This is a genomic window from Nocardia sp. NPDC127526, assembly GCF_042672265.1.
Classification (GTDB): domain Bacteria; phylum Actinomycetota; class Actinomycetes; order Mycobacteriales; family Mycobacteriaceae; genus Nocardia.
Window position 1 is genome coordinate 675,273 of sequence record NZ_JBHXVO010000001.1, and the last position, 57,671, is coordinate 732,943.

The 57,671-nt window shown below is 64.7% G+C and carries 43 protein-coding genes (1 of these 43 only partly in view); 31 read left to right on the top strand and 12 right to left on the bottom strand.

Annotated elements, in window-relative coordinates:
* Positions 1 to 243: 243 nt before the first annotated feature.
* Both ACFVIV_RS02800 and ACFVIV_RS02805 read left to right on the top strand, forming a co-directional pair.
* Positions 244 to 798: a hypothetical protein gene (locus ACFVIV_RS02800; protein ID WP_379193028.1), complete on the top strand. Its 555-nt coding sequence runs from the start codon at positions 244 to 246 to the stop codon at positions 796 to 798.
* 107 nt (positions 799 to 905) lie between these two features.
* Positions 906 to 2,117: an MFS transporter gene (locus ACFVIV_RS02805; protein ID WP_379193029.1), complete on the top strand. Its 1,212-nt coding sequence runs from the start codon at positions 906 to 908 to the stop codon at positions 2,115 to 2,117.
* Here ACFVIV_RS02805 and ACFVIV_RS02810 read toward each other — a convergent pair.
* Positions 2,081 to 3,289 carry a hypothetical protein gene (locus ACFVIV_RS02810; RefSeq protein ID WP_379193030.1) on the bottom strand — a complete coding sequence of 403 codons (1,209 nt, stop codon included), beginning with the start codon at positions 3,287 to 3,289 and terminating at the stop codon, positions 2,081 to 2,083. The two genes, ACFVIV_RS02805 and ACFVIV_RS02810, sit on opposite strands and share 37 nt — an antisense overlap.
* Positions 3,290 to 3,722: 433 nt before the next feature.
* Here ACFVIV_RS02810 and ACFVIV_RS02815 point away from each other — a divergent pair, with 433 nt between their 5' ends.
* Together ACFVIV_RS02815 and ACFVIV_RS02820 are read left to right on the top strand one after the other, a co-directional pair.
* Entirely contained in the window at positions 3,723 to 4,940 is a 1,218-nt protein-coding gene (locus ACFVIV_RS02815) for an aminotransferase class I/II-fold pyridoxal phosphate-dependent enzyme (RefSeq protein ID WP_379193031.1), read from the top strand.
* Positions 4,937 to 6,130, top strand: coding sequence for an MFS transporter (locus ACFVIV_RS02820; protein WP_379193032.1), 1,194 nt, complete (start codon positions 4,937 to 4,939; stop codon positions 6,128 to 6,130). Before ACFVIV_RS02815 ends, ACFVIV_RS02820 begins: the two co-directional genes overlap by 4 nt.
* Here ACFVIV_RS02820 and ACFVIV_RS02825 read toward each other — a convergent pair.
* Entirely contained in the window at positions 6,108 to 6,950 is an 843-nt protein-coding gene (locus tag ACFVIV_RS02825; RefSeq protein ID WP_379193033.1) for a nucleoside hydrolase, read from the bottom strand. The genes ACFVIV_RS02820 and ACFVIV_RS02825 overlap by 23 nt on opposite strands.
* 303 nt (positions 6,951 to 7,253) lie before the next feature.
* Between ACFVIV_RS02825 and ACFVIV_RS02830 the strand changes: the two genes are divergently transcribed.
* The 3 genes from ACFVIV_RS02830 to ACFVIV_RS02840 all read left to right on the top strand — a co-directional run bounded on the left by ACFVIV_RS02830 (position 7,254) and on the right by ACFVIV_RS02840 (position 9,762).
* A complete protein-coding gene (locus ACFVIV_RS02830; RefSeq protein ID WP_379193034.1) occupies positions 7,254 to 7,979 on the top strand; it encodes a hypothetical protein in 726 nt (241 codons plus the stop codon).
* 701 nt (positions 7,980 to 8,680) lie between these two features.
* Positions 8,681 to 9,580 (top strand): helix-turn-helix domain-containing protein, encoded by a 900-nt coding sequence (locus ACFVIV_RS02835; protein ID WP_379193035.1) that lies wholly within the window; start codon positions 8,681 to 8,683, stop codon positions 9,578 to 9,580.
* Positions 9,577 to 9,762 carry a DUF397 domain-containing protein gene (locus tag ACFVIV_RS02840; RefSeq protein ID WP_379193036.1) on the top strand — a complete coding sequence of 62 codons (186 nt, stop codon included), beginning with the start codon at positions 9,577 to 9,579 and terminating at the stop codon, positions 9,760 to 9,762. Before ACFVIV_RS02835 ends, ACFVIV_RS02840 begins: the two co-directional genes overlap by 4 nt.
* Positions 9,763 to 9,793: 31 nt before the next feature.
* Here the strand turns inward: ACFVIV_RS02840 and ACFVIV_RS02845 are convergent, their stop codons facing one another.
* Positions 9,794 to 10,183 (bottom strand): hypothetical protein, encoded by a 390-nt coding sequence (locus ACFVIV_RS02845; protein WP_379193037.1) that lies wholly within the window; start codon positions 10,181 to 10,183, stop codon positions 9,794 to 9,796.
* Between the two features lie 274 nt (positions 10,184 to 10,457).
* Here ACFVIV_RS02845 and ACFVIV_RS02850 point away from each other — a divergent pair, with 274 nt between their 5' ends.
* Entirely contained in the window at positions 10,458 to 12,158 is a 1,701-nt protein-coding gene (locus ACFVIV_RS02850; protein WP_379193038.1) for a hypothetical protein, read from the top strand.
* A gap of 9 nt (positions 12,159 to 12,167) precedes the next feature.
* Here the strand turns inward: ACFVIV_RS02850 and ACFVIV_RS02855 are convergent, their stop codons facing one another.
* From ACFVIV_RS02855 to ACFVIV_RS02885, 7 genes are all read right to left on the bottom strand, one after another.
* Positions 12,168 to 12,515 carry a toxin-antitoxin system YwqK family antitoxin gene (locus ACFVIV_RS02855; RefSeq protein ID WP_379193039.1) on the bottom strand — a complete coding sequence of 116 codons (348 nt, stop codon included), beginning with the start codon at positions 12,513 to 12,515 and terminating at the stop codon, positions 12,168 to 12,170.
* 36 nt (positions 12,516 to 12,551) lie between these two features.
* The gene (locus ACFVIV_RS02860; RefSeq protein WP_379193040.1) at positions 12,552 to 13,493 is read right to left on the bottom strand and encodes a DUF6301 family protein; all 942 of its coding nucleotides are present in this window, start codon (positions 13,491 to 13,493) and stop codon (positions 12,552 to 12,554) included.
* On the bottom strand, positions 13,490 to 13,981 hold the full coding sequence (locus tag ACFVIV_RS02865) for a DUF6301 family protein (protein ID WP_379193041.1): 492 nt from the start codon (positions 13,979 to 13,981) through the stop codon (positions 13,490 to 13,492). Before ACFVIV_RS02865 ends, ACFVIV_RS02860 begins: the two co-directional genes overlap by 4 nt.
* Before the next feature lie 90 nt (positions 13,982 to 14,071).
* A complete protein-coding gene (locus tag ACFVIV_RS02870) occupies positions 14,072 to 24,625 on the bottom strand; it encodes an ADP-ribosyltransferase (protein WP_379193042.1) in 10,554 nt (3,517 codons plus the stop codon).
* A gap of 22 nt (positions 24,626 to 24,647) precedes the next feature.
* Positions 24,648 to 25,361, bottom strand: coding sequence for a DUF6585 family protein (locus ACFVIV_RS02875; RefSeq protein ID WP_379193043.1), 714 nt, complete (start codon positions 25,359 to 25,361; stop codon positions 24,648 to 24,650).
* Between the two features lie 86 nt (positions 25,362 to 25,447).
* Complete coding sequence (locus ACFVIV_RS02880) at positions 25,448 to 25,957, bottom strand: YbaB/EbfC family nucleoid-associated protein (RefSeq protein ID WP_379193044.1); 510 nt, start codon at positions 25,955 to 25,957, stop codon at positions 25,448 to 25,450.
* A gap of 13 nt (positions 25,958 to 25,970) precedes the next feature.
* A complete protein-coding gene (locus ACFVIV_RS02885; protein WP_379193045.1) occupies positions 25,971 to 26,285 on the bottom strand; it encodes a hypothetical protein in 315 nt (104 codons plus the stop codon).
* A 238-nt stretch (positions 26,286 to 26,523) separates the two neighbouring features.
* Between ACFVIV_RS02885 and ACFVIV_RS02890 the strand changes: the two genes are divergently transcribed.
* The 20 genes from ACFVIV_RS02890 (at position 26,524) to ACFVIV_RS02985 (ending at position 46,726) form a co-directional block, all read left to right on the top strand.
* Positions 26,524 to 27,894: a hypothetical protein gene (locus ACFVIV_RS02890; protein WP_379193046.1), complete on the top strand. Its 1,371-nt coding sequence runs from the start codon at positions 26,524 to 26,526 to the stop codon at positions 27,892 to 27,894.
* A complete protein-coding gene (locus tag ACFVIV_RS02895; protein ID WP_379193047.1) occupies positions 27,891 to 28,631 on the top strand; it encodes a hypothetical protein in 741 nt (246 codons plus the stop codon). The genes ACFVIV_RS02890 and ACFVIV_RS02895 overlap by 4 nt, the downstream gene beginning before the upstream one ends.
* A gap of 89 nt (positions 28,632 to 28,720) precedes the next feature.
* The gene (locus ACFVIV_RS02900; RefSeq protein ID WP_379193048.1) at positions 28,721 to 30,517 is read left to right on the top strand and encodes a hypothetical protein; all 1,797 of its coding nucleotides are present in this window, start codon (positions 28,721 to 28,723) and stop codon (positions 30,515 to 30,517) included.
* Positions 30,514 to 31,314 (top strand): ESX secretion-associated protein EspG, encoded by an 801-nt coding sequence (locus ACFVIV_RS02905; protein ID WP_379193049.1) that lies wholly within the window; start codon positions 30,514 to 30,516, stop codon positions 31,312 to 31,314. Before ACFVIV_RS02900 ends, ACFVIV_RS02905 begins: the two co-directional genes overlap by 4 nt.
* A 108-nt stretch (positions 31,315 to 31,422) precedes the next feature.
* A complete protein-coding gene (locus tag ACFVIV_RS02910) occupies positions 31,423 to 31,788 on the top strand; it encodes a hypothetical protein (RefSeq protein WP_379193050.1) in 366 nt (121 codons plus the stop codon).
* Positions 31,789 to 31,811: 23 nt separating this feature from the next.
* Positions 31,812 to 32,099, top strand: coding sequence for a YbaB/EbfC family nucleoid-associated protein (locus ACFVIV_RS02915; protein WP_379193051.1), 288 nt, complete (start codon positions 31,812 to 31,814; stop codon positions 32,097 to 32,099).
* A 118-nt stretch (positions 32,100 to 32,217) separates the two neighbouring features.
* On the top strand, positions 32,218 to 32,532 hold the full coding sequence (locus tag ACFVIV_RS02920) for a hypothetical protein (protein ID WP_379193052.1): 315 nt from the start codon (positions 32,218 to 32,220) through the stop codon (positions 32,530 to 32,532).
* A 56-nt stretch (positions 32,533 to 32,588) separates the two neighbouring features.
* Positions 32,589 to 33,881 (top strand): hypothetical protein, encoded by a 1,293-nt coding sequence (locus tag ACFVIV_RS02925; protein WP_379193053.1) that lies wholly within the window; start codon positions 32,589 to 32,591, stop codon positions 33,879 to 33,881.
* A 28-nt stretch (positions 33,882 to 33,909) separates the two neighbouring features.
* Entirely contained in the window at positions 33,910 to 34,233 is a 324-nt protein-coding gene (locus ACFVIV_RS02930) for a PE domain-containing protein (protein ID WP_379193054.1), read from the top strand.
* Positions 34,234 to 34,249: 16 nt separating this feature from the next.
* Positions 34,250 to 35,281 carry a PPE domain-containing protein gene (locus ACFVIV_RS02935; protein ID WP_379193055.1) on the top strand — a complete coding sequence of 344 codons (1,032 nt, stop codon included), beginning with the start codon at positions 34,250 to 34,252 and terminating at the stop codon, positions 35,279 to 35,281.
* Positions 35,278 to 36,066: an ESX secretion-associated protein EspG gene (locus ACFVIV_RS02940; RefSeq protein WP_379193056.1), complete on the top strand. Its 789-nt coding sequence runs from the start codon at positions 35,278 to 35,280 to the stop codon at positions 36,064 to 36,066. The genes ACFVIV_RS02935 and ACFVIV_RS02940 overlap by 4 nt, the downstream gene beginning before the upstream one ends.
* Positions 36,067 to 36,164: 98 nt before the next feature.
* Positions 36,165 to 36,470 carry a WXG100 family type VII secretion target gene (locus tag ACFVIV_RS02945; protein ID WP_379193057.1) on the top strand — a complete coding sequence of 102 codons (306 nt, stop codon included), beginning with the start codon at positions 36,165 to 36,167 and terminating at the stop codon, positions 36,468 to 36,470.
* A gap of 44 nt (positions 36,471 to 36,514) precedes the next feature.
* Positions 36,515 to 36,799 (top strand): WXG100 family type VII secretion target, encoded by a 285-nt coding sequence (locus ACFVIV_RS02950; protein ID WP_379193058.1) that lies wholly within the window; start codon positions 36,515 to 36,517, stop codon positions 36,797 to 36,799.
* A 114-nt stretch (positions 36,800 to 36,913) separates the two neighbouring features.
* On the top strand, positions 36,914 to 38,425 hold the full coding sequence (gene eccB, locus ACFVIV_RS02955) for a type VII secretion protein EccB (RefSeq protein ID WP_379193059.1): 1,512 nt from the start codon (positions 36,914 to 36,916) through the stop codon (positions 38,423 to 38,425).
* A gap of 118 nt (positions 38,426 to 38,543) precedes the next feature.
* Positions 38,544 to 39,767 carry a hypothetical protein gene (locus ACFVIV_RS02960; protein ID WP_379193060.1) on the top strand — a complete coding sequence of 408 codons (1,224 nt, stop codon included), beginning with the start codon at positions 38,544 to 38,546 and terminating at the stop codon, positions 39,765 to 39,767.
* Between the two features lie 6 nt (positions 39,768 to 39,773).
* A complete protein-coding gene (locus ACFVIV_RS02965) occupies positions 39,774 to 41,072 on the top strand; it encodes a hypothetical protein (protein WP_379193061.1) in 1,299 nt (432 codons plus the stop codon).
* Positions 41,073 to 41,084: 12 nt separating this feature from the next.
* On the top strand, positions 41,085 to 42,629 hold the full coding sequence (locus tag ACFVIV_RS02970) for a serine/threonine-protein kinase (RefSeq protein WP_379193062.1): 1,545 nt from the start codon (positions 41,085 to 41,087) through the stop codon (positions 42,627 to 42,629).
* A 12-nt stretch (positions 42,630 to 42,641) separates the two neighbouring features.
* On the top strand, positions 42,642 to 43,889 hold the full coding sequence (locus tag ACFVIV_RS02975; RefSeq protein ID WP_379193063.1) for a hypothetical protein: 1,248 nt from the start codon (positions 42,642 to 42,644) through the stop codon (positions 43,887 to 43,889).
* Positions 43,890 to 43,902: 13 nt separating this feature from the next.
* The gene (locus tag ACFVIV_RS02980) at positions 43,903 to 45,153 is read left to right on the top strand and encodes a hypothetical protein (protein ID WP_379193064.1); all 1,251 of its coding nucleotides are present in this window, start codon (positions 43,903 to 43,905) and stop codon (positions 45,151 to 45,153) included.
* Between the two features lie 16 nt (positions 45,154 to 45,169).
* Positions 45,170 to 46,726 carry a serine/threonine-protein kinase gene (locus tag ACFVIV_RS02985; protein WP_379193065.1) on the top strand — a complete coding sequence of 519 codons (1,557 nt, stop codon included), beginning with the start codon at positions 45,170 to 45,172 and terminating at the stop codon, positions 46,724 to 46,726.
* 135 nt (positions 46,727 to 46,861) lie between these two features.
* Here the strand turns inward: ACFVIV_RS02985 and eccE are convergent, their stop codons facing one another.
* Both eccE and eccA read right to left on the bottom strand, forming a co-directional pair.
* Positions 46,862 to 49,039 carry a type VII secretion protein EccE gene (eccE, locus tag ACFVIV_RS02990; RefSeq protein ID WP_379193066.1) on the bottom strand — a complete coding sequence of 726 codons (2,178 nt, stop codon included), beginning with the start codon at positions 49,037 to 49,039 and terminating at the stop codon, positions 46,862 to 46,864.
* 11 nt (positions 49,040 to 49,050) lie between these two features.
* Complete coding sequence (gene eccA / locus ACFVIV_RS02995; protein ID WP_379193067.1) at positions 49,051 to 50,886, bottom strand: type VII secretion AAA-ATPase EccA; 1,836 nt, start codon at positions 50,884 to 50,886, stop codon at positions 49,051 to 49,053.
* A gap of 152 nt (positions 50,887 to 51,038) precedes the next feature.
* Here eccA and eccD point away from each other — a divergent pair, with 152 nt between their 5' ends.
* The 3 genes in view from eccD to eccCa are tightly spaced (at most 18 nt apart) and all read left to right on the top strand, a layout consistent with a single transcriptional unit that may run on beyond the window.
* Positions 51,039 to 52,514, top strand: coding sequence for a type VII secretion integral membrane protein EccD (gene eccD, locus ACFVIV_RS03000; protein ID WP_379193068.1), 1,476 nt, complete (start codon positions 51,039 to 51,041; stop codon positions 52,512 to 52,514).
* Positions 52,511 to 53,920: a type VII secretion-associated serine protease mycosin gene (gene mycP, locus ACFVIV_RS03005; protein WP_379193069.1), complete on the top strand. Its 1,410-nt coding sequence runs from the start codon at positions 52,511 to 52,513 to the stop codon at positions 53,918 to 53,920. The genes eccD and mycP overlap by 4 nt, the downstream gene beginning before the upstream one ends.
* A gap of 18 nt (positions 53,921 to 53,938) precedes the next feature.
* Positions 53,939 to 57,671: the 5' portion of a type VII secretion protein EccCa gene (eccCa, locus tag ACFVIV_RS03010; protein WP_379193070.1), read on the top strand. It continues 293 nt past the right edge of the window; the window shows 3,733 of its 4,026 coding nt (coding positions 1-3,733); it begins with the start codon at positions 53,939 to 53,941; the stop codon falls past the right edge of the window.

Genomic DNA, 57,671 nt, shown 5'->3' on the forward strand with positions numbered 1-57,671 from the left:
ACATTGCGGTCCCCTTCCGGGTCGAAAGCCACCTGCGGCCAGCGCAGTGCGACCGATGCCGTACACAACGAGATCGACTTTGCCACAGCGCCACAGTGCATACAACGTGAACAGCGATTAACGGCTAGTCACCGCCAGCACTGGAAAGATGCCCATCCCACACCTACCGTTAAGATCACCAACGCCACGGGACCCCGCGCGGCATGATGGCAGCGCACCGCCATCACGAGGAAAGGATTCGGCGTGCCAGACGTTCTGCCCCTAGCCCGGACCAACGCGGAAGCCCGCCTCTACATCAGCCTGCAGCCCTGCCCCACCTGCGGCGAACCCAAATGCACCTTCCGCAGCTCGGTGGTGAATATCGAAGGCGTCCTGGCCAGCCGCTATACCGGCCAGTGCCCCCGCTGCGGCAGCGAGCGCGAATACCGGTTCCGCATCCCCGACGAGGTTCTCCCCCCGCCGGCCGGCTCCGTCCGCTACGGCGAGGACAACCCCTCCGAACTCCTCGACCCCGGCCTGTGGCTCTGGTACTCCGACGCGGTGGCCCGCGCCATCCCCGCCGATCCCGCGGGCCTGGACGACGCCGCCCTGCGCACCAACCGCCATGCCCTGGCCACGGCCGTCGCCGCCGTCGAGGAAGTCCTGAAGTTCCTCCCGCCCGCCACGGAGCGAATCCCCCTTTCCGCCTTCACCTCCGCGGACGGCCTGGCCATGTACGAACGCGAACCCGGCCGCTTCACCCGCACCCGCCTCACCACCCTGCGCGACCATTACGCCGCCCAACTCGCGCGCTGGTAGCTCGGTCACCGGCTGATTGTGGGTGTCGAACCCCTTGCGGGGCTTTGAATCTCGTGCTTGCCTTGGATTCCCCGAGAGGCTGAGCCGCACCGAGAGGACTTGCCGCCGTGTCGATTCGCCGCGCCGACCCGCTGGGTTCCGACTACCGTCCGGCCCTGCTGTCGGTGCGGCTGATCTTCCTGCTCAGCGGCTCGATATTCGCCACCTGGGCCGCACGGATACCGACGGTGAAGGACGCCTTCGGCCTCGATGAGGCCGGTCTGGCGATCGTCTTCGCCGGGCTGAACACGGGTGCCATCGCCGGCCTGCAACTGGGCAAGTTCGTCACGCTGCGCTTCGGAAGCAGGGCGACACTGAGATTCGCGGCGCCGGTGTTCGCGGTGTGCCTGCCCGGGCTGTTGGTAGTGCCCAATCTGATCGGATTGACCATCGCGGCAGTGGTTTTCGCGCTGTCGAACAGTGTTGTCGATGTGGCGATGAATGCCCACGGCGTCGCGGTCGAGAAGGTGAGCGGCCGCGCCCTGCTATCGGGAATCCACGCCTACTTCAGCCTCGGCTTGATCGTGGGTTCGCTGCTCGGCGCCGCGGCCGAGGGGGCCGATATCGCTCTGGCCCCGCACTTCTCGGCCATGGCACTGCTCGCGATCGCGGTAGCGGTGTGGTGCACCAGCCGATTGCTGCCCTCGACGGCCGACCGCCTCGACAGCGTGGACGCCACCGAGGGCGGCGGCGGCTGGCGCTGGCCGAAACAATTGATCGTGCTCGGCCTGCTGGCTTTCTGCGTGGCGCTCGCCGAAGGCGCGGCCAATGACTGGGCGGCGGTCTACCTGCGCGACGAAACCCACGCCAGCAGCACCCTGGCCGCCGTCGGCTTCGCGATCTTCGCCGGATCCATGACCATCGGCAGACTGGCCGGCGACCGACTGGTCGCCCGCTTCGGCCCGGTCCGCCCCTTCCTCGTGGGCACCCTCACCGCCGGACTGGGACTGGGCGCGGCGCTCCTGTTCGGCAGCACCATCCCCGCCCTGATCGGCCTGGCACTGCTGGGCTTAGGCATCTCCTACACCCTGCCCCTGACCTTCGCCGCCAGCGGCCGCGTACCCGCCATCGCCCCCGCCCGCGCCATCGCCAATGTCTCCATCCTCGGCTACCTCGGCTTCTTCACCGGCCCCGTCCTCATCGGCTTCGTGGCCCACCGCCTGGGATTGGCGATCGGTCTCGCAGTCCCCGTCGCGGTCCTGCTCCTCGCGGCCCTGGGCTCCCGCGCCCTCCGCGCCCAGCCTCAGGTCCCGGTAATCACCCGCACCGCGAGCTGCTGAGTAGCCTCATCCACCTCGCCAACCCGGAACCCGCGACCCACAATGTGCCGCACCAATTCCGGTTCCGGCGCCAACCCATGCTTGAGCAGATAATGCGGTACGGCTCCGGCCCACACCCACACCCCGTCGGTGCGGAAGTTCAACGGCACGTCCCGATCGGCGGGCGCGAACTCATCGATGTCCGTGCTGCGCGCCGCCAAGACCACGGGCGCGGATTCCAAGTACGCCAATAGTGCGTCCCGCATCTGCGGATTCACCGGCGGCCGTTCGACAATCGGCTTCCCCTTTGCATCCTTCCCGTCATAGACCTTCGCCATGCGCGGCGGCTCAACGGGTTTGGCCAGGGGCGCCGGTGCGGTCAGAGGTGTCGCGTTGTGCCCGAACGGTGTCGGCATAGGGGCCGGGATGTAACCCGGCATCTGCGGAGGTAGGTGGCTGCCTTGCATGGGAGGTGACACCGGCCCGGCGGGAACCGGCTTCGACACCGCGCCCGCAATAATCGCGCCGATCGGCAGCAGGGCGGCCAACAACAGGATGTACCAGGAGAAGTGCATTTCCCGCTCGGAGCCCCCACCGTCCCCGAGCGGGGGAACCAGATTCAGCGCACGAACCAGCGCCGTACCGAAGATCAATCCAACGATCACCGACGCGGCGAGCCGAATCCCCCGACCGCGCGGCTCCCTCCCGGCGAACAAGATGACCGCCATGACGAAAGCCGCCGGGACAGTGAGCAACAGCGGCAGCCCCGTGCTCTTCAGAAAACCACCGAAGAGCCCCGAGCCATACCCAAAGTATTGGTACAGAACGATACCGACCACTGACAGCAGCGCCGTACCGATGAGAAAGGCACCCACCCCCGTAAAGGTTTCGCTCCCGCGCCCCGCCGGATAGGGCAAACGCGGTTGCCCGTCGGCACTGACGGCTCCGCCCGCAATCGCCGCGATCGACAGCAGCACGGTCACGACGAGCATCCAGAATCCACCCCCCGGCTCGATCCCTTCATTCCCCCATTCGATGAATGTCCAAATCAGTTGGTAAACATGCGAAAACCCCAGTCCCAACGCCATTCCTGCCCCGACCCCGGCGAGCCATCGCGCCACCCGATTTCCCCGCCCGGCCACCAACAGCACCCCGGCCACCCCCGCGAGTCCCGCACAGACCACAAACGCCACACCAGCGACAGTGAAGCTGGTGCTCTCGTATTTTCGGGTCGAACGGGACCCCCAAGCCGACCACCCGTCGCCGTCCAAGTCGGTCAGCGTCACAAATGAGGCAGCGAAAACCAGCACCGCAATCCCGAGTAGCAGCCCACCCCAAGCCCGCTCCGCGGAACTTCCCCGCCCGCCACCCCCACCCTGCGGTGGCGCGATGCCCGGCGCCGGCGCGAATGGATTGGGTAACGAGTCAGGCCCCTGAAAACTGCTCACCCTCAGGGACCCTAAGCGATTCGGGGTTGATGCCGCACTTCGTGGGTGCGGGCTCTATTAGTTCCATCCGGAATAGGTTCTGCTACAGTCGATCCGGTTGCGACCGTGAGTAGGGGCACGGATTCGGCAGGGGCGCAGCGTATTTCATCATGTCGTGGATCGGCAAGGGGGTTCTTTCGTGAAGAGCAATTGGCAGTCCAGCAAGATCCGGGCCGCGCGTTCCCACCAGGATCTGGTGTGGTCGAGTTCGGTGAACGACCTCAATGTCGTCGCGCGAGACGGCAAGGAGATCGTCCTGGATGACGGCCGGCGGATGGTCGAGTTCGTGAGCTGCTCCTATCTGGGTCTCGAAACGCACGAAGATCTCGGGGTTGCGGCCGTGAACGCCATAGCGCAGTTCGGTGTTCAGCTATCCGTGGCTCGGACGCGCATCAAGGTGGATCTCTTCGACCAGCTCGAGGAGCGGCTGGGTGCGATCTGTGCCGGTGCGCACGCCGTCGTCTTCAACTCGGTGACGGCCGCGCATCTGGCGGTGTTTCCGCTCCTCGGTTCAGGTGAGCTGCCAGGGTTCTCGCTGCGCCGGAATGGACCCGTGTTCGTCATGGACCGAACGGCACACGCCACGATTCAGATCAATCGCGGACTGCTCGGGCAATTCGGTGAGGTACTCCGGTGCGATTTCAATGACAAGCAGGCCCTTTCGGAGCTCATCCGGAGGTGCTCGGGTGACAACAGGACCGTCATCACCATCTCCGACAGCGTGGGCTCCATGGGCGGCGTCGTCGACATCGCATGGCTGCTGGCCGAATTGGAGAAGGTCGACGGATACGCATACGTCGATGACGCACACGGCACCTCCGTATTCGGGCGCTTCGGATCCGGGTACGCCCTCCGCTCACTGGACCACGTCTTTCCGGAACGCCTGATCCTGGCGGGCTCCACCTCGAAGGCGTTCGGCGCGACCGGAGGATTCGCCGCCCTCCCGAAGCGGGGTACGGCGGATTTCATCAAACGCCATTCCGTCTCATACGCATTCGGCGGCCCGCCCAGCCTGCCCGGCATCGCGGCCGCCGTCGCCTCGGCAGCCCTGCACCTCGATGGAGAGGTCGAACGTCGCCAGCGCACCCTCCAGGACCGCATTCGTCTCTTCGACGAAACCGCTCCCGGAGAGATCATCAACCGAGGCACCGAGATGCCGATCAGGGGCATTCTGATCGGCGATGAATCCTCGGCGGTCGAAAAAGCGCGTGCCCTGCATTCCCGTGGCTTCGCGACCACGACGGCAATGTTCCCCACCGTGCCCCTCGGCGAAGCAATGCTGCGAGTCGCACTCTCCTCCGAGCATTCCCCCGAACAATTGCGTGCGTTCACCGCGGCTCTTGCGCAGGTTCGGTGACCACGGAGCGCGTGAGCCATCGCGCGGCCAACTTCATTGTGGTGACAACGATCGCCGTCGTCACCACCCTGTCCCTGGACATGATCGTCCCCTCCCTCACGGTCATCAGCCGTGACCTGGCAACGAGCTATCCGAATGCCCAGCTCACGATAGGCGTCTTCCTTTTCGCCTATGCCTTCTCCCAACTCACCGTCAACAGCGTGACCGCGGTCCTGGGCGAAAAGAAGGCCCTCGTCTGCGCGTTGCTGCTCTACACCGTCGGAAGCATCGTCTGTTACCTCGCCCCGAGCATCATCGTCCTGTTGGTCGGCCGAGTCCTACAGGCCCTGGGCTCCGCGTACGGTCCGGTGCTCGCCCGAGCCATCGTTCGCACACAGTTCGAGGGCAGTGAGCTCAAATCCAAACTCGCCGACCTCGCCACAGTGGCGGCAATCGTGCCGATCATCGCCCCCATCCTCGGCGGCTACCTGACCGCGGTCTCGGGCTGGCGATCCAACTTCATCGTTCTCATTGTGTTCGGAATAGCCGCCCTGCTCACCGTGCAATTGCTGTTCAGATTCCAGAACGGCCAAACGGTGAACCGTTCCCGAGGCTCACTCGACACCCTCACAAAGCTGTTCTCGGACAATGGCTTCCGCTCAGGACTGATCCTCCTCAGCGCCACCTATTCAATGATCTTCGTCTACGTCTCGCTGGCCCCCCGCATCTGCGTCGAGGACTACCACCTGGAGCCCCACCACTTCTCCTACCTCTTCGGCATGTCGATAATCCTGTACCTCCTGGGAACCCGCCTCGCGACAGTCCGCTTCCTCGAGGGAAAATCACGTTGGTTCTCGCTGCTAACGCTCGTCGCGAGCACCCTCGCCCTAACAGCCGCCCTGAGCCCGAAATACCTCGTCATCCCCTTCGAAGTCTTCGTCCTCTCGGCCTGCCTGTTCAACCTCTCCGCCGGCTACTTCTTCCCCCTAGGCCAAAGCCTCCTACTATCCGGCCAAAAGAACATCTCCGCCGCCGCCTCCTCCTACGGCAGCTTCGTCCAAACCGTCTCAGCAGCCCTGATCAGCCTGCTGGCGACCTACCTGAGCAACAGAACAGGCGCCTACATCGCCGTCTTCGCCTGCGCAATGCTCACCGTCGGCATCCTTCAGCATGCTGTTGCCTCGTCAGCTAGGTGGCAGACGAAGCGATGACCTGATCCAGCCACTTGCACAGCCAATTTCTGAAGAGGGAGTAGTCGGCGCTGTGGGTGAGGAAGACCGGGTTGTCACCGGCAGTCATGCGGCCGATCTCGTCGAAGCCGACCCCCTTTCGGCTGAACCGTAGGAAAGCCATGCCCATCGCCAAAGCAAGTGCGAGGGCGTCATGCTGCATGGTGCCGGGGTGGAAGTTCGCGAACCACTGATCCAAATGTGCGCGGATCAGTTCCCAGGGTCCTCCGGCGCCGGCGATCATCTCGTATTCGATTGAGCTGGAGGTGATTTCATTCTCCGGGTGGAACGTGATATCCGCGGGCATGATCCAGATCCGCATTCCGGTGCCGAGTACGGTTCGGGCAGCAGGGATGTCGAGACGGATGTTGTGCTCGGCGCGATCAGCGTGACGGTAGTTCAGTTCGCCGCCCATCTGTGTGACGATCAGGCGCTTGGTGGCATCCGGGATCTCGGTGATCACTGTGGCGAGGTTGGACATCGGCCCGATGCTCAGCCAGCGCACCAGGCCACCGCCGGCCTGCTCCAGTACATCTCGAACAGCCGCAACGACATCGCCGTGCTGGGCCGCAATGTCTTCCGGTATGAGCCCGTCCGCCGCCCAGTACGCATCGTTCCCGAGGTCCTTACCAGCTACGACATGGACGTCCTCGCGGCCCAGTAAGTCCAGCAGGTGCCGGGCCAGCCTGGCCCGCCGCCCGTCGTGTTCATCGCTGGTAATCACCAGCGCCAACTCGGGCAAGCCGGAAGCAACGGCGAGCGCGATCGCATCGTCGGGATCGCCACCGATGTCGGTGTCCACGACCAACGGCATCGAGGACGGCGGTGGCAGCAGATCGGGAATCGCGGCAAGCCGTGCCGCGGTCCGGTGAGGCCGATACTGCGCGCCCGCTCGGCCAGCGCATCACGCATCTCGTTGGTCGACAACTCCCGCGATTCCTCGCCCCCGGTCATATCAGGCATTCTCCAGCCGCACCTACGCATGATCTTCATGGATTCGTTGAGAAAGTCTGAAATGTGATGAGCACCACTGCATTTGACCAGGTCAGCGGCTGTGTCGTTGAATTCATGCGGTTCATGAATCACAAGGGACAAGGGGGGTTTCATGGCGATCAGCCGAAACACCGGACATGCACGTCGAATCGCCGCACTGGGTGCGCTGCCGATCGCGTTGGCGGTGATGTGCGCGGGTCAGGCATCCGCTACGCCGGTTCCGCCCAGCGCGCCGGTCAGTCAGAGCGCGGTCGTCGCCGGTCACGCCGTGACGATCCTGGACGCGAACACCATGACCATTGACGGACATGTTGTCACGGTGAACGGCGCCGACGTCCGGGTCGACGGTCAGCCCGTCACATTCCGCACCGCGGCTGCGCCGGGTCCGGACATCACCACCATCGCCGCGCCCGCCGACTTCGACCCGAACAAGGTCGGTACCGGCGCGCTGATCGGCGCGGCGGGCGGCGCGGCGCTCGCCGGCATTCCGGCGGCCGTCGTCGGCGCGGTGCCCGGCGTTGCCATCGGCGCCGTCGCAGGCGGCGTGGCCGGATTCCTGATCGGTATCGGCACGGTCGCAGCGGGCACATTGATCACCGCAATGGTCGGCTGCGCCACCACGGGCTGCATCATCGACGTGCCCGTCTTCATCGCCGGCCTCGCCGCCGAAGCCGCCACCGCGCTTCCTGCCATCGCGATCGGCGCGGTGCTCGGCGGTGTCGCGGGCGGCGCTATCGGCGCCGCCGTATTCGGCCTCCCGGCCGCCGCCGTCGGCGGGCTGGTCGGCGCCGGTGTCGGCGCGGGCGTGGGTGCCGCTGCCCCGCAGGCGATCCCGTAGTCGCCACCGACTCTGACCGCACATTCGGTGGCGGCGAACCCGGCGCTGTTCCGTCGGATTCGCCGCCATTCGTACTTCGGAGAAGGCAGCGAGGCAAAGGCGTGGTGCACCTCACCTCGGCGGGAAGTCGGGAGCCGGGATCGGCCACGTCCACCCGTTTCGCTCACGAATCTCCAGGAGTTGTGCTCGCCTGCTGCACGAGTTCTGAGTGATGCTGGTGCCTTCGACACAGTTGCGGTGACACCACAGGAGGGACTGGACGTGCTCGGGATACCGCATCGCGGGGTGCTCCGGCGTCCGATTGTGGTTGAGCGTAGAGGAGTTCATGGCGTGGTCACCTTCCGTGCCGTGCTCGATGCCGGTGGCCCGGATGCCCGTTCGCAACCGGGATGTCGAGAAACCCGCCGGTTAGGAGCGAGAGTCGAAGGGAGCGCACGGCTTCCGGATGGCTGTCCCGGTAGAAGCCCCAGCAGCACCAGACGATGACGCTGGTGCAGAGTGCGAGTACGAACAGCAGAGCCCAAGCATCCCAAGGCATTACGGCATCTCCTTGATCGAATGATCGAATTCCCGAGCTGTTTTCAAGTAGACACCTGAATTGGCTTCCGTGAAACGAACACCATGAATGTTCGATGGAATACGATGGAATTTCACGCTGAAACGTTTCGTAGTTGAGAATCCCAGATAGTGAGGCTAAGGAAATGGCCGGATCGTCTGTCTCCTACAGAACATTTGGGAGATTTCTCCGAGGACTCCGGAAGCAGGCCGGGAAGAGCCTGCTGGCGGCCGGCTTGCAGATCGAAGTCTCGCCGCCGACCGTTATGCGCTTGGAGGACGGTCTGCCGTCCAAGGTGACGACTCCGCAGATTGAGCGGTTACTTGACTTCTATGAAGTGGATCGCGAGAGCCGCACCGAAGCGCTCAGGCTCTGGGTGGAGGTCAGAGAACAAGCCAAAGCCGCAAAGCTGCAAGGCAACTCGAAGGGATTCTGGCGAGCCTACGCTGATCAATACTTCTCCTACTTCCCGCACTACTTGCGTCTCGAGACAGACGCCAACCGGATCACCACCCATCAGCTGGTTCTGGTCCCAGGCTTGTTGCAGACACCGGATTACCGACGTGCCATTGCCAAGATCGAAGACCCGGACCTGTCGGCCGTCGACACCGAGCGCCGACTCGAGTTGAACAGTCGTCGCCAAGCGAAGCTCGATGACAACAACCTCCGGCTGAATGTCCTACTCTCCGAGGCTGTACTGCGACATCAACCCGGCGGCCCAGCTGTCATGGCTGACCAGTTGCGATGGCTGTGCCAGGCCGGGCAACGCGACAACATCAGCATCCGGGTAGTCCCGTTCCGCTCGGGCTCGCACCGTGGCCTGACCATCCAGTCGTTCACGCTGCTGGAGTTCCCACACCTGGACAGCGGCCTGACCGAACCGCCGGTGGCCTACATCGAGGGTGCAATCGGCGCGCTCTACCACGAGCGGGAGGACGTCATCGATCAATATCGAGAGGCGATCTCGTCTCTCCGAGCGGTAGCTTTGACTGAGGGTGACACCCAACGCATGATGCTCGACATTGCGAAGGAGTACGAGGCATGAGTTGCCAGCCTCCAATCCGCCAGTGGTTCAAGGCTTCCCGATCCTCGAAGGCCAGCGAATGCGTCGAGGTCTACTTCGGTGAACAGGTCGGAGTCCGCGATTCCAAAGACCGTGGCCCCGAGCTGTGGTTCACCGGTGACCAGTGGGACCGCTTTCTTGCCAGCGAGATCTGGCAGGGCTGAGGGACTTCCGGCTACTTCTCGCTGGTTGGCGTCAGAAGTAGGTTTTGATGGCGGTGTCGAACTTCTCGTCGGCGACGTCGACGTTTCCGGCAGGTTGGTAGTTTCGGGCGTGCACGTGGGTTAGGAACTCGTCCGGGATGCTCAACGGGTAGTGGGATAGGTAGTGGATGGAGTCGACTCGCCAGATCCATTCGCCGTCGGAGATCAGTGATGGCCCGCTGCCGATGCGTTTCGTCGTGTCGAGGAGGTCGGGGGCATCGCCCATGACGTCGAAGACCGGTGTGGCGGCCTTCATGTACTCGATCACTCGGTCTCGGTTATCGGCCAGTTGCTCGGTGCGTGACTCGTGCAACGACGGAAGGTCTTGGCGTGCAGCGCGATACATCTCGCGGTAGATGCCCACCGGCTTCAGTTCGGACAAGGTCAGGCCTCCTTCAGGGTCACCATCCGGGAGGAGGAGGTAGCGCTCTCGCGCTCATAGACGGCGTTCTTCCCCCATATCCGGCGTGAACGATCTTAATCAGTACTTTTTCACGTAGCTTGTCCGATTGCACGGCAGGAGGTCGCCGCTTCACGGGCGTCTGCCACAATGACGAACCTGTCAGTGTGTGGCATCGTCGACTTCGCGCCCGGGAGGAACCAGGGGGTGCCGGAGTAACGATCTGCCGTTCTGAGCTTGGGGAAGTGGTGTCGAAGTGAGTCTGCCGTCGCTGCGGGTGGTGCGAGCGCGCTGGTTGGCGCTGGTGGCGGTGTGCAAGGCCGTGGACCGGGCCGCTTCGGCCGGCGCCGTCAAGGACGGGTATTGGTACGCGTCACCCGGCCGGACGTCATCGGCCCTGTTTCCGCTGCCCAACGGCCGGGGGGTGTGGCTGGCCGAATTCGGCCTGGCCCCGTCGGCGCCTCCCGAGTGGGTCGGCCAGGCAATGGCCGAGCGGCAGATCGGCTTGGACGGCAAGCCGCTGCTGTGGTGGGACGGCCAGCAGTGGGGCGGCACTCGCGCCGCGCTGGAAAGCGAATGGATCGCGATGTTCCCGGGCTTCGAGTCCACCGGGGCCGTGGCCGAAGAGCTGTTGTCGTTCCATGTTCCTCCTACCTGGGGCGTCGACGAGGACGACGACTGGGACGCGGACTTGGAAGATGACGAGGAGGAAGAGGGCAACGACGACGGCCCCGCCCAGTGGGCGCGTGATGCCGCATTCCGGCTGGTGCGCGCATGCGAAACCCAGACCGTGGATCGCGCGACCCTCCGCGGATTCGTCCTGTCCTGCAATGCCGGCGAAGCGGACGTGGACCGAGGCTACGACGTTTTGGTCCGGGCCGGATTGACCAGTGAGACCAACCCCGCTCCGGTAGTAGACGGAGTGGACGGCCTGACCGAGCAGCAAGCCCTGGACGCCGTCGCCCGGCACTTGGTCGACACCGGAATCGATCTGGCGGTCTACGCCCCCAATGGTCTTGCCGCTCAACGTCTCGAACTGGGCTGGTGGGTGTACGCGCCGACGGAGGAAACCCGAATCGGGGCAGCGTGGTTCTACGTCGGCGATGACGGCGTGGTGGAGCAGTCCTCGTCGTCACTGGGGCCGGACCTCGCCGCGGAACACTTCGCCATGAGCTACCGAAGCCGCCATCCGGTCGCACCGACCGTGCCCTCCGGGATTCCTCAGGGCCTGACGTGGGCGACCATGCCGCCGACCAGACTCGCGGTCCCACCCGGCTTCGACCGCCTGCACGTCTTCAATTTCCTTGCCCGCGCCCCCCTGCCCGAGCCCGACGCCGGCGACATCGAGTGGTCACGCCACAATCCCGGCGAATGGCGGTACTTCGCAGACCCGCATGTGGACCGGACCCAGTTGCAGCGCCACAACATCCAGGGCGGAATAAAGGCCGACGGCCAAGGCGGATTCTCCGAGCGGTGGGTCAACCCCAACTTCACCCCGACACGGGAGTACATCGGCGGCCTGGAATTGACCACCGATATCGACCTGGCGCTGTACCGGCTCCTGATGGGCTACCGCGACATCGGCGACTTCGTGAAGGTCCTCACCGATTGCACCCTGCACATCGTGCTGTCCCCATCGGACCCAGAAGGCAAACAGTGGCCGACCTATCCCATGGATGGCTACGACCACGTCCTCGACGTCTACACCTCTCCCGCATTCCTGCCGCCCGATGCGAATCCATGGCTGCGCAAGCAGATCGACGGTGGGCAGGTGGCACTGAATCTCAGCAGCCGCGAGGGCACCCTGATCCGATTCAATCCGGGCACGAGGTTGTCCGCCAGTCTGCCCGGCAACGATCTGCTGTTCTGGACGTGTGAGCTCGCCCAGGCGGAGGCGATAGCGCAAGGCGTCGATCCAGCCGCTTTGTTCGGCCCTCCTCTGACTACGGCTAGATAGGTCTGAATCTTACTTCTCGATGGGATTGCCTTCTTCATCCCAGGCGCGGGACGACACCAGCCGTCCCCGCTCATTGAATTCCTGCTCCAATGCCTGAACTCCATTGTCATGCCATTCCCGAAACGTCCCGAACACGCGTCCGCGCCGGAACTCCCCCTCGGATTTGAGTGGGCCGCCCGCCCACCACTCCCGGGTCGGGCCGTCCTTGATGCCGTTCACGTAGAACTCTTGGAAGAGAAGGTCGTCCCCGATGGTCTCTACCACCTCGCCCGTGAACGGCTCACCTTGGTATTCGAGGCGTAGATCATCTCCGATGGAGATCTGATCGCCGTCGAGATTGCGGTCAATCCTCTGCATCTTCGTCCTTCAGTGGTGGTCTACGGGGCGATAAGACTAGCGCGGGGTGAGGAACAACCGGATGTCCACGGGCATCCGCATCAGGTCGAGGCGGTAGGTGTCGTTGGCCCAGGTGATTTCGTCGGGGCGCGTGGAGGGCGGTAGGGCGGACGGGCCCAGCGCCGTGCTCAAGGTGGGGGACAGCAGGGTAAAGACATAGTCGAGTCGTTGCTCGTCGTCGTCGGGTACCGGCATGCTGATCGGGACTTCCAGCCCTTGGGTTTCGGCCTCTGTCCAGAGATAGCCCTTGGCGGTTTCCGGGCCGGTATCGAGTTGAAAGTAGTTGGGGGCGACCGTTCGCATCGGCCATCCGAATGTTCCCGCTACCAGGTTTGGGTCGAATCGCCAGGCTGGGTCCAGAGCTATCAGCTTGGTCGCCAGCGCCATGATTTCGTCGGGTTCGAGTACCGTCCAGTCGGGCAAACGAACACCCTCGGGTAGACGCGCGCGAGTGGGCGCGGGCTCGGATTGTGTAGTGCCCGAAGCGGTCTCGGCGGCGTCGGGTGCGCGGGGCAGGCCGAGGTGCAGTTCGATGGGACGGTTTCCCTCGATGCTGTTCCACGCGTGATAGCTCAGCGCTGACGTATCGGGAAACCGGTGGTATTCGCGGAATCCCGTGACGATCATGGTCGCGAGTCGGCGGTAGATCGCAGAGGGGACCGGCCATGGCAATTCGATCCACCAGTTCTTGCCGTGATCGGCGTTACCTGGTGGCTGCCAGCCGACGTCGGTCATGACCTCGGGGTCGGCATCTATGCTGTCGCCCTGGATGAGGGCATCACCGAGAAACTCACCCCAGATGCCGTCTTCTAATTGCACGACCTGCGACTGGACATACGCCCCTGATGGCCGGTTGCCGCCGATGGTGACGATCGCGCCGTCGGGAAGTGCGGTCAGCTGTTCGGCCAGGCGTTCAGCGAACTCGTCCCAGCCGGTCAAATCAGCCCCTGTTCCTGAAGCCTGACGATCTCGTCGTGACGGGCCAGCCCCTCATTGGTCATGAGACCGAGATCCACCGCCACCGATAGGGCTATCAGCCGGAGTGTGGTTTCCCCGTGAACCCACCGTATTTCGGGGTATTTCCCGGGGATGCGAGCGCTCGGCGCACCGAATGCGTCGGTCAATGCGGCGGTATAACCGGCGAAGGCATCAACAATCCGTGCCCTGCCAGCGGCATCCTCTTCGGCATAGGAGGTGACCTGGACGCTGATCTCGGCGGCCCGCCCACCCAAACTGGACACGCTCCCGGTCGACCGCCCGAATCCGCTGTCGAACTTCACCAACTCGGACAGAGTGTTGTTGAGTTTCCATCCGAAATCCGCCACCAGTTGCGGTGCATCAGCCAAATTCCACGACCATTCGAGCGATCGCAGGCGGGTGGCCAGTTCAACCAGCTCGGTATCGGTCAGTGCTCGCCATTCTCTCATGCAGTACTCCCTATCTGCCCCGGGTAGCCGTGTGTGACTGTGCCACAGCCTCGAAGGCGCGACCAACGCGGGCGCGGGGCGTCATCTGGATCATCGCTCCCTTGCGATCCCACGGCTTTCCATCTCACGGGCCCGGGTCCGGGTAAGTTCCGCCTCCGTAACTCGGGCGCGGACGGCCTCGGCGGCTGATTGCGCCTGGCCCAGTTCCAATGTCAGACGCACCGCGATCAACTCGGGGGAGAGTCCTCGTCGAGCAAGGTCGGCGGCGAGTTCTCGTTGGCGTTCGAGGGTGGAGTTCCGCGGCGTCTGCGGCTGAGTCCGTGACTCGTCAGGGCGTGGGTCCAGGCCGCGGCCGTCTTGCCCCCGAGCGTCGAGACCTCGGGTATCAACGGCGCGCGCGGCGATCTCGCGTGGGTCGAGTGCGCGGTTGGGTTGCTGCCGATCGAGCTCTCTGGCATACGGTTCCAAGGCCTTGCCGAGCGTCTCCGCGCGCTCGGTGTTGAGCATCCCCATCACCATGTGCTCATGCTCGCGTGCGAGGCCGAGTTGTTCGAGGGCGCGGGCGTCATTCTTCCGTTCGCGCTCTATTTCCTGCACGATCTCGGCGTAGCCCGACCGCACGGTTTCCAGGTTGGGAGTCTGCCCCTGCGCGACGATTCCCTCCATCACTCGTGCATGTTCGAGAGCGCGCTGTATGAACTGCTCGCGTTCCCTCGTGTCCTGTCCGCGCGCTTCGATGACCCTTGCCGTCGCCTGGCGCGAGACTTCCGCGGTGAGCGCTTCTCTCGCCTTGGTCAGCGGCTCCGCGTGCCGGGTATCGAGCGCCCGGGTGACCATTTCCGCGTGTTCGCGCGCCAGGCCCAGTGAGTCGATGACCCGGCCATCCCTTTCACGGTCCTTCGCGATCTGCTTGGTGACTTCCGTGTACTCGGACTGCACCCGAGCCAGCTCCAGATCCTTACCCTGCGCACGGGCGAGCTCGAGTTCGCGCACGCGCTCCTGAGCCTTCTCGATTACCCGTTCGCGTTCCTTCGCGATCGGCTCGCGGGCCTCGAGCACCCTGGCTTCCGCTTGCCGCACGATTTCTCGGCTGAAGACGTCGCTGGCCCGATTGAACGTGCGATCGCGTTCCGCCTCGAGCACGTCTCGGGCCAGTTGGGCGTGGTCGGGGTGCAGACCCAAGGCCTCGAGCGCATGTGCTTCCTGGGCCCGTTCGAACGCGATCGCACCTTGCACGCGTTCGTAGTCCCGTTGCAGCTGCGCCAGATCCACGTCCTTGCCCTTGGCGAGGGCGCCCTCCAGTTCCTGAACCCGGCCCAGGGTGTAGCCGATGAACAGCTCCCGCCCGGCCCGATCCTGAATCCGGTACTCACGCGCGATATCAGCCGCTTCGCGAACCAGATCCCGAGTGGCCGCGTCCAGATAGGCCGTCGCGGCACGGTGGCTGTCGAGAATCTCCGGACCGAGAATCTCTTTGGCCAGCGACGGGTTGATGTCGGGGTTCGAAGCGTGTAGTAGTTCCGCTCCCCGCTCCAGCTCCAGGCTCTTCAGCTTCGCAAGGTTCTCGGCCGCTGCGGATAGCTCTCGACTCCGTTCTTCGAGAGAGAGCTCTTGCGCGTCCGGGCTCTGGAGTAGTTCAATTGACGCGTTGAGCTTTGCCTGCAAATCCGCCATGTCGGCAGCAGGCGTGTGGCCTTCTCGATACTGTTCAATTGCTCGGTCGAGTAGTTCCCGGCCGCGTTCGTCCAAGCCTTCGCGTATTCTCTCGCGCGTCTCGTCAATCTCGCGAACCAGGTTCTGTTCCAAGGCGAGGGCAACTTCTTGCACCGTGGCGGGCGGCCTCACGAAACCGGCTAGATCGAGGATCGGCACTCGTAGCCCGTCGCGATCCTGACTGTAGTGGCTGATCGTGATGTCGCCATTGATCGAGGCGTGGGCCAGCACGTACTCATCGTGCAGCTTGCCTTCGCTGTGCGCCTGGAGTATTTCATCGCGAACCTTGATGAGATCTTTTCCTTCGGTGCTTTCCGGATCGATGCCACGCTCGATCATTCTTTCCGGAAGCTCACGCAGGATTCGTTTGAGATTCTCATCCATTGCCGCAGTGCGAACCTTGTACTCCGGCGTCATCTGTTGCACTTGACCGTGCTCGGAAGTGCTAGCGGATCCCTTTTCGGAACCTACGCCCTTGCATTCGATCAGCAATATGAGAGTTCGGCCGCCGGTCACTTCCGACGCCGGTACGGCAACGATGATATCGAAAGTCCCGGATCCATCGAACGTGGGCTTGCCATCGATCTCGCCAGTGTAGGGAGATAGCACCACGGCGCCCGGCCACTTGGTCGGATCGGTGCCCCAGTCACGCCCACCGTGCTCGGCCATCACTTTGGACAGATCGACCAGCTCTGGCCCGAGCTCGTTGTATCGGATCGCGCCTTCTTGCAATAGATCAAGCTTCGCATATAGCTCGTCGGCCGTTTTTTGATCTATCAGGTTCTTGCTGAGGTCATCATCGATCCGGGCCTCCAGCTGTCGAATAAGACCATTCAGTTCGCTCTTTTTGAGGTCATGAATGGACTCGATGTGGAACTCTCCCATGAGATCCTTGACAACCTTGCCGACCTCGTTGCGTTCCTCTCCCTTCTCGATCCGCTCCTTTGAGGTCTTGGCAATTTCTTCGGCAGTTTTCTCATTCCAGACGGTGTGAGGCTCGGACCTCTCATGTTGGGCTTTTACGTCGACCTTGTCGTTGGTCTTCGGATCCGGCGCCAAACCCTCTTCGCCGCGAAGCTGGTACCGATCCTTTCCCATCCATTGCTGCCACGTGCCGACGGTGTCGCCATCCTTGTGTAGATGGTGCCTGTTCGGGTGACCTATTTCCTTGCGCTCATCGGCCTCGTAGTCGCGCCAACTGTTGGGCGGGTCTCCTTCCATATGGAGACGCCCATCCTCACCCCGGAACAGACTTTCATTCGGCGGTTCGCGATGGTCTACTTCCGGGACCAATGGTTCCAGCGGATTCCGATAGGCTTCCTGCGTCGTCTCGGGAACTACACGATTATCGATATGATCCCGGTCTGCCCGATGGTTCGGAGGCGGATCGATCTGCCGCTGTACCTCGGCGAATTTCCTGGCGCTGTCGGGATCATCCGATCTGGGCACTTCGGGCCGACTCGGCGGCTCGTACTTCCCCGGGTCGGCGGGCTTGACCAGATCGGGATCCCGTGCGTCGGCTTCACGCGCGGCCGCACGCATGTCCTGATACCAATCACTCCTGGGATTCTGAATCGGTTGATCACCGCGGTACGGCTTGCCGTCCGGTCCTCGCGTCTTGCCGAGGGTGTCCCAATCGTCCTGGTTGCGGGCGTCGGTTGGCAGTGGGCCATCGGGCTGGACGTCTGGCATCCAGGTGGCGGGTTGGGGTGTGGTGCCGTCCTTTTGGGTGGGCTGGAAGATGCGCCAAGGCGTGTCGTTGTTGACGGTGGCCTCGGAATTGGGGGCATTGCGGACGCCGACAATATCGGTGGGGGCGAGAACCGCGGTGTTGAAGGCATCGGCGATTTGCTGGGCCCAGCCGATGTCGCTGCCGGAGTGGCAGGAGATGAGGCGTATTGGGGTACCGGGTTTGTAGTCGGGGTTGTTGCGGACGGCCTCGATGACCTGTTCGACGGTGAGGGGGTTGCCGTTGGAGTCGATCGGCCGCCCGTACTGGTCGGTGTGAAGGATGACGTCGTGGGCGCCTTCGTTGCGCAGGTTCTGGTAGACGCGGTCGATATCGGGACCGGTGCCGATGGCGGTGCGGTCGGCGCCGTGCCGGACCTGGGGCAGGGGTGGGGCGTCCTGGTCCGGGGAGGCGGAGCCCTGGTCCTGAGTTTCGTTGTTCTGCTCAGGATTTGAAGTTTCGGGCGCAAGGCTCTCCTCGACCGGAGTGGTGTACCGGTCGACGAGATTGCTGCTGTCCGGAGGGAAGCCGGTGTACCTGCCACTGTGGTTGGGCGCATCGCCCATGGTGTGATTGCAGTTCGCGCAGTACGGAGTGGCGACCGGCCCGTTCTTGACGAACGGCTTGTAGGTCTGTGAATACAGCTCCGCGAGCGCCTCCGGTCCGGTGGGAAGCAAGTCCGTGCGCCCCTCGGTTAGTCGGCGCTCGTTCTCGCGCTCCCGGGCCCACAATGCTTCATTGGCGGCTTTGACCTCTGCGTGCCCGTATGGGTCGTCGAAGTGCGGATGTGGCCGTGTGGCATTGGGATTGTCCGGATCCTCCGGATCGCCGAATCGATTCAGGTCCGGGTACCCGCCGGCCCTCTCCATAGCGTCGATGTTCTGTTGCAGCGTCGGATGTATGGACTCTTCGTCGAGGGCGTTCCTGCCGTCGCCGTTGGTGCCTTCATAGGCAATCCCGGTGCGCCGGTCGAGCACAACCGCTGACACTTCACCGTGCCACCGCGGACCAACGTACGAGCCGTCCTGCTGGGCTTTCTTCACGCGCTTTTGCGTTTTGCGCGGATCCTCACCGGGTTGTTGCGAAAACTCTTTGTTCGCGGCGCGGAATTGGTTCGCGCGGTCCAACGCCATTGTGTCGACGTGCTCTTCGACCGGGCGACCATTGATCTCGGTGATCAGCTCGTTCTCGACCTTGACCTCACCCGGATGCTCGTTCAGATCCGCGATCGGCTTGGCGTCGTTGGTCAGCGGCGCCGTGGTGTGGTCATGGGTCAGCTGTTTGGCCGGTTGGTCGGTGGTGTCGCTGTCGACGGGACCGTCTTCCGTTGTCCCGTCTTGATTGCCGGTGTCGCTGTTCGGAGGGTTTACTCCGTCGGGGGTTCTTTCCCGGCCGCCTTGTACGCCGCGATCTCCGCTGGGAACGGTGCCAGCTTCCGGCCGAGCACCTTCTCCGTCTCGTGGCGTTGCCGGGTCATTCGCTCGGGCGAGACTTTGATCCGGCGCATCTGTAGCGGATCGTCGCTCAGCGCGCTCATCTACTGCTCCTTCGTTGATGGCGGGGGCCGCGACGACGGCCTGAATCCGCCACACGCCCTGTTCAGTATCGTAGTGAACGTTGAAAACCTGCAGCTCGAGCCCATCGGCCAGCAGCAGTTCGCGTTCCTTCATCACCATGTCGGACTCGGTGATGGCCTCGTCGAACGCGATCGCCGGCGTGCCCTCCGGGACGATGATGTCCAGGATGACGGGGTCCTGCCGCTTGAACAGATACGGCGGATCCTTGAAACCGGCGGTCGACATGAAGGCCGGTTCGGTCAGCCATTCACCGATCAGGCTTTCGTCGATTTCGGCGGAGGTGGTGAATCCGAGGTCAGTCGCTTCGGTCGAACGGCTGACGCGGTAGGTCGTATTCAGCGAAACCTTGCTCAGCGCGGATCGCAATAGTTCGATGCGTTCGGCAATATCCTCGGTCATCGGGCCTTTGCCGCGCAGTGCGTCGTTGACCGCCTTGTAGCCGCCGACCGCGTAACTGCGCAGCTCGGCGAACTCTGCCGGCGTCAGCGCGGTCAGGTCTTGCCGGACGGTCCACGGGTGTGGGAAGTTCAGGTCATCGAGAGGATTCGCGGGTGCGTGGTCGACAGTCGAGTCGTTCTCGCTTCCGATGACCTCGTCGACACTGTCGTTGGTGGTGCCGGCCTGGTCGGTCGAGGGCTGTCCGGCGGCGTTCTGATCCGATGACGGAGATCCAGGAGTTTCGCTGTTCGGGGGTGCGGGGTCGCCCTCTGGCGTGTTGGCGTCGGGCTCGGGGGTGCCGAACGCGGTGGGGTCTTGGTTGGTGTTGGTGTTGGCAAGGAGGTCGTGCTGGTATTTCGCGAGATACTCGGCGAGGGCCGGGTCGTGTTGGGCGAGCAGCTGCCACGGGGTTTGGTTCGCGGCGGGGTTCGATAGACCGAGGCTGTTGAGGTGGGCGCCGAGTTGCGTTTGCAGATAGGGAATCTCGTGCGCCCGGGTGGGGGTGTGGAAGGCCTTCGCGAGCTCGGTGATAACGGTTCGCATCTGTTCGAACCGGCTGCGCAGACTCGGTGTCAGCGTGGGGGGCTGAGCCGGGATCTGGGGCTGATGCTGTTGCGGTGCGGGTGTATTCGGCTGTGCCGCGAGCGGGCGCAAGGGCTTGCCGTCGGGGGTGAGGAACACGGCCTGGGTGGCGCCGACTCCGTCCGGGCGGAATCGCGGGGGCCAGCCGTGGACCTCGCCGGTTTGCGGATCGACGAACAGCACCTTGCCGTTGTGGTTCACGGCCACGTAGGCGTGCCCGCCGACGCGCTTGCCGTTGGCGTCGACCCAGTCGGTGAGGACCATGGCGGCGGAGCCGGGGCCCAGGTGTAGCAGCTGATCCTTGATTCTCTGGAAAGTGGTGGGCTCCCGGGTTCCTCCGGTGAGGTTGTCGACGGCTTGCGGGCCGAGGCCCTGTGGCTTCGATGGATCGTTCAGCGCCGGGGCCTCGGTGGGTCGGCCGAACCAGGTGCGCAGGAAGGAGTCCGAGCACAGGACGCAGTTGATATTGCGGCCCGCGAACATGACACCCGGGCCGTTGATGAGGCGAACCCACTTCTTGAGGTTCTTCCGGGCAGTATCGACATTGTGAATGTTCTTGCCTGGCCAGCCATTCGGCTTGGGTGGCTTGCCGGGCGCCTGCTGCGGTGGATGATGAGTCGTCTGCTGGTTGACCGGCGGCTGATGCGCTGGGGCCGGCTGATTCGCCTGCGGATTGACCGGGGATTGGTGTGCCGGGGTCGGCTGATTCGGATGGGGGGCGGATTGTGTGGGTGCCGCCGGGTTGGCCGGTGCTGAGCTGACCGGTGCCGTGTTGTCCGGATGCGATGGTGTGTGCGTGGTCGGCTGTTGCTGAGCGGGCAGCGGCTGGCCCTGCTGGGGCGGGGTGGTCCGGGTGGGTGCGGTATCCGGTGTGGCCCAGGGCGACTCGAAAAGCTTTTGCGGTGCGGTCGGATCCGTTGGCAGGGACGGATTGACGGGATTCTGTTCGGTCGTCGGTTGCTGTGCCTGCTGGTTCTGCGGCAGGTGGGCGGTCGTCGGGGAGTGGCCGGAGGGATTCCCGGGGGTTGCGGGATCCCTCGGAACCCGTTGTGCCGGGTCGATTCCGGTGGGCGGGCGCGATACGGATGCTGGGTCATCCGTATTCGGCAACACATCGCCCTCGGGATGTGTTGTGGGGCCCGTGTTCTCGGGTGTACGCGCGGACTGTTCGGGATTGTGGGTGTAGTGGAAGGTCGGATTGTCGGCGTAGGCGAACCGGGGGTTGACGATGGGGTCACCGATGCGGGTGTCCAGGATTTCGCCGCTGGGGGAGACGATCACCTCACGAGGCCAGATCCGGTAGATCTGGTCGCTGCGGACGCCGCCGGGAAGGAGGACCTCGGCCTCGGTGTGGCCGTGCGCCCACATCATGGGGTTGTGGGCGCGTGCATCGTTGATCGTGGCGTCTACGTCGATGCCGTGCGGGGTATAGAGCTCGTGCACATAGCGGGTCTGTACGAAGTTGCCGTCCGGCAATCTGCGCAAGCTGTTCGTCTGCATCTCGGTGCGCAGATGACCGAGTTCGCGAACGGTTGCGTGCTCGGGGCTCTTCGAGGTCGAGACGAATCCGGAGTCGGTGGTCTGCCCGGTGTGCGCCGCGATATTGAAATGCTTCGGGTTTCGAGGCTGGAAACCGGTTTCGAAGATTTCCGGACCGCGAGAATCCAGGCGGAACAACGCATTGTCCGGCCGCAGGAACGCGCTGGCCTCCGAGCGATCGCGCCACACGACGTCGTACTCGTCATCCGGATAGCTGAGATCGATCTGCTTTGGATCCACCGGCACCGTGGCGCGGTTGAGCGCACCATCGGGCATCTCGCGGGTGAGGTGCCCGGGCAATTCCTCGTCGGGACAACCGGGCTCGAACTGGTCCGGATTGAGGCTGTCGAAGCGTTGACCGTGCGCACCGATCTTTTGCCGAAGCAAGGTGTCGAGATACGACCGGTCGACACGGGTGGCCGGACCGACGTGGTCGGGAGTGACGACATGCACCCCGGTGTCGTCGACAGTCAGACGGGCGGCCTTGATGTCGGCCATGACATCGGCGACTGACCGATTGTTCGTGTGGGCATACTCGTCCACCAGATTCTGCTGGTGTGGCGTGAGTTGCGGTGATCGCGGCTCGTGCGGCAGCGACTGCTGCTCCGCTGGTATCCGCGCGGGCGGCGCGTCGTTGTCGGGCGGTGCGGTGCGGGTATCCGCGTTGTGGGTATCGGCGGTGCGGGCATCCGAATCCACGTTTGACCGGCCGAGCAACGCATCGATAATGCGGCGCGCGAGGCTCCGCCGCGGGGTGGGCTCCGACGGTCCGTTGTCGAGCCACGGCGGTACCAGCGGGTCCTGCGACCCATACGTCTGGTCGGCCGGCACCAGGTCGAGCTCGGATTGATCGATCCTGGTTGGCGTTTGGGGATCATCAACATGCGGGGCAGGGCTGGCATTCGACGGACTTCCGGCGGTATCCACGTCGGATGTCGTTGCGCTGCTTTGTGTTGGCGCCGTGGGCTTCCCGGCGTTCGTCGGGCCCTGTTCCGTTCCCATGCGAGAGCCCGGTGGCGCCGATGGACCCGTTGGCGGTCTGGTCCGGTTCGAGGTTTGGGTTCGCGAGTCCGGGGACGAGTTGGCGCCGACCGGCATGACCGGCACCACGGCCGCCACCGGATCGGTTGCCGAGTTCGACTTGCTCTCTTGCTGTTTGGCGTCGGGCACCTCGACACCGGTCCGCGTCGCCTGCATCGGGGCGGTCGTGTTTCCCGGATCCACACCGGGTTCGCCGACGGCAGCGCGCGCCGCGGAAATCTGCGGCCCCGGCGAGGACGGGAGTCCGGCGACAGGGCGCGGTGCGGTGCCGTCGAGCTGTGTCGCTCGGGCAGGACCGACTTTGGGGTCGCTCGGAGTGCTGGCCCGGGTCTCACCCGCGGTCGATGAGTTGGAAGCCGTCGATGAGCTGGCGGCCGTCGACGTATTGGCGACGTTGGTTGTGGAACTGCTCGTCGGCAACGTGGTGGAAGTGTTCGGTGCCGACGTGGCGGTGGTCGTGTTGGCGGATGGTGAGCCGGCCCCGGATACGTTGGGCGCGGACTGCGCCACTCCACCGGATTGAGTTCCGCCAGTGGTCGCCGTATTGCTCTGCGCCGCCTGTGAGGTGTTGGCCGACTCCGTGAGATTCGTATTCGTCTCGGAGTTCGCAACCTTCGGCTGATTGGAGGTGTCTCTGCCGTTGGGCGCGGATTCATCTGTCGTCGACGGTGATTCGCCAGCTCTTTGCTCCGAATCGGTGGGCTTGTCCGATGGGGAGTTCGGATCCCCCGCACGCGGCTCCGACGACTGTTCACCGTTCCGCGAGCCGACGTCGGAGTCGTTCGGCGACGTGGATTCATTGCCGTTGGTCGGTGCGGTCGCATCGGTATTGCCACCGGTGGTGGTATCGGTCCCGGTGTTCGTATCGCCGCCGGTTCCGGTATCGCTGTCGGTCGTTCCCGCGGGGCTCGGCTGAGCGCCGTTGGTCTGCTGGTTGCCCGCGGGATCGGTGCCCGAGTTCGGATTGTCGGTGGATCCGTCCGGCGAAGCATTTCCCGGTGCGCCGGAATCACCGTCACCGGGCGTGCCCGTCGTACTGGTGCCGGTGGGGTCAGGCATACCACCGGGGTTTCCATTCAGATCCGACATGCCCTTGGCGCCGTAGATGGCGCTGGGCCCGGCGCCGGACAGCGCGCCACCGGTCAGCGATCGCGGATCGAACTCCCAGTTGCCGGTGAGGACACCACTTCCCAGCCAGGCGGCCCCAGCGCCCGCCGCACCCGCCGTCGCACCGGTGATAGCGCCATTGGTGATGCCCTTCAAACGGCCCGCGGTGGTCGGGAGCAGATTGCCCACACCGAGGCCGGTGCCACCGCCTACGCCGCCGGCGAAGGCGGAAATGGCGGCATTGGTCCCGACCGCCTTCCAGTCGTAGGAGTCGATATGACCCTGCGACTTCTGGATGGTCTGGACGAGCAGCTCCTGCGAGGTGCCCTGAAAGGTCTCGACGACCGCTTCCTGGGTGATCTCGTAGACGAGCTTGGTGACGATCTTCTTCAGGACTGGGTCGGTGATGAACTTGCCGACAACGCCGCCGATCCGAAGAGCCAGCTTCTCGCCGAGCTTCTTGAACAGGATGCGACCAGCGGCGAGAACGCCCGCTTCCGCCGCCGGTGCGGCCGGGCCGGAGGCTGCGGCCCACGCCATCTCCGCGACCAGCCAGGCGCCGGCGATATAGAAGTTGAGCTTGGCGGATTGGAGTTGGTCGCCCATACCGTCCGCAGCCTTGGCCAGGGAACGATAGTTGTCGGCGAAATCGGCCAGCGAGCCGTTCTTGCCGTCGCCGTTGCCATCTCGCAGCGGAACCAGCCAGGACAGAATGCCCTCGCCGCCCGCACCCTCCGGCAGTGCGTCACTGACGCCATTGATCAGCGTGCCCAGATCGTCGATCAGGTTGTCGACTCGTTTGGCAACGGTTTCGAGGTCGCGGCCCATCTGCCACATCAGATCCTCGTTGCCGTGCGGCCAATCGGATCCCACGACCCATTCCAGCCACTCCAGCCAGGACGGAAACTCAAGCGCCACAGCAGACCTCAGCCGTCAGATCTCAGCTGCCGTTGGCTTGGGCGTATACGTTGCGAATGTTCTTGATGAGAGTCATCAACATCATCAGATTGGGGATCTCTCGCGTGAAGATCATGGGGATGAAGTCCCGGCCCGCGGAAATGTTGAGTGCGCCGTCGTAGATTCTGACATCCGTGACATCTGCCCAGCGGATCGACTTGTTGTGGGCCTGAACCGATTCCAGACTGATCTCGAGCTTGTGGAAGTCGAGCGTCTCGCCGCGACGGAGCCGTACCCATGCTCCCTGCGCCTGAGTGCGGGTGATTCCCGCCTCGATCTCGGGCCCCCAAACACCCTCGAATAGAAAATGCGCACCTCGGTGTGCCTCGGTAACCTTCGCGCCATCGACGTAGGGCCGGACCACACCTGGTGTTCCGCGACCGATGGTCACGGCGTGGCGTTCAGGACCGACAAGGGTGTAGTAGGCGTCGGTGAGCGCGCCATTCATGGTCCGCTGATAAGACCACGTGGTCGTGAAATCCCAGACGAACGCCATCGGCGGATGATCCGAATCGGTGACGACGAGGCCGTGCTCGTACAAGTAGAGCCGAGAGTCGTTGGAACGCACCGCGATCATCCAGCGCTGCTTCGGCCGGAACGCCTCACGCAGCTTGCCGAGTCCACGGCTGGTCGCCATCTGCGCGATCGCGTCCGGCACTGCTTCGTGGACCTGTAGCATCCGGTCGGATTCAGGCAACGGATTCTCCCCTCGACGCGCATTGTGCGCGCGCCGCTCTCATTCCTCGACGAATTATCGTGCGGTGGTGTCGATCCCGGTGGAAGTCACCAATCTTTGGCCCTGATCCCCGACCCCTGATCGGACTGCCAATCGTCGTGGTCTACCGCATCAGTGAACTCCGGACCCGGTTCGGCTTCCTGCTCGCGTCGTTCCCGCGAATTAGGCGGCGAGAGAGACGGTTTCGGCAGAGGAACCTGCTCCAGATCGGGCATGTCGTCGAAAAGCTCCGAGAGCTTCGGCATCCTGGCCCGCGTCTCGTTGAGCGGTCGGAAGAACTCCTCGGTCTTCTGCGCCACATCGGCGGCGGCATGCTGGGCCGCCGCCGTAACTGCTGCGGCGATCTCGTCCAGAGTGAGGTCCTCCGCATCCGGAGAGACCTTCGTGGCGATCACGACATTGTCGGCGTTCACCGTCACGCTGATCAGCCCGTTTGCCGCGCTACCGCTTCCGGTCAGCTGTGCCCGCTTCCGGGTTGTCTCCGCCAGTGCGCGAATCTGTTCGGTGAAGCCTTCGACATACGAGTCGGCCTCGCCCCTGCTGCGTTCCCAAGCCATTCGGAGCTCCCGATCACTTGAACTTGTCGGTGTTGCCCCGCTCCATGGCTTCGAGACGCTCCGCGCTCGTGGTCAATCCGTCGACAAGATTGCCGAACGACCCGGCCATCTTGCCGGTGCCGTCGACCATATTGGTGCCGCCGGTGTGGAATCCGTTGCCGCCATCGGCGAACTTGCTTCCGAACTCGTCATCCCCCCACGCGGTAGCGCCGACGGAGATCGCAGCCCGAGCGGCATCCGCAATAGCCAGCAACTCATCCCGGATGGTATCCGCGACAGTTGCGGTCGCCCGCACCTGCGATGCTTCGCCCTGCAGCTTTTCAGCCATGACAGTCCCCTCCCGAGTTGACCTGCCGATCCCTGCGCCCCGCGCACAAGTGAGATCGACTCTGCCACAACCCCGCAGGCGGTACAACCGGAGGCGGGGGCCAGCAACTTTCCAGCATGGATCCGAATTGAGATCGGCTTCCATCACCTCGTACGTTCCGAGACCAGAGTGGGCCCGAGTGGTTCGGTCGGTGCGTGCGCACTAGGGTCTGGTTCGAGCCGGATCGAAAGGGGGACCTGTGCACCAGTCCTATGGCCAGCCTTCACCGCAGCCGCCACCGCTGGGGCAGAGTGCACCGATCGAGTGCTCCTATCCGGCGGATGCCGGCACGGCGCTGAGACTGAGTCGGGCCGCGGAGTTGGCGCGATGGCGGTCGCCGAAAACCTGGGCGTCTCTTGCCGCGTTTCCGCTGATCGTGGTGGTGCCCCGCATCATCCAGACAATCACCCGTTCGAGCCTGTCGAATCCGGGATTGTCGGGAATCATCGGCTCGTACTTCGCTGTGTTCGCATTCGCGCTGATCGTTGGCGCGCTTGTTACCGCAGTGCGCTTGATGAGACCGAACCCGCAGGTGACCGAGTACGCCGCCGCGGGAATTCGGATGCGGGTGCGTTACGACCTGCACTCGATGGAAGTGGCATTGGCGACCGGAACGACTACGGTCATCTACCATCAGATCGAGGACCTGGCAGTCATCGGCGGTGCGGTATTCATCCGGCCGCGCACCGGTTCCGGGTTCGCGTTGCCCCGCGAGCTTGTGCCCGCACCGGCTCTCGCACTGATTCGTGATGGTCGACGACCTGGCCGCGGGCCGACAGGTAACCCGGAGGTGGGCGGGACGCACGGCGCACCACCGACACCGAATCCCTTCGCAGGACCGCATCCCCACGATAATTCGTTCGAAAGCGCAAACCAGGTGCCGGAGGGAAAGGTTTCGTTCGTACCGCGGGAGCGCGGCGGCTGGCAAAGGCAATTTCGCGCATGGCTGTGGCCTGCTACAGCCGTCGTCATCACTTCTGTGGTGGGAGCCGGAGCTCTGATCGGTCTTCGATCGGCTGATCGCGTGGACACCGACGGGTATCTCGGAACGACTCCCGATACGCGCGGTTACGGGGTTGTCGACAATCTTTGCGCGACTCTCGATTTCGCGGCGATGGCCTCGGCAGGATTCAAGGCGCAAGACAATGGCCCGAAAGCGTCGGCCTACACCGTGAATCGGCATCCTGCTCTGGACACGGCCGATTGCCTCCAGGAGTTCGTTAAGGCTGAGAATCAGGCACGGGGACGCCTGACCATCAGTGTGTACGTGCACAAACAGTCCAATCCGATTCCTGCGTTTCGGGCTGGACTCGAAACTGCGGGGCAGCAACCGGCGCTGGGTGGTTCTACGCCGGAGATCGAAGAGGTCGCCGGCCTTGGTGACATCGCCTACCTCGTGTACGAGGCCAAAGGACTGAAGACGACACTGCGGGTACGAGATGGCTGGTTTGTATACGACGCGTCCTGGCAGGCCTGGGGCACCGCCGGCCCGGGCGGCCTTTCTCGCAACGACCAGCGCAAGGTGTTGACGGACATCGCGACCGAAGCCTTGCCGAGGTTGCGGCAGTGACCGAAGGAAACAACGTGTTTGAGCATTACGTGTCTGGCTCGCCTCCCCCGGAACCCCGCCGATGGTTGTGGACTGTGGGTGCGGTGATCCTGACTGCCGCCGTGTGGGCGGGTGTCTTGGTCGCGGTTGGCCGCCCTGACGGTGCGATCGTCGTCACTCCTGTCGATAGCCCGAGCCCCGTCGCCGATCTGCGTGGATATCATGCTGTCGCCGATTTGTGTGCGAATGCGGATCTCCTGCCTGTTACTGCGTTCGGGTTCGCCGTGTCGAACCGCGCGGCCAAGAACCCCAAGGCGTTCACATCGAATCACCCCGTTGTGGACACGATGGAGTGCCGGATTCTGCTCGAGTGGCCGACCCAGCAGCCGGGGAGCCTTACCAATACACAACTCGATATCGTCGCCCGCCTTCATAAGCAGGTGAACCCGGCTGCGGAGTTCTCGACCGCCTACCGGTCGACAACCGAAGGGCAGTTCGGCCTCGCCATACCCCAACAGGTTCCGACCAGGGTGGCAGGTATGGGTGAGGACGCATATCAACTGGTCCAGTCAACCACAAACCCTGATCGGGAAACCTCTGTGCAACTGTGGATTCGGGACGGCTGGATGGTGTACGGCGTGACCTGGCATCAGGCGGTGGACGCCGTCGACACGACCGTACCGGTCCTCGATGCAACGAATGCGCTGGCTATGCTGCGGAAGTTGACCGAGGGTACGTTGCCGAGGCTCCGGGTCTGACAGCATTACGCTGGGCTTGCATTGGCGCACAACGTGGTAGGTGCGGCAGGATGATGGCAGCTTTGTGTCTCGAACGGGGAGGGTTACCAATGGCAGAGACGCCGCCGCCGTCCATGACGGATCTGCTGACGGCAGCTACGCAAGACACGTTGACGTTCAATCCGGCGCTTGCCAAGAACGCGATGGATATATGCAGTGGCATGATCGGGTACCTGCTTGCCATCGGGGAACAGCTGGACCGGACCAAGGAGAACACCAAAGACTTCGCCGGACCGCTCGACCCTTTCGCATCGGGGCACAAGTGGGCGGCAGGGTTCGGGCAGCTCGCTGACCAAGCGAACGGAATCCTCGATGCGAATGTCAAGACGGTCCAGGCCATGGCGGATCTTTTTCGAGAGGCCGCAAAGACCTTTCAGAATGCCGAGGACGAAAGTGTCCGGGCATTCACCAGCCTGAAAATGACCACGCAGGCGAGTCCCGACGTGAGCATGACTCAAAATGATTACGCAGTGATATTCCAGAAGTATCAGCCGCGCCCGGCCGGTGATGTTGAGCAATACAGGCAAATGGTCAAAGACCCCGGCGCAGTCGGCAATTATTCGATGCCCAAGGACGACAAAGCGCTGTCTCCTGAAAATTCCACCGCCCTGACGTGGGGGCAATTGGTGGCGTTGCGGAACAGTATCAATTCCGACAATGTCTCGCGGCTTGCAGCCGAGTGGGGTTGGATGAAGGGTCGATTGGATTTCGCGCTCGATACGTTCAAGCGGGATATCGTCGATAACACGCTGATGACCAACGGGTGGGTCGGGGTGTCGGCTTCGGCAGCGGCGGCTACGGCGAGCAATTATGTAACCGAAGCGAAAAAATTTGCCGCCAAAATGGGAAAGATAGAAGAAAGTCTGTACAAAGCGGCGAGTTATCTGCAGGCCACAAAGAATGAAATGCCGAGAACAGATCAGCCGCCCCTCATCGAGAAAAATGGCGACAACTACTATTTTACTGAAGATGACAGGGGTAATCCTTCATACGGTTCAACCGAGCAGGAGTGTCTCGAGGGCTTGTTGAAGCTGTACCGAATCGCATTCGATGCGACGTACGTTCAAGGAGTCTTCGACTACAACGCCAATTTGATCAGCTTCGACGTCTTCCCGACGAGTGGTCTTCCCACTCCGGAAGTTCCGTCGAATCCGCAGAACGATGACCCGGGCAGCCCGACTTCGCCGGGCACGACGACCCCTTCGTCGCCGACCACCACCCAGCCGACCACACCTCAGCCGAATGAAGAACAGCCGGCCAATCCGAATCCCACTCAACCTACGACGACTGACGATTCGTTGAAGAATGTGGCGGAACTGGCTTCGACCGTTCTGTCATCAGGGACGGAGGCACTGCAAACTGTCATGCAGGAAGGTGTGACAGGGTTGCAGTCGCTGATCTCGTCGGGTACGACGGCCTTGCAGCAGTTGACGCAGCAGGAGACGACCCAGGATCCGACGACTCCGGGTCTGACCACCACTACAACGACCACCGGGAATCCGTCCGGTCTGACCACTGGTGGTGGCAGCCCATCAGGTCTCGGTTCGGGCAGCCCGACAACTACGACCTCCCCGCAGAAGACGCAGCTGTTTCCCCGCGCCGCGGTTCCGGTGTCGACGGCGTCCGAGGAAACGACCACAACGACGACCTCCCGTGCCGGACTGGCCACGACGTCCGGAACCACCACTGGCGCATCCAGCCCGATGATGGGTTCACCAATGTCCGGTGCCTCGCAGGGGCAGCAGGGCAAGGAGCACAAGCGAGCCGAGTACCTGAAGTCCGGGACCAACCTGAATGAGGTCTTCGAGGAATTGCCCGTTGCGGTTACGCCGGTGGCCGAGAAATGAGCACGTGGCGCTTCGGTGACCTAGAGCTCGTCGTGCTGTGGGAGCAGTTCACCGGTGAAGGCTTGCCCGATCCGTTCATTTTCACCAGCCGCACGCCCCTGCTCTTCGACTACCTTCGTGAGAAGCGCGCGGTGGCGGAACAGTTGCGAGCCAGGCAGGATCCATCGCTGCGGTGGCTCGCAGAAGTCGTTACGCAACCTGACCTGCGGATTACGGTGAGCGGTTTCGATTGCCGCGACCCCGAGAATGCCGAAGGTCGGATCCGGATGATTGCCCTGCGGCGTGCTGATCGGGGGCTTCTCATCAAACAGTTACCCGGCGAGACCTATTTGCACAGTGGCGGATTCGTAGTGAGCGAATGTGATCCACTGCGGCTCGCGGACGAGGTGGCCGCAGCTCTTCCCGAGGTCGAAGCCGGTAAGCAGGCGGAAATCGAGCTGGTCGACCCTCGTCGGAACGCGGTATCGGAAAGCGAAATCGGTCGAACGATCATCGACGATGTCTTCGAAGATTCGGCTGGTCTCCGTTCGAAGAGGTTTCTCATGACGACCCCGGTCCGTATGGGAACCATTCAAATCGGTCAAGGACACTCGAAGTTCGGCCCGCAGGGCATAACCCGGTATGGCTTGGAATGGCGCGATCTCGATGGCGATGGGCGGTACCTGATCGGCGGAGAGCCGCCCTACAGAGCCGTCGCGGTCGACGGCGCCAAATTTACCCGCGCGATCAACGTGCGTGTGGCCGCGGTGATCCGGGCGATCAAAGACGAGCGCGGAATGCTGGGTGTATCCGAGTAGCGAGCCGACGGGCGTTGGGAGGCATGCAGGGCGTCGCCGCTATGTCGGTGGCGCAGAGGGTGCCTCATGTGATAGTCGTACCCCTAGCAAACTGGGAGGGAGTTGTTCATGACCGAGGCGGGGGCGGGGAGCCCTGATGCGGCCGAGGCTGGGTGGGCTTCGGTTACTGCGGCCAATATGAGTGGGTCCATTCGGATTCGGGTTACCGAGCAGGGCATTCCGCTGGCGGTGAAGGTGGATCCGGCTGAGTTGCGGCGGGATCCGGGGCAGTTGGCTGGGGAGTTGCTGCGGCTTTGTCAGAAGACGGCCAATCGGGCTGGGCTGGCGCGCAGGAAGCAGTTGGAGGCCGCTGGGATGAGTGCGGATGCGCTGGCGCGGACCGGGCTGCCCACTGAGGCGGAGGTCGCTCGGCAGGAGATTGTCGAGGAGCAGGACTACGATACTGAGCCGCAGAGCTGGCTTCGGACTGTGTGAGAGGGGCCCCGATGGTTTCGTCGATGGATGAGCTCGAGGAGCGGGTTCGGCGGCAGATGTATCGGTTTCAGGATTTGGCTGAGCAGATGGCGGCCGTTCGGGGGCGGGAGACCTCTGAGGATGGGGCGGTCATGGCGGAGGTCGATGGGAACGGGGCGCTGAAGGATTTGCAGTTCAGCCATGCTGTTTCGCGGATGACGCCGGCCGAGTTCGAGAGGGTGGTCGTGGATACGGCCGCGGCGGCGGCGCGGCGGGCGTTCGAGCGGCGGGCCGAGGTTGTGAACCAGTTCAATCAGGAGATGGCGGAGTAGGGGCGAAGGAAGCGAAGAGTTCACTCAACTTTGACGCTGCGTTTCCGCCTTGCCGTCTGGCACAAAGAAATTCACACTTGTAGTCTTCTACAAGATCGTAGGTTAGGGAGGGACACTGATGGCCGATCATGTGGCGGCGGAGTTTGCGCCGATTCTCACGTATGGGTCCGAGAAGGCGGCGCAGGCCGCGCAGGTGGCGGGGGCTGCGGCCGGGGACGTGGGCGCTTCGCTCGCGGCGGCGGTGCCCATGTTCGGGCTGATCGGGCAGGACTTCCTGGCGGCCTTCGCGATTGCGCAGGGGAACTACCTGCTGTCGTCGGCGGAGATCGCGGCGGTGCATGCGAGCACGGCGACTGCTGCTTACGCCGCGGTGGGGACCTACGGAGCCAATGAAGTGACCTCGGCAGCGAGCTTCCTCGCGAATACGCTGTGACGGACCCTTCGAATCCCACTGTTGTCGAGGCCCTGCGGACAACTGCCGTAGGGCCGATGCTCGATGTCCCGGTCGGCGATGTGCTGAACAATCTGGGATTGCCGCAGCTGCCGCAGCTTTCGGATATCGGGTTGCCGGACCTGTCCGGACTGCAGATGCCGACCCTGCCGACGATCGATCCGACCGTGCTGATTCAGCCGGCCGTGGATCTACTGAACTCGATCGGCACCGGCATTTCGGAGAGCGGGTTCGATCCCACCTCGATTCTGTCGGGGGTGGCCGATGTGCTGACCTCGGTCGTATCGCAGAGCAAGTCGTCGATCAATACGGTGACCAACACCTGGATCGGCGATGCGGCGAATGCGGCAAAGCTGCAGAGCCTTCAGGTCGAAGACGACAGCCTGACGGTCGCCGCGCAGGGTCAGCAGCAGAAGCTGATCATGCTGGACGCCTCGCGCATCGTGGCTCAGGGATATGCCGAAGTCAGTGGCGTCATCGCGCGGTTCATCGCGAATTTGACGGCGGGCATCGCCATGCTGCCGACGCCCGCGGGCATCCCGTGGCTGATCGGCATCGCCACCGACGCCATTGCCGAAGCGGGCATCATCGCGGCCAAGACCCGCGTCGAACTGAGCGGAAAGACCGTGGAGATGATCTCCGCGGGTACGAAGATCATGGTCGCCGGTGCTCCGATCGCCTCCAACGTCGGACAGCTGGTGAACATGGTCAACGCCGCCGCCCAGCCGTTGACCAGCATTGCGCCCACGGTCGCGACGAAGGTGCTGGAGAAGGGCGCCACGGTCGTCTCCTCCGGCTCCGAGGTGGTCAGCGAGGTGGTCACGCAGGGTCAATCGGTGCTGAGCAGCGTGACCAGCAACCTCACCGAGAAGACCAAGACCACCGATGAGGAGAAGACCACCGAGCAAACCAACGACGGCACCGATGACGGCACCGGCGGCACCGGGGACGACGGCTCCGGGACCGATGGCAGCGGCGTGGTCGGCGCGGGTATGCCCACCGGCACCAGCAGTCCGCTGAGCCAGCTCGCGAGCAGTCGCATTCCGACCGAGTCCACCGGCCTCGGAAACGGTTCGCCCACAGGACGATCCGTGTCCAATGTCAACAACCAGGCGACCCGTGCCAGCTCGCCCATGATGTCGCCCATGGGCTCGGCCGCGGGCGCCGCCCGAGCGGGCGACGCGGGCGGCGACGCCGGAGCCGACCGGCCCAACCTGGTGACCAGCGCACACGGTGACGAAGTGGTCGGACTCATCGAAGGTGTGTCTATTCCGGTTGTGGGCGCGGCCGAACCCGTCGATGATCTACCTGACAAAGCGCTCACGCTCTGATCGCTGGGGGAAAGAGAGAGGGATTGCCATGAGCAACAACGAATTCGACGGAGTGCGGTTCGACGCGTCTACCGCGCTGGCGGCGGCTTCGCAGCTCGACGCGCTGGCCGATCGTATGGCCGGCGGCATGGAGGTCGAGCAGGTGAAGCTGAACATCGCACCGGCCGGCGCCGATGAGGTGTCCGTGAGCGCCGCCCAGACGCTGAATGCCGTTGCGGCACAGTTCGCCACGGCCGGTGGCGAGGGTGTGAACGAGGTGCGCCAGCTGGCCGCCGCGCTGCGCGCCCAGGCCGCCAACTTCGGCCAGGTCGAAGAAGAGTCCATGGCCGGCTTCGGCGCGCCCACGGTCTGATCGGACACAGTTGCCGATGGTGCTGGAACCTACGCAACCTGGCTTCACCGGAACGGTCTGGGAAGCCAGGCCACCGGAGCAGCTCGCCAAGGATCTGGTGACGGGGGCGGGCGCCGTGCCCGCCGCCGAAGCCGGACTCGCCTGGGCGCGGCTGAGCGCGGGTTTCGGCGCCGCGGCGGTGGAGTACGAGCGGATTCTCGGAATGCTGGACAGCGCCTGGGAATCCAAGAACAGCGGGCCGTTCATCGAACGCCTGCGCTCGCTGCGGGACTGGATGGCGAATGCGGCCGCTTCCGCGGCGGGCAATGCCGTGCAGGCCGAAACGCATGCCGCCGCCTACGAAATCGCGCGATTGGCGATGCCGGACGCCGAGGACGCCGAGAAACTCCGCCAACTCCGGGAGCTCTTGGAGCAAGTCGGTACGGCGCTCGGCGCGCCCATGCTGGCCAAGGTCGCACTCGCCGAGAACGACGCCGATACGGTGAAAGCCGTTGCGGCGCGGGTGATGCGCACCTACGAGGCGGCCACCGAATCGCTGGCCAAACCGTGGGAGCAGCAGCCACCGCCGAAGATCTCCGAAGGCTTGAAGACCACCACCGAGACGACCGCCTCCACCGAGCAGTCGACGACACCGGGATCGCCGGGCACGATCCCCGGATACTCGATACCGCCCATCAGCATTGCGCCGGTGAAGACGGAATTGCGGGTCAAGGACACCGAAGTCACTACCAAGGCCGAACAGGTTGTGGTGCAACCGGTTACGGTGCAGCAGAGTGGCGGCACCATGCCGATGTCCCCCGCGGCCATGTCACCGGGCACCCAGTCCGACGAGGAACACACCACCCGCGAGGGCCTGTCCCGCGTACCGGCCGGCGATGCCGAACTCGGCCTGGGCGCCGGTATGCAGGTCGCCCCGGCCGTTTTGGGTGGAATGGACCCGAATGCCCAGCGGCCATCGGTGGATATCGCGTTCAATGCAGGTAGTACCGGAACCGAAGCGCCCAAACCGGCCGAACCCGTCGCACGAGGAGAGGAGGCGACAGCATGACCACGCTGACCAACGACAGCGTTATCGCACTCGCCACCCAACTCGGCGTGCAAACCCTGCCGCTGGTGCTATCGGTTGGACCGCAACAGGATTCGCACCACGAATGGCAGCAGGCCCAGGAACGCGCCCGCGCCGAACTACAAGCGGCCCGCATCCTGGACGCCCACGGCGACGCCGATCCCGACACCGCCGCAGCATTGTTCGCCCTGGCCCAGCCGGATCGTGAACTGGCAGCCCGGATCTTCACCGGCGAGGGCACCGTGCGCGTCTGCATCGCCCGCCGCGGTGAGGAAAACGTAGTCGCCACCCGACGCGGCGACAACCTCGATATCCGAACCATCTGGGCCGACGGAAAAGGCGATTCCCTGGCCCGCCCCATTCTCGAAGCCCTGGGCCATTGCGCCCCCGCGGAAGTCGCGAGCTTCAGCGCCCTGTCCTCCGACCTGGCCGAACGCCTCGACTCCGCAACCACATCCGAGGACTACGCGAGCGCCGTCTACAGCCTCGGCGTCGCCGACAACGACGCTCCCGCATACGGTCTCGCGCTATCGTCCACCCATGCTTACGCCGAGGTGGTGGCCTACACCTACACCGACGGCGTGACCGACCGATCGCCCGGAGCCGTGGCGGTGTACGACACCGCGCGGGGCCGCATTGTGGCCGCACCGGCGATCGCCCCGGACCAGCAACTCTGGTCCACCATGACACCGGGCACCGATCACCGGATCGCACAGGCGATTTCGGCACTGATCGAATCATTGCCTGGGGGGAGGTGGCTGTCCTGATCCACAGTGAGCGGGTCGGCTAACCACCCCAAACAAGGCGATGCAGTGCCTGTATCGCCTGGTGATCCAACAAAATCGCAGAGGTAAGAGGGAATACCATGAGCGGCGTAAAGTCAGAACACGATATTGCCACAGCGGCCCAGGGTGAGATGGCCGATGTGGTTGCGACGATCAAGTCCATCCTGAGCAAGGTCACCAGCGCTGTGGATGCCGCCAAGGCCGGCTTCCAGGGTGACGCTGCGGCCGCTTTCCAGGGCGCCGCCAACGCTTGGGACGGCGAAGCCAACCGCCTCAACGGCATTCTCAACGAGTTCGAGTCGCAGGTCGGCACCGGTATCGCCACCTTCAAGAACCTCGACTCCGAGAACGAGTCCGGCTTCAAGACCCTGACCAACCTTTCCTGATCAGATCGCGAATCTGACTCACGAACCTGACGAAGGACTGAGTAATGCTTTACGACGCTAAAACCATGAACGAGCTGGCCTCCTCCCTCAAGGAGAACTTCGGCCAGCTGATGATCGCGGGCCAGGACCTCGAGGCCGCCGCCAACAAGCTCACCACCGCGTGGGAAGGCAACCAGGCGCAGACCTCGTTTGTCGCCGTCCACAAGAAGTGGAACGACGAGTACAGCAACACTCTGCAGACCCTGGACAACGTTGCCGCCGAGGTCGAGAACGCTCTCGGCCGCGCGCTGGGCGCCGACGGCAAGATCGGTGACGGTTTCGTCTTCTGAACGAACCTGACCGTCCGCAGCAGCGCATCCCTCTGTGGTTTCGAGGGGTGCGCTGCTGTCGGATGATCACCGAAGTAGATTCGTGCGTGTAGTTCTCGCTCCGACGGAGGATCAGTGCCAGCCCAGTTGACCACGCGGGCCCAGGTCAATGGGTACCGCTTTCTACTGCGACGTCTCGACCACGCGCTGGTTCGCCGTGATGTGCGCATGCTGCACGACCCGATGCGCGCACAGTTCCGCTCGCTTATTGCCGGTGCCGTACTGGCGATTCTGGTGGTAGCGGGTGCGGCCATCATGGCGTTCATTCGCCCGCAGGGCTCCATCGGCGACGCGACCATCGTGATGGGCAAGGAAAGCGGCGCGCTGTACGTCGTCCTGACGGATGAGGACGACGACACCAAGCAGACCCTGCATCCGGTGTTGAACTTGGCTTCAGCACGGTTGATCGTGGGCAAGAACGAATCCCCGAAATCGGTCAAGGACGCGAAGCTCAATTCGCTGCCGCGCGGTCCGATTCTCGGAATTCCTGGCGCTCCTGCCGCTTTGCCGGGCACCAAGCAGGGCGATCGATCCCAGTGGACCCTGTGTGACACCACCTCGCTGTCCGTCACCGGTGGTGCAGCTTCCTCCGCGGGCGCGACAACCACGGCAATCGCGGGCAAACCTGAACTGAACGAGCGCATCAAGATTGCGGATCCCAGTAGCGCACTCTTTGTGCGTCAGGGCGACAAGTCGTATCTGATCTACGACGGCAAGCGTGCCCAAGTCGACCCGAGCAACACCGTCATGAACCGTTCGTTGAATCTGGCCAACCAGCGCTCGCGGCAGATTACCTCTGGCCTCCTCGGTGCCGCGACCGAAGTTCCGCCACTGGAAGCTCCCACCATTCCCCAGGCTGGTGAGCCCGGTCCGGGCAAACTGAGTAGTGTCCCGGTGGGCGGCGTCATCCGTGTCGCGCTAGGCAGCTCCGACAAGCCGGAGCTGTATGTCGTGCTGTCGGATGGTGTGCAACGTATTTCGGCTTTCACCGCGCAGGTCATTCGCAATGCCAACTCGCAGGGCATGAGCGAAATCAAGCCGGTGACACCCGACCTTCTCGACGGTGTCGCTGTGGTGAACACGCTGCCGGTCAACGATTTCCCGACCGAGGCACCGAAGGTGATCACGGCCGAGGACAGCCCGGTGGCCTGCATTTCCTGGGCGAAGGAGAACGCCGCTGGAAAGACCGAGGCCGACGCCACTGAAGGCCCTGCCGACCGCGCGGCGGTCTCCCTGCTGGTCGGTACCCGCCTGCCGATCTCCGAATCCGCTTCGCCGGTCTCGCTGGCCAGCGCTGATAAGACGGGTGATCGGATCGATAGCGTGTACATCGCTCCTACCACCGGCGAATTCGTGAAGGTTACCGGCATCGAGCCGGGAAGCTTGCGACGTGACAGCCTGTTCTATGTGGCCGACAACGGAATCCGCTACGGCATTCCAGACATCGAGACCGCGCAGAAGCTCGGTCTGGGCTCTTCTCCGCTGTTGGCTCCCTGGCCGGTCATTGGGCAGTTGGTTCCCGGCCCGACCCTGTCCTCGAACGGAGCCTTGACCATGTGGGATGCGCTGCCCACCGGCGAATACTGACAGCTCTATCGACTTTGGTTCGGTGAGCAGCACTGTAGGGCTGGCTATTACACTCTGCTGACCAAGAGCAACTGCTCATAAGCAATCTGTCAGATCGGGTGGGGGGAGCAGTAACAAGGTGCTGTACAACCTAGGTCGGGCCGCGCGCGTGGCCCTGGCTGCCGGAGCGTCCTTTCTATTGATGGCCACTGCGGCCTGCGGTTCGGAGTCCAACGCGGCTGGCGAGCAATCGGTGGATCTTGCCAAGCTCGACGTTGGCAACTACCCGACGCAGCCTCAGGAGTGGGCTCCCGAGGATCGCTCGGAGGCAGTGCGAATCGTCGAAGCCTTACGACTAGGCGACGTTATGCCACTTGCCGAAGAGGTCGATCCAGCTCTGAAATACCCCGTCGCCGGCACTCCGTACACCAAACCCGGTAAGTCGACTGGCGGAACCATGTTCGGTTGGCTGAACAAAGACGACTTCGCCAGCAACACACCGGGACTGATCGCCGCATTCGGGTCTGCCGCTGGATCCAACCTGGACCGTGGGATCTCTACGGTGCTAATCAACAATGTCTTGCTCTTCGAGACCGATGAGGCGGCTACCTCGGCCGCCGCCTCGCTGGCACGCAGCGGATTCGCAGATACCAAAGGCAGAGCGGTCGAGCCGGGAGTCTCGGCACAATACCCGACCGCATCGGTCATGTGGATTCCCGACTTCCAGGTGCTCGCTTCCGTATACGCCACCGGGAAGTTCGTAATCATCGAGGTGGTTCAGGACAACGTGAACCGCGCCATGCGGTACTTCGACCCTGGTCACTCCGACCAGTCCGTGCTGGTGGCTTTGGCCGACAAGGCCACCAGTGTCACAATCGATAGGTTGAAAGCCTTCGAGCCGACCCCGCCGAGCTCGCTTGCAGAGCTGCCTCTCGATCCTGAAGGTATGCAACGGATAACCCTTCGGTCTTCCGGCACTATTTTCACCGGCGTTCAAAACGATCACGGCGCATTGCATAACGCGGATGGGCTCGACAACCGCTCTCGTGCCTTGTACGACGATGCGGGCGTGGAGTACGTAAGTGTCGGTGCAGGGGAACTTACACGTGCTCGCGACTCGGACGCGGCGGTCTCACTTGCCTTGGAATACACGAGGAACCGGCTCCTGATCCCCGCCGACTCACCCCGCGAACTTCCGGGGGCGCGATGCGTGAAGTACCGCGGTCCGTTGGAGTCCACCACGGTCCCTTACTACTGCACCGTCGCCGTAGGGCGGTATGCCGCACGCGTGTGGTCCAGCCAGTTGCCGGACGCTCATCAACAGATCGCCGCGCAATACGCGATCCTGGTCAACGGCAAGTAGGCGGATATGAGAACTCTTCGCATTCAGCGCGTCGGCAGAAAGGCATGGGTCGGTTTCATTGCCACTGGGATTGTGGGTGCCTGTGCGGTAACTGCCGTCGGGTGCAACGATGTTCCAGGAGATCCGACGGCGGGTGAGATCGATGTCCGGACACTCGATGTGGGCAACTATCCGACGACTCCCTTGGACCTAAGGGCAATCTACGACCATGCACCGAGCACAGGGCAGGACTTGGCTGTTGGGCGATTGGCTGGCGCGATCGCAAATGGCATCGAGATCGACCCGAGTTTGAAATACGGACTGCGGACCAAGGACATTACGACGTCGTTCACGGCGACCATGGTGTTCACGGAGGAGGTCAAGCCGATCGTCGAACGCTACGGCATGATGTTCGGCTTCACCGCGACCACCAGCACGCATCCGCTGGTCGAATCCAACATCGTCCACATCCCGAGGACGATCAACGCCTTCGACGGCGAAACACCCGATCCAGCGTCGACCAGCGTCAACATCACCATCCTGCAGTTCCCGGACGAACAACGTGCGCGGAGCGCTGCCGAGGAGATCGAGGCCGCCGACTTCGCTGTCGCACCCGAGAATGCCGCAGTCACCATCGACAAATACCCGTCGGCGCGAGCGCACTGGCGGCCTGGCGTGCCGTCGCTGGGGTCGACGATCGCGCATGGCGCGTATCTGGTGAATGTATATGTCGAGCAGCCGACGCCGGAACTGGACCGATTGAAGGAGTACACCGAGAAGGTCCTCGCAACGCAGTTGCCACTGCTGGATACGCTGCCGCCCCTCACGAATCGGGACATGCTGCTTCTGGATTACGACCCGGATTCCATGCTGCAGCGAACCTTGCACCCCGGAAAGTACCCCGCACCGGCGGCCCTCAGCGAGATGTCATACGTACCCCGCGCTTTTCTGCACTTCGTCTCTGATCAGAGCTTCTGGAAGAAGCTGATCGACGATAACGGAGTCGACCGCATTTCCACGGCGGCGAAGGGCGGACTCCTGATGCGCGCACCTGACGCAGAGGCCGCCGCGAAGCTGTGGTCCGAATGGAAAGTGCCTGATCACAGCTCTGCCGACACGCCGACGGGTATGAGGGATGTCTTCTGCGCGGAGAACCCCAAGCCTAAACCGAGCGACTTCGGCACGAGCTGGAATGTGAACGACCGCTACTACTGCACGGTTCGCTACGACCGCTATGTAGCTCGGGTGCACGGCATGCAATTGAAGGACGTCCATCAGCGCGCCGCAGCACAGTACGCGTTACTCGCGAATAGTCAGGTTCTGTAGGGGATTACGAGCATGACCATAGGTCCTGGGAATGTCGTCGGCGGTTACCGCATCGAGCGAGTACTCGGCACCGGCGGAATGGGGACGGTGTACCTGGCACGGCATCCTCAACTGCCTCGGTACGATGCGCTCAAGGTGCTCAACGCTGCCATGACCAGCGATCGGGAGTTCCGGACACGCTTCGAGCGAGAAGCGAATCTGGCTGCGGCGCTGGACCATCCGAATATCGTCGCGGTGTACAACCGTGGCACGGATCATGGGCAATTCTGGATCGCCATGCAGTATGTTGACGGCACTGATGCTGCGGCGGCCATGGAGCACGATCCGCGATCCATGACGCCATGGCGCGCGTTGCGAATCACCACGGAGGTGGGGCGCGGTCTGGATCATGCGCACCGACGTGGGCTTTTGCACCGCGACATCAAACCTGCGAACTTCCTGCTGTCGGGCGGTGACGGTGACGAAGAACGAGTTCTGCTCACCGATTTTGGGGTGGCCAAGCAGACCGAGGACACCACTGAACTCACTCAGGCCGGTAGTTTTGTCGCCACGATCGCGTATGCGTCGCCGGAGCAGCTGAGCGGCCATCCTCTCGATCACCGCACCGATATCTATAGTCTGGCCTGCTCGTTCTACAAGATGCTCACGGGCCGGAACCCGTATCCCGGAGTCCAACCGGCGTTGGTGATGTCCGGACATCTGCACGAGCCTCCACCGCGTGTGACTGCCGTCGACCCGTCGATGCCGGTGGCAGTGGACGAGGTGCTCGCAGTCGCGATGGCGAAGGATCCCGCACGTCGATTCGACACCTGCCACGAATTCACCACCGCACTGCATCAGGCCATGCACTACGGGGTTTCCGGGCTGACTCAGCAGACCATGCCCAATGGACGGTCAGCGACTTCGCCCGAGGGCGAGGCGGTGTCTGTGCCTGCCTCGGAATCCATTGGAGCAAAGTCGAAGTCGCGTACACAATTGTTAGTGGGTGCCGCTGCAGCGATTGCGGTGGCGCTCGCTGCGGGGCTCGGCGCCTGGGGTCTTCGCGATGGTTCCGCGGTCGATGCTGCATCCCCTACGGCGACGTCAGTGGCCGCAGCGCCGGCTTCGATCGCTGACGCACGCAAGCAGAATCCGGCCTTTGAAGGGAAAACCGTCGCGATATTGGATGTTTCGGGCACAACCGGTTCGTTGCTGGACGTGGCGATGCGCCTGGACGGTACCCCCCAATCGCAGTTCTTCACCGACCTCGGCTTCACCTACAACCCGGTCGCGACCCGGCGCGGCAATGAACCCGATCCGCGCCCGATCAATGTCGTCACTTTGGGGGAGACTTCACTGACGCGGCTCGAGGCGGGCTACCTGCTGGTCATGCGCAGCGACACCGGGGCGGGTGGCGGGGGCATGGCGAATCTGCCGCTGGCCATAACCAATAACCGGGCGACGGTCATCATTGTCGACGATCCCGCTGCGGTCTCCGCGCTCCGCAACTGGTCCGATCGATCCGAAAAGACGCTTCTGGAACGGCTTCTCCCAATCCTGAGCAAGAGCATCAAGTAGTAAGGAAAACGGGTGGGGAAAACTCGAAAGGGATTGTCGGCGGCGCTGATGGTGATCGCGCTGGGGGCGGCTTCGGCGTGCGGTACCGATTCGCCGGAGGCGGAGCCGGAGCCGGTGATCGATCTGGCGGCGCTGGATGTCGGCAGTTATCGGGCCGAGCCCAAGGATTTTCAGCCGAAGGAGCCGCTGTTCGTGGGGCGGGCCTTCGAGGCCGAGCGGATCGGCAGTTCGATGCCGCTGCCTTCGGAGATGGATTCGCGGTTGAAGGTCAATCTCGGCCATGTCGTGCACGGGTTCCTGGAGCCGGGTACGACGCACGACAGCCCGATGTACACCTATCTGCAGAAGGATGGATTCACCGAGGACGCAAAGGGTTTCGTGGCCGGGTTCGCCACTACCGGGCAGTCCGAGGAGGAAGAGGCGATTTCGTTCTCGATGTCGACGTCGGCGCTGTTGTTCGAGACCGAGCAGCAGGCCACGGAGGCGGCGGGGGCGCTGGCGCGGCGCGGGTGGGAGATCACCGACTTCATCGGCTCCGAGTTCGTCGATGTCACCAATGTGCCGGGCAAAGTGCAGCCCACCCAGTCGGCCGAGCATCCGAGTGCGATCTCGTCCTGGGTTCCCGACGAGCAGCGGCTCGCCTCGTGGTTCGCCTCCGGCAAATTCGTCATCGTCGCGGTGGCCGATCACACCGAGAACCAGAAGCTGGGGATATCGGATCAGAATTTCCTGCAGACCCTCACCGACGCTGCGATCACGGCCACCGCGGAGCGGCTGAAGTCGTTCCAGCCCACGCCGGTGGACAAGCTCGGCAGCATCGACTTCGATCCCGAAGGCATGATGCGTATTTCGCTGCGCCGCCTGGAGGGGGATTCGTTCATGAATCTGCCCGGGGTCTACGACGTGCCCGGATATCTCCATCTCACCGAGAATCCGGAGAAGGTGCGCGAACTGTTCGACGAGCACGGTGTCGATCGCGTGAGCAGTGATGCCGGGACGCTGTATCGGACCAGGGACTCCGCGGCGGCCAAGGACTTCCTGGCCACGGAGTCGGTCGACAAGTACATGCGCAAGGTGGAGTCGCCGCCGGGGCTGCCCATCGCGCGGTGCAACAAATATCGCGGGCCGGAACGCGCCGTGGTTCCGTACTACTGCTACGTGTCCTACGACCGGTATGTATCCATGGTGTGGGGCAGTCAGCTGTCGGACGCGCACCAGCGTATTTCGGCCCAATACGCGATTCTCGCGCGCGGTGTGTAGGGGAGGACGAGTCATGAAACTCCGCAGCACAATTGTCCGGGGCCTCGCACCTGTTGCCTTGCTCGCTTTCCTGGCCGGTTGCGCGGCAGTGCCGGGCGAACCGGTCGCCGGTGAGATCGATATCCGCACACTCGATATCGGCTCTTATCCCACCGATCCGCTCGACTACCGCACCAAGTTCTCACCCGGGGTCGACGACGGCGTCCAGCTGTCCATCATGCGATTGGCGGGGGCCGTCCCCAATGGCCTCGAAATCGACCCGAGCCTGAAGTACGGGCGGCAGGTCAAGCCGCTGCGGTACGACCACGATGCCGGCTTCCTGCTCTTCGACGGCGCCACCGAGATCGTGGAGCGCCACAAGATGATGTTCGGCTTCTCGATGTCGGCCGCCACCACCGCGGCCGCCGAGAGCAAGGACTACTCGCTGCAGCGCGATGTCAACAAGTACGACGACGGTAAGCAGACCGGTACCACCAGCGTGAATCTCACGGTGCTGCAATTCGCGGACGCCGACACCGCGCGAACTGTTGCGACCGAACTCGAAGCCGCTGATTTCGCCGCGGCGGCGGACCTCAATCAAGCGGTCACGCTGGAGGAATATCCGGACGCGAAGGCGCATTGGCGACCGGGCATTCCGACGCTCGGGGCCACGATGGCGCACGGCAGCTATGTGGTCAATGTCTTCGTCAAAAGGCCGGACCCGGATCTCGCGGCGCTGAAACAGCTGACCGGAAAGGCCCTCGCCGCGCAACTCCCGCTGCTGGACCAGTTGCCGCCGCTGTCGAAACGCGACATGTTGCACCTGGACTACGACCCGCAGGCAATGCTCCGCCGCACCCTGCATCCGGACGACTACATGATGCCGGACTTCCTGACCGAGGCGCAGTTGACCCCGCGCGCTTTCCTGCATACGACCGGTGACCAGGAAACCTGGAAGCAGCGGCTCGAACTCGGTGGAATCGATGCGTTGTCGACGGTGGACGGTGGAGCGCTCTTGCTGCGTACGCGCGATTCCGGTACTGCCGCAGTGGTGTTGGACGACTTCAAGAATCGCGCCCAGACGATTCTCGACGCACCGGCCGGTGTGCCCGGCGCCTACTGCCAGGAATACCCGACGGTTGCCGGCGGGGACAATGACGCCCGGTACTTCTGCACCGTGCGCTACGACCGCTATGTCGCCCGGGTCGCCAGCGCTCAGCTCAAGGACGCACAGCAGCTGGCGGCGGCGCAGTACGCATTGCTGGCCAACAGCTCGTGGATGTAGGGCGGGGAAGGGAAATATGACTATCGGACCCGGGGCCGTTGTCGGCGGATACCGGATCGAGCGGGTGCTGGGTGCGGGCGGTATGGGGACCGTGTATCTGGCCAAGCATCCGAGCCTGCCGCGCTGGGATGCGCTGAAGGTGCTCAGTGCGCAGTTGAGCACCGATCAGGAGTTCCGGGGACGGTTCGAGCGGGAGGCGAATCTGGCTGCGGCGCTGGATCATCCGAATATCGTCGCGGTGCACAACCGGGGTGAGGATCACGGGCAGCTGTGGATCGCCATGCAGTATGTGGATGGGATCGATGCTTCCGAGGCGATGAAGCGGGATCCGCGGTCCATGACGCCGCATCGGGCCTTGCGGATTGTCACCGAGGTCGGGCGGGGGCTGGATCATGCGCATCGGCGAGGGCTGCTGCACCGGGATGTGAAGCCTGCCAACTTCATGTTGTCGGCGGTCGATGGGGATGACGAGCGGGTGCTGCTGGCCGATTTCGGGCTGGCCAAGGACACCGAGGACAGTACCGAGCTCACGCAGACGGGGACCTTCGTCGCGACGGTCGCCTATGCCGCGCCGGAGCAGCTGTCGGGGGATCCGGTGGATCGGCATACCGACATCTACAGCTTGGGTTGTTCCTTCTACAAGCTGCTGACCGGCCAGAATCCTTATCCCGCAACGCAACCCGCGCTGGTGATGACCGGGCATCTGTTCGAGCCGCCGCCGCGCATCACCGCGGTGCGGCCGGATCTGCCGCAGGCCCTCGACGAGGTCATCGCGGTGGCCATGGCGAAGAATCCGGCGGAGCGATTCGACACCTGTTACGAGTTCACCCAGGCGCTGGATATGGCGCTCAATCAGGGCGTGTCGATGTTGTCGATGCGGACGCAGCGGGGAATGCCCACCGCGGCACCGGTTTCACAGCGACAGAGGACGACTCAGGAGCAGCCTCCGCCGCCTGCGAAATCGCCGGTGGCGAAGGGGCGCTGGATTGCGGCGGGCGCCGCAGCGGTGGCTGTCGCCCTAGCGGTGGGGATCGGGTTGTGGGCCGTGAACAGCGGGGGCGGCGCCGATGTCGCCGTGCCTATGACCACCACGGTCGCGCCGGCGTCGACGCCGAAGACGCTGGCCGAGGCGCGCGAGCAGAATCCGCAGTTCGCCGGGAAAAGCATTGCCGCGGTGGATATCACGGGTGAGAGCGGTTATCTCGCCGAGCTCGCGATTCATCTGCGGCCCAGCGCGCAGGCGACCTTCTTCGAGGCGCTCGGCTTCGTCTATCACGTCGCGTGCGTGCGCAAGGGCGATGAGCCGACGCCGCGGCCGGTCGACAAGAGCTACACCGCGGATCCGAGTCCGCTGACGCAGGTCGACTCCGGGTACCTGCTCGCGGTGCGCAGCGATGCGCAGGCGGGCAAGGGCGGCATGGTGAATCTGCCGTCGCAGGTGAGCAGCCGGAAGGCGACCGTGCTGGTGCTCGACGATCCCGCGGCCGTCATCGCCCTGCGGGAATGGTCGGACAGCTCCGAGCAGATCCTGCTGGAGAAGCTGCTGCCGATTCTGCGTAAGAGCGTGAAGTAGAGAGCGCCCTCGTCATCCCGGCGTGCTTTTGGCCGGGATCCACCTCTGGTGCAGGTAGATTCCGGCCACAAGCACGCCGGAATGACGGGGTGGCGGGTGGCGGGGTGGCCGGGAGAGCCCGGACATGGGACCGGCTCAGGCTCGAGCCGCCGCCCCGAGGTAGTGCTGTTCGGCGGGTGTCGTGACCAGCATGGCGGTGGTCTTGGTCGCCGGGGTGTGCACGGTGACGGTGTGCGGCGCATTGGGATGCTGCACGATCGTCACGTCCGCATCCGGCTGGTAGTCCGGTGGCAGGGTTTCGTGCACGGTGACCACGGTGGCCGAGCCCGGGGGAGCGGTCGCGGGGACGCCGTCGAAGACGATGACCGTGGCGGCCGGGTGCGGGGCGCGGGCGTTCATGGTGCTGCCGCGGGAGCTGTGGGTGACCGAGGACGCCAGGGAGAGGGCGTGTGTGGCACCGACATTCGCGATCATGCCCTGCCAGGCGCCGGGACGGGCGGTGTGCACGACCGCGCCCGCGCCCAGGGCGATGGCGCGCAGGATGACCTGCTGGGCCAGGTGCAGATCGGAGATGATGTCGATGCGGCGGGAGCCATTGCCGATGAGCGGCACCGCGATTCCGCTGCCGGTGGCGTCGGCGCCGATGAGCTGACCGCAGCCGGCGGTGGGAACCGAGATGTCGGAGAGCGCCTCCAGCGGACCGCGGTAGCCGCCGGGGCGGACCTCCTGGGCGCCGAAGGACAGGGTGTCCGCCAGGGCCCAGAGTTGGCGGCGGGGAAGCTCTCTCAGGCCGAGAATGGGGGCCTCGTCCAGTTCGTGGTTGGTGTCGTAGCGGACGCGGGCGTCCACCTCGATGTTCTCGGTGTCCGCACCGGCGTACGGCGACATGCTCTTCGCGGGGCGCAGGCGCACGGTCACCGTGGTGGCGAGGCTGCGCACCGCCCAGATCTTGGCCAGGCCGTCGGAATTGAACAGTTCCGGATCGATCTGGAAGGTCGTGAGATGGATTCCGTTGTGCTCGAGGGACTTCGCGGTCTCGGTGAAATCGTCCACCGGAATGCCGCGGGTCAATTCGCGCATGGCGGCGGTCATCTCGGAGGTGGTGAGCACCGAAGCGGTGATGCCGCGGGCCGCCAGCCGGTTGGCCACGCGCCGGGTGGCGATAATGGCCGCGCGCAGGGCGCCTTCCGGTCCGCCGCCGCGATTGTTCACGGCCTTGGAGTTCGCCAGGGGATTCAGCCGCAGCACCAGCCACACCGTGCGGTGCGCGATGGCCGGCAGCGGGCCGAGGATCTCGTCGTACAGCCGGCCCAGCGGGGCGATGGTCGCCGCGTAACCGGACAGCACGGCCTCGGTGCTGGCGGTGCGGGTGCCGGTGCTGATCACATCGGCCGAATCCAGTTCGACATCGTATTGCCGTAGGCAGGAAGCGATTTCGGCGAGCGGGAGCACCTGATCGGTGTCCAGCGAGCCGCGGCGCAGCAGGGTCAGGGTGTCCGGCGGCGGGTCGATGCGCAGCATCATGGTCAGCAGCGAGCCGTCCCAGCGCAGGCCGTAGCTGCCGCCCTCGGGCAGCGGGACGTCGACCATGGTCGGCTCGTCCAGGGTGCCGCGGCGGGCCTGCCGCCAGCGGTAGGCGACCCAGCGGCCGATGCGCAGGCCGATGGGAATGCCGCCGACCGGGAGCAGGCCGATGAGCGCCGGGACGATGCCCGCGATGAGCGAACCCCACCAGGGGGAGTCGAAGGCCACGGCGACCAGCGAGGCCGTCACGCCGATCAGCACCACCGGAACGACCAGGCGCAGCGGCATCATGCGGAACAGCCACATGTCATCCGAACGCAGTTCGGCGGGAGACGGATTCGGCGCGGGCGGCGGCTGTGGTGCACCCTGCGGTGGCGGCTGGGGAGCGCGCCGGGAACGAGGCTCCGGCGTCTCCTCGGGCGCGGGGCCGCGGTACTGCTCGGCGTCCGGCGGCTGCGGCGCGCGATGCTGCCCACCGGGAGGATGCAGCGAATCCGGTTGCGGGGCACGATGCTGCCCATCCGGCGGTCCCTGCGGGGGTTGCGGTCCGCGATACTGACCGCCCTGCTGATCCGGGTACGGCGCGCGGCGCTGTCCGGGCGGCGCGCCGTATTGCCCACCGGCAGGCTCGGATTCGGGCATCCGATGCTGTCCGCCGGGCGGCATCCGGTGTTGGCCGGCCTGCGGATCAGACGGCAGCCGGTGCTGCCCGCCCTCCGGCGCGCGGTGCTGGCCGGGCATGGGCCGGGGCGGCACCGGTCGTCCGGGGCCGTTGCTGAAGTCGTTCATCGCGCTGCCTCTCAGCCGAGGGCCGAGGCCAAACCGAGCGAGGTGAGCACCGTGGTCAATGCCGCCTTCATATCCGGCTCCTCGATCCGCCTGAGCATGGCCTCGTCGATGGCGCTCAGATCGATGGAATCGTCATTGGCGAGCCGGAATTCACGTTCCTCTTCGGCGGCTTCGATCAGATTTCGGATGAAGCGGCCGTTACCGGCCAGGTCGACGCCGCGGCGCGGCTGCCCGCTCTGGTCGGTGCTCTCCATCTCGTACAACTTCGCGCACGTCGCGACCAGGGCGTTGAGCGCGCCCTCGGACAGATCCGAGTCCCGCTTGTTGGCGATGACCTGCCCGATCTGGCCGAGCTCCTCGGCCGCGTAGGACGGGAACTGCAGTCGCTTCGAGAAACGCGAGGACAGACCGTCATTGGCGGCCAGGAAGCGGTCGATCTCGCCGTCGTATCCGGCGATGATCACCACCAGCCGGTCGCGGTCGTTCTCCATGCGCGCCAGCAGCGTGTCCACCGCCTCGCGGCCGAACGCGTCGCCGCCGGAAAGTCCTTGCTGGATAAGGGTGTACGCCTCATCGATGAACAGCACGCCGTCCATGGCGGAGTCGATGAGCGCCTCGGTCTTGATGGCCGTCGAGCCCAGGTGCTGGCCGACGAAATCGGAGCGCTTGGACTCCACCACCTTGTCGGTCTTGAGAATGCCCAGACCGCAATAGATTTTGGCGACCACGCGCGCGATGGTGGTCTTACCGGTTCCGGGCGGGCCGGTGAACGCCAGGTGCTGACCGCGCGCCGAGGACGAGAGCCCCTTCTCGGCACGGATCTTGGCCAGCTGCACACTCGACTGCAGCCGGGCCACCTGGGTTTTCACCGCGGTCAGGCCGATCTGCTTGTCGAGCTCGGCGCGCGCCTGCTCCAAAATCTCCTTGGCGCGGTCCTCGTGCTCGGCCTGCGCCTTCTCCTCCAGCGAGGGGGCCGAGGCCGGATCCCACTTATTGGCGCGGGCCTCGATGACCTCGCGCGAGGTGACGGTGATCCGGTAGGTGCGATCCCGCATGGCGGCGGCATTGGCTTCGAAATCCGGTGTCTGTGAGTACACCTTCTCGAACAGCGACTGCGCCTCGTCGGCCTTGCCGGCTTCGCGCAGGCACAGGCCGCGGCAGAACATGGCGGCGGTGCGGGCGGCCGGGATGGGTCCCGCCTCGGCGGCCTCCATGCGCCGGATGGACTCGGTGAAAAGTCCCAATTGCGCACATGCCGTGCCCACCATCACATGTGCGCCAGCGGCCAGATACGGATCCTCCCACTCCGCCGATCCGGCCAGGATGGTCATCACATCCGGCCAGCGCTGCGTGTTGTAGTGCAGGATGCCGCGCACGTAAGCGCTGATGCGGCCGTCGATCTGGTAGTCCGGATCGGATTTGCGTTCGGCGCGATGCGCATCGAGTTCGTCCAGCACGCGCTCGGCTTCGTCGAACTGCTTATCCGCAATGAGATGCGCGGCGTACGCGAGATGAATTTCGGTGAAACTGGCCAGCGGGTAATCGATGTAGAGGCCCGGCAGGAAACGTCCGGCAAGCACCCGCGGTTGCAGCCCCAGGCGGCGCTGTTCCCGGAACAGAGTGGTGCCGGCGGTCTTGTACAGGTTGTACAAGACATCCGTGGTTACCTCGCCCGCAACCGCCCGGCCAAGCCAGGCGTCGCACATGGTGGGATCCCACTCGGTCGCGCGCTGAAAGGCCAGCTTCGCGTACTCGAGATCCCGGTTCGACTCTTGTCCGTCGATGCTCAGCCCCAACGACAGCACTCCTGCGTCGAATGCGCGTTGTGCCTGGCGAGTGTCGATCATCTTAGGCGAACCCCGAATTCTTCGAACCTGGTTAGGCTTTCGTTCACAATCCCCACCCACACGGTGCGATCGCACAGTCGTGGACTGTCGGATACATTATGGTTAACCGCCCTGGGTGGGCAACTGTTAAGAGGGCAGGAGCAGTTCAGCAAGTGACCGCACCTTCGAGCAGCGGCCTTGGCGCCGCTGAACCCGAACTGTGCCGCGTGTCCGTCATCGGGGGGAACACTCAGCTCGATGTCGGCCTGCCGGCAAACGTGCCGATCGCCGCATTCATCGGTGATCTGGTGAAACTCATCGAATCTCGCAACCCGGAAACACAGGGCGGCGAGGACGGGGGCACACCGCTGCAGCCGCAGCACTGGACCCTCGCCAAACTCGGGCGGGACATGATCTCGCCCAGTCAGACGCTCAATGACGCCGAGATCTACGACGGCGAGCTGCTGGTGCTGCGCGCGGTCGCCGCGAAGGAGGCACCGGCCCTCTTCGACGATGTGATCGACGCGGTGTCACGCCTGACCGCCGAGGAGTTCCGCGGCTGGTCGGCGGGCTCGGCGCGCTGGACCGGACTGGTCACCGGCACCCTGGCCACGGTGTTCGCGCTGGTGCTCGGCGCGATCTCGCGCGGCGCGGGCGATGCGTTCGTGGCCCCGGCCATGCTGCTCGGCGGCGCCATCGCGGCGCTGGTGGCCTCCACCATCGCGGTGCGCAAGTACGCCGACGAGCTCACCGCGACGGTGCTCACACTGTGCATGCTGCTGCTCACCTTCGGCGGCGGCGCGCTCGCGGTGCCGGGCGAGCTCGGGGCTCCGCATCTGCTGCTCGGCTCCACGGCGACGCTGCTGGTCGCGGTGATCGGCTACCGCATGATCGGCGCGGGCGCGGCGATCGTCTCCGCGGCGGTCACCCTCTCCGTATTCCTGGCCGCCGCGGCGGCGGTGCGCATGATCTGGGATACCAGCGTGCCCAAGCTCGCGGCCGGCATCATGATCGCCTCGATCATCCTGCTGTCCATGGTGCCGCGGCTGTCGGCCATGCTGGCGCGGCTGCCCGTGCCGCCGGTGCCGACCGCGGGCGCGGCCATCGATCCGGCCGATCACGAACCGCGGCCCAATATCGAAGGCATCGGCGCCATCGGCGCGACCGTGCTGCCGTCCGCGGCCGGGCTCGGGCAGCGCGCCAAGGTGGCCAATCAGTTCCAGACCGGAATGGTGTTCGGCGCCACGCTCGGCGCGGCCTTCGGCGCGGTCGGCGCGGCCGATCCGCTGGGCGCCAGCCGCTGGCAGGGCATCGCCCTCGCCATTGTGATCGCCATCATCCTGTGCCTGCGCGGGCGCGCCTTCGCCGACCTCACCCAGGCGGCCACGCTCATCGCCGGCGGCAGCCTCACCTTCGTGAGCCTGCTGGTGCTGCTGGCGCTGGACGATACGAATATGCTGCTGATCTCGGCCGCACTGCTGCTCGCCTTCGCGGTGGGCGCAATCGGTTTCGGGGTCATCGGCCCGCACATCGAGGTGACCCCGGTGACGCGGCGCATGAACGAGATCTTCGAATACGGCCTGATCGTATCGATCGTCCCGCTGGTGCTGTGGCTCATGGACGTCTACTCGATGGCGCGGAACATATGAGTCCGGTACTCCGAAGCTGGGCTCGGATCGGCTGCGCCGCGGTCGTTCTCGGCGCCGCGCTGCTGGGGCCGGGCGCACCGGCCTCGGCGCTGACGCCGCCGGAGATCGATATGGGGGCGCTGGGGGAGGCGCAGGCCCTCAGCGGCAAGGCCGCGCCGCTGGTGACCACCGAACAGCACGCCATCTGCGCCGAACCGGCCTTGAGCGGCAGCGCGCCCAAGGACGAGCCGCTGCCGCAACGGGTGCTGAATCTCCCTGCGGCCTGGCAGTTCAGCAAGGGCGCGGGGCAGAAGGTCGCGGTCATCGACACCGGGGTGAACCGGCATTGGCGGCTGCCGCTGCTGGAGGCGGGCGGCGATTACGTCTCCGACTCCGACGGCACCGTCGACTGCGACGGGCACGGGACGCTGGTGGCCGGAATCATTGCCGCGCGGCCCAGTCCGGACGACGCGTTCGTGGGCGTCGCGCCCGAGGCGGAGATCCTCACCATCCGGCAGTTCAGCGAGGCGTACAAGGCCAAGGACCAGAGCGGCGGGGCGCCTCCGGGCAGCATCTCCGAATCCGGTTACGGCAGTACGCTGACCATGGCCGCGGCCGTGGTGCGCGCGGTGGACATGGGCGCGACGGTGATCAATATCTCCGAAGCCGGTTGTGTCAGCGCCGGATCCGAGACCGCCGACAAGGCCCTCGGCGCTGCGGTGAAGTACGCCTACGAGCGCAATGTGGTCGTGGTGGCCGCCGCCGGAAACGTCAGCACCGGCAGCGATTGCGCGACCCAGAACGAGGGCTCGGGCTGGGACGATGTGAAAACCGTCGCAACCCCGGCCTATTTCAACCCGTATGTGCTGTCGGTCGGATCCGTCGACGCCGACGGCAGCCCGTCCAGCATCACCCTCTACGGTCCGTGGGTGGGCGCGGCCGCCATCGGGCGCAACATCATCTCCCTCGACAGCAAGCCCGGCGGCGCCGGACTGGTGAATCAGGTGCTGGGCCAGCAGGGTTGGACCACCATCAACGGCACCAGCTTCGCCGCGCCCTACGTGGCCGGACTGGCCGCCCTGGTGCGCGCCAAATATCCGGAGCTGAACGCGCAGCAGGTCATGGACCGCATCACCCGCACCGCGCACGGGCCCGGCAAGGGCCGCGACGACCGCATCGGCTACGGGCTCATCGATCCGCTGGCCGCGCTCACCGCGCAGCTGCCGGACGAACCCGTCAGCGTCGGCGCGGATACGCCGGTCGCCTTCCCGGAGCCGCCCGACCCGCGCGGGCCGGACCCGCTGCCGCGGCTCATCGCCACCATCGGGGCCATCGTCTGTCTGGCCGCGCTGGGAATCGGTCTCGCCCTGTCGATTCCGTTCCGCAAGCAGCGCCGCGACGACGAGCTGCCCGACCTCGACTCGTAACGACCGGAGAAGATCATCATGGCTACCGAAGGTTTCGTTCGCCGGCCCCGGATCGCGCCGCCGCGCGCACCGGGCGGTGAGATGGCGCTGACCGCACCGCCGGAGATCCCGCGCGCGGTCGCCGGATCGCTGCTCAGCAAGCTCATGCCGGTGGTCATGATCGTCGCCATGATCGGCATGATCGCCATGATGGCGATGATGGGGCGGTCGATCCTGTCCAACCCCATGATGATGATGTTCCCGATGATGATGATCATGGGCATGGCCGGCATGTTCATGGGGCAGCGCAGCGGCAACAAGAACGCCGCCGAGCTGAACGAGGATCGCAAGGACTACTTCCGCTACCTCGATCAGACCCGCCGGGAAGTGCGGCGGACGGCGACCAAACAGCTGGAAACGCTGGTGTGGAGCCATCCGGAACCCGCGGATCTGCCCTCCATCGTCGGCACCCGGCGGATGTGGGAGCGCCGGCCCAACGATCCCGACTTCGGGCATGTGCGGGTGGGCATCGGCACGCACCGGCTGGCCGCGAAACTCGCCCGGCCGGAGACGGGTCCGCTCGAGGACCTGGAGCCGGTGTCGACGGTGGCGTTGCGGCGCTTCGTGCGCACCCACTCCGTGGTGCATCACCTGCCGACCGCGGTATCGCTGCGGGCCTTCCCCGCCATCAATGTCGAGGGGCCGTCCGAGGACTCCCGAATGCTGGTGCAGGCCATGCTGATGGAGCTGTGCGCCTTCCACGGGCCCGACCACGTGGCGGTGGCCATCGTGTGCGCGGATCCGGACGCCGCGGCGTGGAGCTGGGCGAAATGGCTTCCGCACCTGCAGCATCCGTCACAGCGCGACGGCATGGGCGCGGCCCGCATGATGTACGGATCGCTGGGCGAGCTGGAGACCGCGCTCGCCGACGATCTGCTCGAGCGCGGTCGGTTCATGCGCAATCCGCAACCGACACAGGGGCGTCTGCATCTGGTCGTGGTCGTCGACGACGGCTATGTGAGCGGGTCCGAGCGGCTCATCAGCGAATCCGGCCTGGACGCCGTGACCGTCATCGACCTCAGCGGCACCGAGAACAGCCTGGCCGCGCGGCGCGGCCTGCAGCTGGTGGCTTCCGGCGGCGACGTGTTCGCCAAGAGTGCTTCGGGCACCGAGAAATTCGCCACCGCCGACCAGGTGACGCTCGCCGACGCCGAGGCGTTCTCGCGCAGCCTGGCGCGCTTCCGGATCGCCACCGCGGCCCAGATCGTGAGCCTCGGCGACAACACCTCCACCGCGGACCCGGGTCTGATGGCGCTGCTCAAGGTGCCCGATGCCGCGCAGATCGACGCCGCCAAGGTGTGGCGGCCGCGCTTCGGGCGCGAGCGGCTGCGGGTGCCGATCGGCATCACCCCCGACGGCACGCCCGTCGAGATCGACATCAAGGAATCCGCCGAGAACGGCATGGGCCCGCACGGCCTGTGCATCGGCGCGACCGGTTCCGGTAAGTCGGAATTCCTTCGCACGCTGATTCTTTCGATGGTCACGGTGCATTCGCCCGATCAGCTGAACCTGGTGCTGGTCGACTTCAAGGGTGGCGCGACCTTCCTCGGCATGGATCCGCTGCCGCACGTCGCGGCGGTCATCACCAACCTGGAAGAGGAGCTCGAGCTCGTCGACCGTATGCGTGACGCGCTGGCCGGTGAGATGAACCGGCGGCAGGAATTGCTGCGTACGGCAGGCAATTTCGCCAATGTCACCGATTACGAGAAGGCGCGCGCCGCCGGCGTGCCGCTGGATCCGCTACCGGCGCTGTTCATCGTCATCGACGAGTTCTCCGAACTGCTCTCGCAGAAGCCGGATTTCGCCGACCTGTTCGTCATGATCGGCCGCCTGGGCCGCTCGCTGCACGTGCATCTGCTGCTCGCCTCGCAGCGGCTGGAAGAGAACAAGATGCGCGGCCTGGACTCGCACCTGTCCTACCGGATCGGTCTGCGTACGTTCTCCGCCAATGAATCCCGCGCGGTGCTGGGTATCACCGACGCCTACCACCTGCCGGGTGTGCCCGGTTCCGGCTACCTCAAGAGCGACGCCTCGGATCCGTTGCGGTTCAACGCGTCCTACGTCTCCGGTCCCTATGTCGCGCCGCGCGCCACCCGCACGGCCGACGGGACGGCGGTGGCCGAGGCGCCGCCGCGGCTGTTCACCGCCTCGCCGGTGGAGATGCTCGAACTGCCCGAGCCCCCGCAGACCGACGATCCGCTGGATCTGCTGCCCCCGCCGCCGCCCTCGGCCGACGAGGGGCTGCCCGACAGCCTGCTGCAGACCGTGGTGAAACGCCTGACCGGCCACGGCCGTCCGGCCCACGAGGTGTGGCTGCCGCCGCTCGAGGAGTCGCCCACCGTCGACATGCTGCTGCCGGACCCGGACTGGACCTCGTCGGTCAACCGGCACGGGCAGCTGTGGATGCCGATCGGCATCATCGACAAGCCCTACGAGCAGCGCCGCGATGTGCTCACCATCAATCTCGCGGGCGCACAGGGCAATGTGGCGGTCGTCGGCGGTCCGCAGGCCGGTAAGTCGACCACGCTGCGCACCATCATCATGGCCGCCGCGGCCACCCACACCCCCGAGCAGTTGCAGTTCTACTGCCTCGATTTCGGTGGCGGTTCCATGGCCGGTCTGTCCGGGCTCCCGCATGTCGGCTCGGTCGCCAACAAGCTGGATGTGGACCGGGTGCGGCGCACCATCGCCGAGCTGTCCACCCTGCTGCATCAGCGCGAGGAGCGCTTCGCGGCGCTGGGCATCGAATCCATGACCCAGTACCGGCAGCGCAAGCATGCCGCGCTGGCGCAGGGCTCGACCGATGACCCGGTGCTGCAGGACAAGTTCGGCGATGTCTTCCTCGTCATCGACGGCTGGGCCGTCATCCGCGAGGACTTCGACTCCCTCGAGGGCGCGGTCAACCAGCTTGCCGCGCAGGGTCTTTCCTACGGCATCCACGTCATGCTGGGCGCCAACCGCTGGGCGGAGATCCGGCCCGCCATCAAGGATCAGATCGGTACCCGCATCGAGCTGCGCCTGGGCGACCCCTCCGACTCGGAAATGGGCCGCCGCATCGCGGTCAACGTCCCGCTCAACCGTCCCGGCCGCGGTCTCACCGTCGACCAGTTGCACATGCTGATCGCCCTGCCGCGCCTGGACTCCGACACCGATCCGCAGTCCCTGTCGGAGGGCGTGAACGCCGCCAAGACCCAGATGCAGGCCCTCTACGGCAGCCGCCGCGCCCCCGAGGTCCGCATGCTGCCGATGAACGCCCACCGGGACCAGATCCTGGAAGTGGCCCGCGCCCACGGCGTCCAGCAGGGCCCCACCCGCGTGGTCGTCGGCCTCGGCGAATCCGAACTGCAGCCCGTGGTCCTGGATTTCAGCACCGACCCGCACTTCATGTGTTTCGCGGACGTGGAATCCGGCAAAACCACCTTCCTCCGCAATGTCATCCGCGGCATCGCCGACAACTCCACCGCCGACCAGGCCCGCGTCATCCTCATCGACTACCGCCGCACCCTGCTCGGCGTCCTCGAGGGCGACCAGCTGGCCGGCTACTCCACGTCGTCCCAAACCTGCGGCGGCATGATCATGGAGGTAGTGAACTACCTGTCGAAGCGCATCCCCGGCTCCGACATCACCCCCCAGCAACTCCGCGACCGCAGCTGGTGGTCCGGCCCCGAAATCTATGTCGTCATCGACGATTACGACATGGTGGCGACCGGCG

Bases quoted from the DNA above. Each gene is read 5' to 3' on its own strand.
- ACFVIV_RS02830 (WP_379193034.1), top strand. From the start codon at position 7,254: ATGGCGATCAGCCGAAACACCGGACATGCACGTCGAATCGCCGCACTG.
- ACFVIV_RS02835 (WP_379193035.1), top strand. From the start codon at position 8,681: ATGGCCGGATCGTCTGTCTCCTACAGAACATTTGGGAGATTTCTCCGA.
- ACFVIV_RS02840 (WP_379193036.1), top strand. From the start codon at position 9,577: ATGAGTTGCCAGCCTCCAATCCGCCAGTGGTTCAAGGCTTCCCGATCC.
- ACFVIV_RS02855 (WP_379193039.1), bottom strand. From the start codon at position 12,515: ATGCAGAGGATTGACCGCAATCTCGACGGCGATCAGATCTCCATCGGA.
- ACFVIV_RS02865 (WP_379193041.1), bottom strand. From the start codon at position 13,981: ATGAGAGAATGGCGAGCACTGACCGATACCGAGCTGGTTGAACTGGCC.
- ACFVIV_RS02880 (WP_379193044.1), bottom strand. From the start codon at position 25,957: ATGGCTTGGGAACGCAGCAGGGGCGAGGCCGACTCGTATGTCGAAGGC.
- ACFVIV_RS02885 (WP_379193045.1), bottom strand. From the start codon at position 26,285: ATGGCTGAAAAGCTGCAGGGCGAAGCATCGCAGGTGCGGGCGACCGCA.
- ACFVIV_RS02900 (WP_379193048.1), top strand. From the start codon at position 28,721: ATGGCAGAGACGCCGCCGCCGTCCATGACGGATCTGCTGACGGCAGCT.
- ACFVIV_RS02905 (WP_379193049.1), top strand. From the start codon at position 30,514: ATGAGCACGTGGCGCTTCGGTGACCTAGAGCTCGTCGTGCTGTGGGAG.
- ACFVIV_RS02910 (WP_379193050.1), top strand. From the start codon at position 31,423: ATGACCGAGGCGGGGGCGGGGAGCCCTGATGCGGCCGAGGCTGGGTGG.
- ACFVIV_RS02915 (WP_379193051.1), top strand. From the start codon at position 31,812: ATGGATGAGCTCGAGGAGCGGGTTCGGCGGCAGATGTATCGGTTTCAG.
- ACFVIV_RS02920 (WP_379193052.1), top strand. From the start codon at position 32,218: ATGGCCGATCATGTGGCGGCGGAGTTTGCGCCGATTCTCACGTATGGG.
- ACFVIV_RS02925 (WP_379193053.1), top strand. From the start codon at position 32,589: ATGCTCGATGTCCCGGTCGGCGATGTGCTGAACAATCTGGGATTGCCG.
- ACFVIV_RS02930 (WP_379193054.1), top strand. From the start codon at position 33,910: ATGAGCAACAACGAATTCGACGGAGTGCGGTTCGACGCGTCTACCGCG.
- ACFVIV_RS02935 (WP_379193055.1), top strand. From the start codon at position 34,250: ATGGTGCTGGAACCTACGCAACCTGGCTTCACCGGAACGGTCTGGGAA.
- ACFVIV_RS02940 (WP_379193056.1), top strand. From the start codon at position 35,278: ATGACCACGCTGACCAACGACAGCGTTATCGCACTCGCCACCCAACTC.
- ACFVIV_RS02945 (WP_379193057.1), top strand. From the start codon at position 36,165: ATGAGCGGCGTAAAGTCAGAACACGATATTGCCACAGCGGCCCAGGGT.
- ACFVIV_RS02950 (WP_379193058.1), top strand. From the start codon at position 36,515: ATGCTTTACGACGCTAAAACCATGAACGAGCTGGCCTCCTCCCTCAAG.
- ACFVIV_RS02965 (WP_379193061.1), top strand. From the start codon at position 39,774: ATGAGAACTCTTCGCATTCAGCGCGTCGGCAGAAAGGCATGGGTCGGT.
- ACFVIV_RS02970 (WP_379193062.1), top strand. From the start codon at position 41,085: ATGACCATAGGTCCTGGGAATGTCGTCGGCGGTTACCGCATCGAGCGA.
- ACFVIV_RS02980 (WP_379193064.1), top strand. From the start codon at position 43,903: ATGAAACTCCGCAGCACAATTGTCCGGGGCCTCGCACCTGTTGCCTTG.
- ACFVIV_RS02985 (WP_379193065.1), top strand. From the start codon at position 45,170: ATGACTATCGGACCCGGGGCCGTTGTCGGCGGATACCGGATCGAGCGG.
- eccE (WP_379193066.1), bottom strand. From the start codon at position 49,039: ATGAACGACTTCAGCAACGGCCCCGGACGACCGGTGCCGCCCCGGCCC.
- eccA (WP_379193067.1), bottom strand. From the start codon at position 50,886: ATGATCGACACTCGCCAGGCACAACGCGCATTCGACGCAGGAGTGCTG.
- mycP (WP_379193069.1), top strand. From the start codon at position 52,511: ATGAGTCCGGTACTCCGAAGCTGGGCTCGGATCGGCTGCGCCGCGGTC.